We start from the raw sequence: 55,785 nt of genomic DNA, 5'->3' as shown, positions 1-55,785 counted from the left end.
TCCGGCCGCCGCGGACCCGGACGTCCGCGGTGCGCCGGCCGGGGCGGGCGCGCCGGGGACGGCGACGTCGCCGCCGGTGCCCGACGGGCCGGCGGAGCGCGAGGGCTCCGGGGTGGTGTCCGCCGTGCTCGCGGGCCGGTCGCCGCCCTGGCCCGGCACCGGCAGCCACGGGGCGGTGGAGTTGCCCGAGACGAGGGTGGCGACGATGACGACGGCGTACCCCGCGCAGGCCGCCCCGACCGCCATGCCGAGGCGGCGGACACGGCGGCTGCGGCGGCCGGAGACATCGACGAACACCGGGCCGTGCGCGCCGGCGCCGGTCCGCTCCTGTCGTGGCGGTCCCTCCGGCCGGCCGGGCAGGACGGAGGACTCCTCGGCGACGGACCCGGTGTCCGGCTCCTCGGACCGGTGATCCCCAGGATCCCAGGGATCCTCGACGCGGGCCGCCGTCAGGGCGCCCGTCTCCGGGAACGTCTGGACCTCGACGTCGGTTCCGCCCGCCGCACCGGCCTCGGGCCACTCGGGTCGGGCCGGCTCCGGCCCCTTCGTCACGCGCACGTAGCTCCCCCCACGGGAGTGTTCCGGGGTGCGCCTGCGGCTTCCGAGCCCACGCCGCCGGAACAGGCCCCCACCTGCCCGAGCGCCCCCGTGATCCCACCCTGCTCGGCGCCCTGAACGTACGCCCGCGCGCGACGGCGCACGCCGAGAAGCCCGATGATGAACGGAAGTGATCGATGCGCCCCCGAATGCATCCATTCGTGCACCACAACTGCGGCGGGCCTGTGCACGGGCCGCCGGGCATGACAAAGGCCCCGTCGCGCCGGGCGACAGGGCCTTGCCCACATGGGGTGGTGAGTGGAGATGGCGGGAATCGAACCCGCGTCCAACGGTGCAGAACCAGGGCTTCTCCGTGCGCAGTCCGCTTCGCTTTTCTCGGCCCCGGAGATCACGCGGACAAGTCTCCGACGGGCTCAGTCACTGTGCGGTTTCCCTCTTCACCCCGTGACCGGGATCGAGGTGGAGTTCCCTAGCTGATGCCAGGATCCGGGTCGGGAACAGCCCCGGGCTGACACTCCCGTGATAGGAGGCTCGCGGTCGCTACCTGAGATCAGGCAGCGAGGGCGAAGGCCTGCTGGGAGGAATCGCGCTTGGTGTTGGCGATTATTTTTTTCGGCCTGTGGTTTACGAGATCATGGCCGCTTCCTCGGCACGCTTCCCCTGCTTCGACAGCCGCTGTCGAAACCGATCATCCCCATGTTGATTTTTCAAACCCTCCGGAGAGGGGCGCACACCCTTGCGAGAAGGGCATCGCACCGGCTCGCGGTGCGCGGACCATCGTACGTGACCAACGCCCGCTGATGCCAGCATATTCCGTCCGGTCTGCGCCGGGGCGCGCCGGCGTCGCCGTGCGGCCGGACCGCGGACGGTACCCGGTCGCGCCGCCCTGCTCAGACCCGCTGCCGGCGCCGGGCCGCGGCCATCGCACGGGCCGCCTCGCGCCGGTCCTGCTTCTCGCGCAGCGTCTGCCGCTTGTCGTACTCCTTCTTGCCCTTGGCCAGCGCGATCTCGATCTTGGCGCGGCCGTCCTTGAAGTACAGGGACAGCGGCACGATCGTGTGCCCGGTCTGCTGGGACTTCGCCTCCAGCTTGTCGATCTCCACCCGGTGCAGCAGCAGCTTCCGCTTGCGGCGGGCGCTGTGGTTGGTCCACGTGCCCTGGCTGTACTCGGGCACGTGCACGTTGTGCAGCCACGCCTCGTGTCCGTCCAGCTGCACGAAGCCGTCGGCCAGCGAGGCACGGCCCTGGCGCAGCGACTTCACCTCCGTGCCGGTGAGGACCAGCCCGGCCTCGTAGGTGTCGAGGATGTGGTAGTCGTGCCGCGCCTTCTTGTTCTGCGCGATCAGCTTCCGCCCTTTTTCCTTTGCCATAGTGCCGTCATTTTCGCACCTCACAGCGGGCGCGCGGGAGCGATATAGACCCCTTGCGGGCGCGGGCCGGCGGCCCGCTTCAGCGGGACTGGCCGAGGCCGGCCAGGACGGTACGTGCCCGGCGCAGCACGTCGCCGTCCGCGGGCAGGTCGGGGGTGATGCCGTGGCCGTCGACGGTGTGGCCGTTGGGGGTGCGGTAGTGCCCGACGGTCAGCTCGGCGACCGAGCCCCCGGGCAGCCGGCGCGGCATCTGCACCGAGCCCTTGCCGAAGGTCCGCGAGCCCACGACGACCGCGCGGCCGCGGTCCTGCAGGGCCCCGGTGAGCAGCTCGGCCGCGCTCATGGTGCCCCCGTCGACGAGCGCGACCAGGGGCCGGGTGGTGTCGCCGCCGCGCCGGGCCTGCAGCACGTGCTGCCGGCCGTCGGCGTCGTAGGTGGCGACCAGGCCGCCGTCGAGGAAGGCGGAGGCGGTGGCGACGGCCTCGGTGACCAGGCCGCCGGAGTTGCCGCGCAAGTCCAGGATGACGCCGTCGCCGGGCGGTGCCTCGCGCACGGCGGTGCGGACGCTGTCGCCGACGCCCTTGGTGAAGGCGGAGATCCGCACGAGGGTCGCGTGGCCGGAGAGCCGGCTCACCGCGACCGGGTCCGTCGACAGCCGGGCTCTGCGCACGGTCTTCGTCCAGGTGCGCCGGTCGCGCTCCAGGCCCAGGGTGACGGCGGTGCCCGCGGGCGCGTCCTCGGCGTCGCCGCGCAGCAAGGAGACGACCTCGGTGACGGGCAGCCCGTCCACCGTCCGGCCGTCGACGCTGCGCAGCCGGTCGCCCTTGCTGATGCCCGCCCGGGCGGCGGGCGAGCCCGGCTGCACCCGGGTGATGTCGATCCGGCCGTCCCGCTCGCGCCGGGCCGACAGACCGACCCCGGTGTACTGGCCGTCCAGGGCCTCCTGGAACTCCTCGTAGTCGTCCTGGGAGTAGACCGCGGCCCACCGGTCGCCGCTGCGGCTGACGGCCCGTTCGGCGGCCTCCACGGGGGACTTGCCCTCGGCCATGGCCTCGGCCGCGGCCCTGGCGACGTCCTGCTGCGCCACGGTGGACGCGGCCGGACCGGTCGCGCCGGACGCCTGCGGACGGGCCGCCTGCGGCCGGGAGCCGGGCAGGGCCCCGGTCGCCGCCCCGGTCAGCAGCACACCGGCGAAGACCAGCGTCAGAGCGGCCCCGGTGCGAGAGCGGCGGGGCTGGCAGAACAACAGGTCACGGCCTGGCATGGCGGTGAGTCTAGACAACGGCGACGGGCCGCACGGCGCGTTGCCCGTACGGCCCGTCGAGGCGAGTGTCATACCTTCAGATACTTGCGCAGCGCGATGAACGCGGCCAGTGCGGGCATCAGCACGCTCGTGGCCAGGATGAGCGGCAGCTTGGTGAGGACGGCGTCCCAGCCGATGAAGTTCACCAGGGTGAGCTTGTGGGCCAGGTCGAGGCCGTGGTCGATGATGAAGTACCGCCCGACGGCGAGGAACGCGCAGGCGAGTGCGCCGCCGATGAGCCCGGCCACGGCGGCCTCGGCGATGAACGGCGCCTGGATGTAGAAGCCGGAGGCGCCCACCAGGCGCATGATGCCGGTCTCGCGGCGCCTGCTGAACGCCGAGACGCGCACCGTGTTCACGATCAGCATCAGCGCCACCACCAGCATCAGGGCCATCACCATGCGGGCGGCCCAGTTCATGCCGTTGAGCAGGTTGAAGAGATTGTCCAGGACGTCCTTCTGGTCCTGCACGGACTGCACGCCGTCACGCCCGTTGAAGGCGCTGGCGATGACCTGGTACTGCTGCGGGTCCTTCAGCTTGATGCGGTACGACTCCTGCATCTGGTCCGGTGTGATGGCGGAGGCCAGCGGGGAGTCGCCGAACTGCTCCTTGTAGTGCTTGTAGGCCTCGTCCTGCGACTCGTAGGTGACCTTCTCGACCACCGGCATCTTCTTCAGGTCCGCCAGGATGGCCTTCTTCTGGTCCTCCGTGACCGCGCCCTTGGAGCACTGGGGGTAGCTCTCGGCGTTGTTCTTGTTGCAGAGGAAGATCGAGACGTTGATCTTGTCGTACCAGTAGCCCTTCATCTTGGTGACCTGGTCGCTCAGCAGCAGCGACCCGCCGAACAGCGCGAGGGACAGGGCTACGGAGACGATGACCGCGAAGGTCATCGTCAGATTGCGGCGGAGACCGACGCCGATCTCCGACAGGACGAACTGGGCGCGCATGGCCTTGGGTCAAGCCTTTCCGACGTGGACTCTTCCGTCAGTGCTGGTAGCCGTAGACGCCACGCGCCTGGTCGCGGACGAGGCGGCCCTTCTCCAGCTCGATGACGCGCTTGCGCATCTGGTCCACGATGTTCTGGTCGTGGGTCGCCATCACGACGGTCGTACCGGTCCGGTTGATGCGGTCGAGCAGCTTCATGATGCCGACGGAAGTCTGCGGGTCGAGGTTGCCGGTGGGCTCGTCGGCGATGAGCAGCTTGGGGCGGTTGACGAAGGCCCGCGCGATGGCGACGCGCTGCTGCTCACCACCGGACAGCTCGCCCGGCATCCGGTCCTCCTTGCCGCCGAGCCCGACGAGGTCGAGCACCTGCGGCACGGACTTGCGGATCTCTCCCCGGGACTTGCCGATGACCTCCTGCGCGAAGGCGACGTTCTCGGCCACCGTCTTGTTCGGCAGGAGGCGGAAGTCCTGGAACACCGTTCCCAACTGGCGGCGCATCTGCGGCACCTTCCAGTTGGACAGCCGCGCGAGGTCCTTGCCCAGGACGTGCACCTGGCCGTGGGTGGCCCGCTCCTCGCGCAGGATCAGCCGCAGGAAGGTGGACTTTCCGGAACCGGAGGAGCCCACCAGGAACACGAACTCGCCCTTCTCGACCTCCAGGGAGACGTCCCTGAGGGCGGGGCGGGACTGCTTGGGGTAGACCTTGGTGACGTTGTCGAATCGGATCACGGATGCACCACGTGTCGCCGGGGGTAGATGAGCGTGACATTACGCGAGTCGGCTGTGCGGGCGCAGGCGCCGGTGGGGGTTGCGGGACAGTTGGGCGTTATGTCCGCGCCCTGCCGGACCTCCGGCCGCCCCTCGGGCCGTCCCCCGGCCGTCCGGCAGGCCCCCGCCCGGCGGGCACCTCGGGGGATCACGCGCTGAATTCCGGGGAACCTGGCATGGTGGAGGAGGGAACGTTCGCGTGCGCGCGAGCGTTGAACAGGTGGAACCGGTGCAAGGAGGGCGAGCGCATGACGTACGACCGGCTGGTGTGCGCGAACTGCGCGGCGCCCGTGAGCGAGGGCCGGTGCCCTGTGTGCCGTGCGAACCGCGAGCGGCTGCAGCAGGAGTACGGGTTCGCGGGCTGGAACCCGATGGCGCTGATCGCGCTGCTGGTGGTGCTGATCGCCGCGGTGGCGCTGCTGGCACACCAGACCGTGTGACCGCGCATCCTGCGGGGAGGGCGGGACGCCCGTTCGGCGGACAGTGGTCCGCGGACACCCCAGAACGTGCTACGAGGGGCCCGGAGCGTGTGCTCCGGGCCCCTCGGGTGTTGCGCGCCGGGCGCGTTCCGTAGGCCTACGGACGCCGTCCGTGGCGGACGGCTGTGACGGGGTGCGCTCAGGCGGCGGCGCCGCGGCCGGCCATCATGCGCGGCAGCACGCGGAAGCCGATGCCACCCGCGATCATCGTGGCGGCACCGACCAGCAGGAACGCCGTCTGACCGGCACCGGTCTCGGCGAGCTGCTTGCCGCTGCCCTCACCCTGCGGGGTGGTGTTGCTGACCGGGGTGACCGAACCCGTGTCGGTCAGGGCCGAGGAGCCCTGCTCCTGGGGGACGGTGCTGTTGCCGTCGGGGCTGGTGTTCGAACCGCCGCCGGAGGTGTCGCTGCCACCGCCGTTGCCGGAGCCGTTGTCACCGCCGCCCGGGGTGCCCGGGGTCTGGCTCTCGTCGTCACCCGGGGTGCCGGGGGTGTCGTCACCGCCGCCCGGGTTGCCCGGGTTGTCGTCGCCGCCGCCCGGGTTGCCGGGGTTGTCGCCGCCGCCCGGGTTGCCGGGGTTGTCGTCACCGCCACCCGGGTTGCCCGGGTTGTCGCCACCGCCGCCCGGGTTGCCCGGGTTGTCGTCGCCACCGCCCGGGTTACCGGGGTTGTCGTCGCCACCGCCCGGGTTGCCCGGGTTGTCGTCGCCGCCGCCCGGGTTGCCGGGGTTGTCGTCACCGCCGCCCGGGTTGCCCGGCTGGTCGTCACCGCCGCCCGGGTTACCGGGCTCGTCGTCGCACTCCGGGTTGGTGCCGATGTCGCAGGAGGGGTCGTCGGTGACGTTGACCTTGGCGGAGACACCGTCGGTGCCCAGGCCCACGCCGATCTCCAGGCCCGCGGCCGACGCCGCACCCGCGGCGGTCAGCGAGGCACCGGCGGCGATCACGGCGCCGGCGGCTATCCTCGCGACCCGGATCCGCGTCTTCTTCGTCATGTAGTTGCTACCCCCAGTAGCTGGATGGTCTGTGAGGCCGCGCGCGGGGCCGTGATCGACGGAGGTAGCTGAACACTGAAGCAAGCCCCCCGGTTCACATGCGCCCCAGAGACACGCATGCCGCGCTTTACCCTCCCGGTAAATCAAAGCAACGTCAAGGCCGTTGCGAGCGCGATGTCCTGGTACGCGTCCTTTGCGGGGCGAAGAGCGATGTGAGCGTGCCGCGAATCCCCGGCAACCCGGGAGCAAAAAGGCAACCGCCGCCCCGCGGGCGGCAGTTGCCTTGTCGACAAAGTTACTTTGCTTGCTGCTCCTGCTGCTTGCGCCAGCGAATACCGGCCTGCAGGAACCCGTCGATCTCGCCGTTGAACACGGCCTCCGGGTTGCCGACCTCGTACTCGGTGCGCAGGTCCTTCACCATCTGGTACGGGTGCAGGACGTAGGAACGCATCTGGTTGCCCCAGGAGTTGCCGCCGTCGCCCTTGAGGGCGTCCATCTTGGCCTGTTCCTCCTGGCGGCGCCGCTCCAGCAGCTTGGCCTGCAGCACGGCCATGGCGGTGGCCCGGTTCTGGATCTGCGAGCGCTCGTTCTGGCAGGAGACGACGATGCCGGTGGGCAGGTGAGTGATGCGCACCGCGGAGTCGGTGGTGTTCACGCCCTGGCCGCCGGGCCCGGAGGACCGGTAGACGTCGATGCGCAGGTCGGACTCGTCGATGTCGACGTGGTCGGACTGCTCGACGACGGGCAGCACCTCGACGCCGGCGAAGGAGGTCTGCCGGCGGCCCTGGTTGTCGAAGGGCGAGATGCGCACGAGCCGGTGGGTGCCCTGCTCGACGGAGAGGGTGCCGTACGCGTACGGCGCCTGCACGGCGAAGGTGGTCGACTTGATGCCGGCCTCCTCGGCGTACGAGGTCTCGTACACCTCGGTCTTGTAGCCGTGCTGCTCGGCCCACCGCAGGTACATGCGCTGCAGCCGCTCGGCGAAGTCGGCGGCGTCGACACCGCCGGCCTCGGCGCGGATGTTGACGAGCGCCTCACGGGCGTCGTACTCGCCGCTCAGCAGCGTCCGGACCTCCATCTCGTCCAGCGCCTGGCGCACGGCGGCGAGTTCGGCCTCGGCCTCGGCGCGGGTCTCAGGGTCGTCCTCCTCCTCGGCCATCTCGAAGAGGACCGCGAGATCGTCGATCCGCCCGCGCAACGCCTCCGCCTTCCTGACCTCGGCCTGGAGATGGGAGAGCCGGCTGGTGATCTTCTGCGCCTCGTCCGGGTTGTCCCACAGGGACGGCGCGGCCGCCTGCTCCTCGAGCACGGCGATGTCTGCCCTCATCTTGTCCAGGTCCAGAACGGCCTCGATCGACTCCATGGTCGAGGAGAGGGACTTCAGCTCTTCGGATACGTCGACGACTGCCACGCCTCCAGCGTAACGGCTCCGCCAACCGTGGAGCGCCGGGCGCGGCGGACCGCCCCGGGCGGGCGCTACGGCACCGGCGGAGCCGAGTGGGGGGCGTCCTGGGGTGTGTCGTCCGCGGAGGTCGCCCACCAGGCGCCCGCGCCCACCGCGGCGACGAGGGCGAGCCCGGCCACGGACAGGGTGATCCGGCGGCGCCGGGCGGCGGTGCGGTGGCGGGCCGAACCGGGGCGGGGCGTGCCCGGGGTGCGCGGGGCACGGGCCGTGCCGCGGGCGCCGCCGGCCAGCTCATCGGGTGCGGGCACCCGCATCGAGGTGTGCGTGTCCCGGTTGGAGTCCGGCTTCGCGCCGGGCACCAGGGACACCGCTCCCGTGCGCCGCGCCGGGTCCCCGGCGGACGGCGCCGCCTGCGCCGACGGCTCCTCCTGGGGCTCCACCACCGGGTCGTCGTCCGGCTCGTCCACCTCCAGGGCGGGCAGGCCGGCGAGCGCGGGCAGCAGTTCCCGCAGCCGCGTCGCCAGCTCCGAGGCGCGCAGCCGGGACGCCGGGGCCTTCGCCAGGCACTGCACGATCAGCTGCCACAGCTCGTCGGGGATGCCGGGCAGCGGCACCACCGTCTCGGTGACGTGCCGGCGCAGCACCGCCCCGGGGTGCCCGCCGCCGAACGGTGTGAAGCCGGCCAGCAGCTCGTACAGCACCGTGGCCAGGGCGTAGATGTCCACCGCGGCCCGCGCCGGCAGCCCCTCCACGATCTCCGGGGCCAGATAGTCGGGGGTACCGATGATCTTCGTCGCGCGGGTGCGTTTCGGAGCGTCGATGAGCTTGGCCACACCGAAGTCGGTCAGCAGCGCCGGATGCGCGCCGCCGGGACCGAGCGGGCCCTGCATGTCCAGCAGCACGTTCTCCGGTTTGACGTCCCGGTGCACCACCCCGGCGGCGTGCGCCGCGGCCAGCCCGTCCGCCACGTCCGCCACGATCGCCACGGCCGCCTCGGGGGCGAGCCGCCGTTCCCGCTCCAGGCGGGTGCGCAGGTCGGTGCCGCGGACCAGGTCCATCACCAGGGCGACGTCGTCGCCGTCGACCACGAGGTCGCGCACGGAGACGACGTGGGGGTGCTCCAGCCCCAGCAGGGCGGTGCGCTCCTGTACGAAGCGGCCCACGAGTTCCTGGTCCGAGGCCAGGTCCTCGCGCAGCAGCTTGATGGCGACGGGGCCGTCCGGTCCCTCGCCGAGCCACACCGTGCCGGCGCTGCCCCGTCCCAGGATCTGGTGGGCGGTGTACCGGCTGCCGATCTTCCGTGCCAAGTCTGCTCCTGTACAGGCGTGTTGCCGACAAAGCTACGCGTTCGGCGAGCCGGCCTTCCCCGCGCGGGCGGAAGTCACCCGTCGGGTGTCGGCGCATCCCCGACGGGCGGCCCGGCACCGCGGTCCGCCGCCGGCGACCGGAGCCGGTGCTGCCGGGTGCGCCTCAGGTGCCGCTCAGGCTCCTCACCCGGCCGGCTCGTCGCTGCCGAGGCTCTTCACCCAGTCGGCCGCATCGCCGACCCAGGTGGTCAGCTGGTCCCAGTAGCCCTTGCCGGTGCCGATCCAGCTCTGCAGCGGGCTCAGCTCCCACACGAGCCAGCCCGCGACGACCAGGATGACGATGGTGAACAGGCAGCCCTTGAGGCATCCCAGCCCGGGGATCTTCATCGGGTTGGCGCTGCGCCGGCGCGGCTCGCGGGGCGGCCTCGGTTCGCGGGCCGACCGCCTGGGCGCGGGCGGCGGCGCGTACTGGTCGGGCTGCGGTGTCTGGCGGCGCGGTGGGGCCGGCGGGGCGTACTGCTGCGGCTGGGGCTGCGGACGGGCGGGCCCGGCCTGCGGCTGCTGCTGGGGCCGGACGACCTGCCGCTGGGGGCGGCGGCGCAGCGGGTCCTCGCTCGGGTCGAGGTACTGGATCTGGGTCTGCTCGTTGCGGTCGCGGGCCGCGCGCAGCTGGGTCTGCCAGGGGTGCGGCTGCTCGGGCTGCTGCTGACCGGCCGCCTGGTCCGGTCCCTGCGGGGCGCCGCCGGGCGGCATCGGCGGCATCACCCGGGTGGGGTCGGCCGCGCCGTGCTGGGGCAGGACCGCGGTCGGATCGGCCGCGCCGGGCGGCCGGCCCGCGCCGTCGCCGGGGCCCGCGGACTGGGGCAGGACGCTGGTGGGGGCGTTGGGGTCGTAGGCGCCGGCCGGGGACGCCGCCGCGTCGCGCGGCAGCACCTGGGTGGGGTCGGCGGCGCCGGGCACGGACGCGGGCGCCGGGTCGGGCCCGAGCAGCGCGGCGACGCCTTCCGCGGCGACGATCTGCGCGGCGGTGGCGTGCGCGCCCACGCCCTCGGCGACGACCCGCAGGGCCCGGGCGAGGTTCTCCGCGCTGGGCCGCTCCTCGGGGTTCTTGCGCAGGCAGCGCTCGATCACCGTCCACAGCGGTCCGGGGACCGTGGAGGGGCGGCGCGGCTCGGCGCTCAGGTGCTGGTGCAGCACCTCCAGCGCGGTGCTGCCGGCGAACGGCGGACGGCCGGTGACCAGCTCGTACAGCAGGATGCCGGCGCCGTAGACGTCCACGGCCGAGGTCTGCGGGCGGCCCTCGGCGGACTCGGGTGCCACGTACGCGGGGGTGCCGACGAACTCGTGGGTGCGGGTCAGGCCCGGGGAGTCGGCCAGGCGGGCGATGCCGAAGTCGGTGAGCATCGGATGCATCTCGCCGCCGGTCTGCCGCAGCAGCACGTTCGCGGGTTTCAGGTCGCGGTGGACCACCCCGTCGGCGTGGCTCGCAGCGAGCGCGTCCGCGATCCGGGCGGTGAGCAGCGCGGCGCCCACGGGCGTGAACGGGCCGTTCTCGCGGAGATAGCGGTGGAGGTCGGGGCCGTCGACGAGGTCCATGACCAGCGCCAGCAGATCGCCCTCGACGACCAGGTCCCGCACCCGCACGATGTTCGGGTGGGTGAGCCGGAGCAGCGCGGACCGCTCCCGCAGGAACCGCGTGACGACGTCGGGGTCGCTCGCCAGCTCCTCCTTGAGGACCTTGATCGCCACGGTCTCGCCGGGCCGGCCGGGCACGGCGGCCTCGTCGCCCGCGGTCTCCCGCTGGCGTCCTCGCCAGACGGTCCCGGTGGCACCGCGCCCGAGCGGCTCCTCCAGGAGGTACTTGCTGCCTACCGGCCGCACGTCATGCACTCCCTGTGCTTGCTTGCCTGGTCCCGCGCCGCCCTGCGGTGCCAACGCGGTGTTCCGACCCACTGTAGGGCGTGGCCCGAGGGTCCCGCCCGCCCCGCGCCCCGATCCCGTACGTCCCGGGGGCTGCTGCGACTCCGCACCACCTCAGGTACGGGTACGACGGGAAGGCCCCAGGTACGGGTACGACGGGAAGACGTTGCCCCGCAGCGCGCGGTTGCACACAGACGGGCGCGAGCGGTCCCGTGACGTTCTCGACGCGTCTGGAAGCGATCGATGTCCGCTCTCTGATCAGTCATTTTTAGGGGCAGAGCCGACCAATCAAGATCACTTAGCGGTGGGCGGCGGGCACCGTGCCGACGGCAGGTGCGAGGATGCCAACCGTTACTGGCCGACGTGCTCGTGCGGCGGTGGGGGATGTCCGTGGTGGGGGACCGCGGGACGGTTCCGTCCCTGACTGCTCGCGGTGAGAACAGAAGGGACCGCTGACGGCGATGCAGATCCGGCTGACCGTCGTAGACCCCCAGGGCCCGCTCTCCTCCGCCACCGGCCGCCCCGCGGGCCGCGACGTCCTCGTCACGGCGCCCGCGGGCACGGCGCTGGACACGGTGGCGTCGGCGCTCGCCGCCGCGGTCGCCGGGGACACCGGTACGGCGCCGCCCGAGCGGACCGGCCGGGAGCGCGTCGACGGGCGACCCGGCCGCGAGGCCGGGCCGGGCCCGGTGTTCTACGCCGGCGCCGAACGGCTCGACGCCCGGCGCTGCACCCTCGGCGAGCCGCCGCTGCTGGACGGCGCGGTGCTGTCGCTGGGCGCACCGGCCGAGCCCGAGCCGCATCCCGCGCTGGACGAGGCCCCCGCCCAGCTGCATGTGGTGGCGGGGCCGGACGCGGGCGGGGTGCATCTGCTGCACGGCGGGCAGATCGTCGTCGGCCGCTCCGCCGACGCCGACGTCCCGCTCGACGACCCCGACGTCTCCCGGATGCACTGCACGATCACGGTTCTCCCCGACGGCCGGGTCACGGTCGCCGACCTCGGCTCCACCAACGGCACCGTGCTGGACGGAAAGCCCGTGGAGGCTCAGCCGGTCCGCTTCGGTGCGGGCGTGCTGCTGCGCATCGGCGAGTCGGCCCTGCGGCTGACGCCGTCCGCGGGACCGGCGGCCCGGGTGGCGACGGCACCGGACGGCGAGGGCCACCTCCAGCTGACCGGAGCGGCGGCAAAGGACGCGCCGGGCGCCCCCGCTCCCGGCGCGGTGCCCGCGCCGGAGCACCACCGCGTGCCGGACGCCGGGGCGTCCGCGCCGTCCGGCACCGCCGGGGACGCGGGCGCGCACCCCGGCGCCGGCACCGCGTTCACCACCGGCGCCGCCGCCCACGGCAGCGGCGGGCTGTTCGCTCCGGGCCGCTCCCCCGCCCCCGGCACGTCCTTCGCCACCGGCACCGGCACGGCCTTCGGCTCGCACCCGACCTCCTCCGGCACGGGCACCGCGCCCGGCATGGGCACGGCCCGCGGCGGCACCGGCCCGCTGGTGCCGGCCCAGGGCGCGGCTGACGGCGCCGAGAGCCACGGGTTCCCGGACCGCACGCCCGCGCACGACCCGCGTGCTTCCGCGGCCGCCGTCCCGTACGACGAGGCCGGCCCTCACCCGGAGGCGGACGGCGGCCCCCAGGACACCGGCGGACGCAAGGCGACCCCGCTGCGGGGCACCGACGCTCCCCAGGGCCTGCGCCGGCGCGGCGGGCTCGGCGCCTGGGCGCGCCGGCTGGCCGGCGGGCGCGGCTCGCAGGCGCGGGGCACGGCGGACGACGGCGCGTCCTGGGACGGCCCGGCACCGCACGCCCCCGGCCGGGTGCCCGCGGCCGGGCTGCCGGAGACCTGGCCGGACCCGGCGGCACTGCTGCTGGCCGCCCTGGGTCCGGGACCCCGGCTGTGGGAACGCGGGTTGGACCACCCGGAGGTGCTGACGGTACGGCTGGGCACGGCCGACCGCCCGGCCCCCGACGGCTCGGGCCGGCTGGTGCCCGCGGTCGCGGTGACCGCCGCGCTGCGCGAGGTGGGCGCGCTGGGCCTGGCCGGTCCGCGCGCCCGCCTGGCCGGGCTGGCCCGCGCGGTGCTGGCCCAGCTCGCCGCGCTGCACTCGCCGGAGCTGCTGGAGATCGTCCTGCTGAGCGCCGGCGAGGACCGTCCGCTGCGGGAGCGCACCGAGGAGTGGTCCTGGCTCGGCTGGCTGCCCCATGTCCGGCCGCGGCACGGGCAGGACTGCCGGCTGCTGCTGGCCTTCGACGCCGCCCAGGCCGCCGCCCGCACCGAGGAGCTGCTGCGCCGCCTGGACGACCACCCCGGCGACGCGCGGGAGCACGCATCCGGCGGCCACCGTCCGTCGTGGGCGCGGGACGACGCCCCGGGCGCGGGCCGGCGGCCCGGGTCGTTCACCGTGGTGGTCGTGGACGGCGACCCGGGCGACGATGCGGTGCGGCGGGCGCTGACCCGGCTGACGCTGCACGGCCCGCGGGCCGGGATCCATGTGGTGTGCCTGGCCGAGGCGGCGCCCGCCTCGCCGGCCTCGCCGCTGACCGAGTCGTACCGGGCGGCCTGCGCGGCGAGCGCGGTGTTCCGGGAGTGCGGGGCGGTGGCGCTGCTCAGCGGCGACGTGGCCACGGCGCTGCGGCTGATGCGGGTGGCGCCCGCGGGCCCCGGGGAGCGGATGCCGCTGACGCCCGGCACGGTCGCCGCGGTGGACGCGGTGTCGGCGGCGTGGGCCGAGCGGTTCGCGCGGGCGCTGGCGCCGCTGCGCCCGGCGGCGGGCGGCCGGCCCGCGCGGATGTGCGCGCCGCTGCCGCCGACGGCGCGGCTGCTGGACGAGCTGGGGCTGGCGCGGGCCACGCCGGCGTCGCTCCAGGCCCGCTGGGCGGACGCGGCCGACGACGCGGCGGCACCCGGCGGGCGGGCCCGGGCGATACTCGGGGCCGGCCCGCACGGCCCCGTCGCCGCGGATCTGGTCGCCGACGGCCCGCATCTGCTGGTCGAGGGGCCGTCGGGCAGCGGCCGTACGGAACTGCTGCGGTCGGTGGTGGCCTCGCTGGCCGCCGCCGAACGCCCCGACCGTCTCAGCGTGGTCCTGGTGGACGGCCGGGACGGCACGGGCGCGGCCGGGGAGCCCGGTGAGGGTCTGCGGGTGTGCACGGACGTGCCGCACGTCACCACCCACCTGTCCGCCAACGACCCGGTGCGCATGCGGGAGTTCGCGCAGTCACTGACCGCGGAGCTGAAACGGCGGGCCGAGCTGCTCGGGCGGGAGGACTTCGCCGCCTGGCACACCCGGCGGCAGCTGCCCGGCCGGATCGTCGCCCAGCGCACCGCGTCCGGGCGTGCGCCGGCCGTGCCGGTGCCGGACGGCTCCGGCACCGCGGAGGCCGGCGCTGCCGCCGGCGCCACGCTGCGCCTGCGCCCGGCGGCCGGGCAGCGGACCGAGCAGACGCCGCCGCTGCCGCGGCTGGTGGTGGTCGTCGACGACCTGGACGCCCTGGTGGCGCCCGCGCTGGGGGCGCCGGGGCGGCCCGCGGCCGGGTCGGTGGTGCGGGCGCTGGAGGCGGTGGCCCGCGACGGCGGGCGGCTCGGCGTGCACCTGGTGGCGGCGGCCGTGCCCGGGGGCCGTACGGCGCAGAGCGAACCGGCGCGGCGGGCCGCGCTGCGTATCACGCTGGACGCGCCGGGCTCCGGCCCGCAGCAGCCGGGGCCGGGCCGGGGCCGGCTGACCGGGCCGGACGGCACGGTGACGCCGTTCCAGGGCGGCCGGGTCACCGGGCGGATCCCGCGGACGGCGACGCAGCGGCCCACGGTGGTGCCGTTGCAGTGGGAGCGCATGGGGGATCCGCCGGCCCGGCGCACGGTACGGGAGTTGGGCAATGGACCGACCGATCTGGCGCTGCTGGCCAGCGCGTTGGAGCGGGCGGCCGGCCAGGTGTCGGCCGCGCGGGTCCCTTCGTTGCTGTAACCACTCTGTCCCGTGCGGCTGTTGCATCACTGACCTGGCATCACGACGTGGTCACGATCTTGCGGCGGGGACCGCTGGCGCTCTTGCCCGCGTCCGGGCCCCGGCGTACACCTGACCCGTCGGGACACCCGCTCGGAGATGCGTCGAGGGACGAAGAACGGGGCAGTGATGCACAGCAGGACCACCTTCCGGACCCACCGGACGAGAAGAGCCGCCCGGGCCGCGGCAGCCGTCGCCGCCGGAGCACTGGCTTTTACGCTCACCGCGTGCAGCGGTTCGGACGACGACGGCACGGGCGGAGGGGACAGCAGCGGCAGTCCCACCACGAACACCGTTGCGCTGCCCAAGCTGAACGGCGCGCACCTGGAGATCGCCGCCGTGTGGACCGGCACCGAGCAGAAGAACTTCAAGCAGGTGCTGGCGGAGTTCGAGAAGCGCACCGGTGCGAAGGTCACCTTCGTCCCCGCCCAGGACCCCATCATCAACTTCCTCGGGTCCAAGATCGCGGGCGGGCAGCCGCCGGACGTGGCCCTGCTGCCGCAGCCGGGCGCCATCAAGCAGGCCGTGGACAAGGGCTGGGCCAAGCCGCTCGGCCCCGAGGCGCAGGCCGAGCTGGCGAAGAACTACTCGCAGGGCTGGCAGGACATCGGCAAGGTCGACGGCAAGCCGTACGGCGTCTACTACAAGGCCGCCAACAAGTCGCTGATCTGGTACAACGCCAAGGTCTTCGAGAACGCGGGCGTCAGCGAGCCCACGACGTGGAAGGACCTGCTGAACACCGCGCAGACCGTCTACGACTCCGGGGTCACGCCGTTCTCCGTGGGCGGCGCGGACGGCTGGACGCTCACCGACTGGTTCGAGAACATCTATCTCTCCCAGGCGGGCCCGGAGAAGTACGACCAGCTGGCCCAGCACAAGATCAAGTGGACGGATCCGTCGGTCAAGCAGGCGCTGACCACCCTGGCCGAGATCTTCTCCAAGAAGGACTACATAGCGGGCGGCCCGGACGGCGCGCTGCAGACCGAGTTCCCGGCGTCGGTGACGCAGACCTTCAGCGGCGGCGACCAGCCGAAGGCCGGCATGGTCTTCGAGGGCGACTTCGCGCAGGTCAACATCGGCGAGACCAAGGCGAAGGTGGGCACGGACGCGAAGGTGTTCCCCTTCCCGGCCGTGGGTGACAGCGCGCCGGTGGTCTCCGGCGGCGACTCGGCGGTGATCCTGAAGGACTCCAAGGCGGCGCAGGCGCTGGTGACGTTCCTGGCCTCGCCCGACGCGGCGACCATCCAGGCGAAGCTCGGCGGCTACCTGTCGCCGAACAAGAACGTGCCGGAGTCGGCGTATCCGAACGAGGTGCAGCGCAAGATCGCCAAAGCGCTGATCGCCTCGGGCGACGACTTCCGCTTCGACATGTCCGACCAGGCCCCGCAGGCCTTCGGCGGCACGCCCGGCAAGGGTGAGTGGAAGGACCTGCAGGACTTCCTGAAGAACCCGAAGGATGTCGCGGGGACCCAGGCGAAGCTGGAGAAGGACGCGGCGGCGGCCTACGGCAACGGGAGCTGAGCCGACGATGACCCCACTTCGCGCAGGAGGCCGGCGATGACGTCGGCAACGGCACCGGGCGTCGCCGAGGCACCGGCGGCGCCCCGCGCCCCTCGCTCCCGAAGGACCGTGACCGGCACCCGGCGCTGGGTGGCGGCGCTGTTCCTGCTGCCCGCCCTGGTGCTGCTGGGTGCCCTCGTGGTCTACCCGATCGGGTACTCGATCGTCCGCAGTTTCTACGACAACTCCGGCGATCACTTCGCCGGGTTCGACAACTACACGGCGCTGTTCACCGACGACGGCATCCGCACGGCGCTGAAGAACAACATCATCTGGGTGGTGTTCGCGCCCACCGTCGCCACCGCCCTGGGACTGATCTTCGCGGTGCTCACCGAGCGGGTGCGCTGGGGCACGGCGTTCAAGCTGGTCGTCTTCATGCCGATGGCGATCTCGATGCTGGCGGCCGGGATCATCTTCCGGCTGGTGTACGACCAGGACCCCGACAAGGGCGTGGCGAACGCGGTGTGGGTGGGCGTCCACGACACGTTCGCGCAGTCGTCGGCGTTCCCGAAGGCGCACCCGGGCCGCAACTCCCCGCTCAAGCCCGAGGACGGCGGTTTCGTCACCACCAGCCCGGTGCACACCGGGCAGTCGGTGGCCCTGCCGCTCGTCGGTGTGGCGCCGGAGCAGATGCCCGACGACGCGAAGAAGGCCGTGCAGGCCCCCGCGGAGCCGGGGAAGATCACCGGCACCACCTGGCAGGACTTCACCCGCGGCAAGGGCGTCGGCAAGCTCGGCGCGGTGGACTCCGCCGAGCTGGGCTATCCCGGGATGCGGATCGAGGCCGTCAAGGACGGCAAGGTGGTGGCGACGGCGAAGGCCGCCGCGGACGGCACCTTCACGTTGCCCGCCAAGGCCGACGGCGCCGTGCTGCGGCTGCCGGCGAGCAACTTCGAGGAGCCGTACAACGGCGTGGACTGGCTCGGTCCGGCGCTGGTGACGCCCGCGATCGTCGGGGCGTACGTGTGGATGTGGGCCGGGTTCGCGATGGTGCTGATCGCGGCCGGGCTCGCGAGTGTGCCGCGGGAGCTGCTGGAGGCCGCCCGGGTGGACGGCTGCAACGAGTGGCAGGTCTTCCGCCGGATCACCGTGCCGGTGCTGGCCCCGGTGCTCGCGGTGGTCGTGGTCACCCTGATGATCAACGTTCTGAAGATCTTCGACCTGGTGTTCATCATCGCGCCGGGCTCCTCCCAGGACGACGCCAACGTGCTGGCGCTGGAGCTGTACCGCAAGGGCTTCTCGGAGGGCCGGCCGGGCGTGGCCAGCGCCATCGCGGTGTTCCTGCTGGTGCTGGTGATCCCGGTGATGCTGTTCAACATGCGGCGCTTGCGTCGGGAGGTGCGGCGATGACCGCGGAAGCGGGAGTTCTTCCCACGGCGCCGGCGGCCGAGCCGGTCAAGGCGCGGCGATCGCTGGGCGCCCGGCTGGCGGAGGTGGTCAGCGGCGGCCTGGTGCGGGTCTTCCTGATCGTGGTGGGCCTGTTCTGGCTGGTCCCCACGATCGGGCTGCTGCTGTCGTCGCTGCGCTCCCCGCAGGACATGAGTTCCAGCGGCTGGTGGACCGTGTTCACCAAGCCCTCGCAGCTGACCTTCGACAGTTACAGCAAGCTGCTGGAGAACGGCGACATCACCGACTCCCTGCTGAACACGATCCTGATCACCGTGCCGGCGACGGTGCTGGTGGTCGTGATCGGGGCGCTGGCCGGCTACGCGTTCGCGTGGATGGACTTCCCCGGACGCGACTGGTGGTTCCTCGGCGTGGTCGGGCTGCTGGTGGTGCCGGTGCAGGTGGCGCTGATCCCGATCGCCGAGCTGTTCGGCAAGATCGGTCTGTTCGGCTCGATCTTCGGTGTGGTGCTGTTCCACACCGGGTTCGGTCTGCCGTTCGCGGTGTTCCTGCTGCGGAACTTCTTCGCCGAGATCCCGCGCGAGCTGCTGGAGGCCGCCCGGCTGGACGGCGCCGGTGAGCTGCGCCTGTTCGCCCGTGTGGTGATGCCGCTGGGCGGGCCGGCGATCGCGAGCCTGGGCATCTTCCAGTTCCTGTGGGTGTGGAACGACATGCTGGTCGCGCTGGTGTTCACCAAGTCCGGCACCCAGCCGATCACGGTGGCGCTGCAGACCCAGGTGCGGCAGTTCGGCAACAACATCGACGTGCTGGCGCCCGGCGCGTTCATCTCGATGGTGATCCCGCTGGTCGTCTTCTTCGCCTTCCAGCGGCAGTTCGTGTCCGGTGTGATGGCGGGCGCGGTCAAGTAGCGCGCGCCGTACGGCGATCGAGGGGGCGGGCCGCCACGGCCCGCCCCCTCGTGCTGTTCTCCTGTTCTTGCGGCCTCACCCGTTCCGCGCGGCGGGCGTGTCCCTTGCTGCCCGGCGGGCCGTCACCGACGGCCCCTGCCGCCGCCCGCCGCCCGGCGGGACGCCGTGCCGGAGCCCTCCTGCCCGGCCGTCGGCGCCGCGCGGGCGGCCCCGGGTCACCCGATCGGAGCAGACCATGGGCCGCCGCAGCGCCGTGGGCCGCCGGCCCGCCGCGCGGTCCGGGCCGGGGCGGTCACTCGACGACGAGCTCGACCGGGATGTTGCCGCGGGTGGCGTTGGAGTACGGGCAGACCTGGTGCGCCTGCTCGACCAGCGTGCGGCCAGTGGCCTCGTCCACCGAGTCGGGCAGCTCCACGCGCAGGGTGACGGCCAGACCGAAGCCCGCGCCCTGCTTGCCGATGCCGACCTCACCGGTGACCGCGGCGTCCGCGAGGTCCACCTTGGCCTGGCGGCCGACGAGGGCGAGGGCGCTGGCGAAGCAGGCGGCGTAGCCGGCGGCGAACAGCTGCTCGGGGTTGGTGCCCTGCCCGTTGCCGCCCAGCTCGACCGGCGGGGCGAGCTGCACGTCCAGCTTGCCGTCGGAGGTGTAGGCGCGGCCCTCACGGCCGTGGGTGGCGGTGGCGACGGCGGTGTACAGCGCTTCCATGGGGACCATCTCTCTCGTGGATCGGTGGGGGCGTGCGCCCCGCGACCAGTGAAGCACCCAATTTAATTGTGTGCAACCGAATGCCCCGGGAGCTACTCTGTGGGCATGACGACCGAGGTTGAGCCCACCGCCGTGCCGGAAGAGGACCTGCTGCGGCTGGACACGCAGATCTGCTTCTCCCTGCACGCCGCCTCCCGCGCCTTCAACAGCGTCTACCGGGTGCTGCTGAAGGACCTGGGCCTGACCTACCCGCAGTACCTGGTGATGCTGGTGCTGTGGGAGCACGGCGAGACGCCCGTGAAGGAGCTGGGCGCCCGGCTGCGTCTGGACTCCGGCACCCTCTCGCCGCTGCTCAAGCGCCTGGAGGCGGTCGGCTGCATCGTCCGGGAGCGCAGCAGCCGCGACGAGCGCTCGGTCGTGGTACGCCCGACCCCCGAGGGGACGGCACTGCGGGAGCGGGCCGTCAGGATCCCGCCCCGGATCATGGCCGCCAGCGGCTGCACCGTCGACGAACTGCGCGACCTCCACTCCCGTCTCGCCCGGCTGACCGCCGCGCTCGACGCCGCCGCCCGTCAGGGCGCGCCGGAGCCCCGGTGACCGTGACCCGCCGTACCCGGAGCCTGCTCTCCGGCGCCGCCGGTCCGCGGCCGGATGGCGATGCGGTGAAGCTTCGGAGAACCCTCACCGTGCGGTCGGCGTAGCGTCACCCGTGTGCCGCGCGGCGGGTCTACGATGCGCCGTGATGAGCCCTGTCCCCCGTGCACCGCACGCCCTCGCGCGCACGCCGGCCGGATCCCGGCTGCTCGCCCTGGCGGCCGCCTGGCTGCTCACCCGTGCCGTGATGCTGTGGCTGCTCGCGCACAACTCGCTGCGCGCGCTGGGACGCGGTGCGGTGGCGCGCGAAGTGTGGCTGCTGTACCACGACTGGTCCCAGGTGCTCGCCCACGGCGCCTTCCCGGCGCACGACACGCTCTGGCAGTACCCGCCGGGCGCCGCCCTGGTGCTGCTCTCCCCGGTCCTCGTGCCGGGGCTGACCTATTTCCAGGCGTTCGTGGCGCTCACCCTCGCCGCCGACGCGGTGATCGCCCTGGCGCTGGTCCGGGCGGGCACCCGTCCCGGCCGCAGCCTGCGCGGAGCCGCGTACTGGGTGCTGGGCCTGCCGCTGCTGCAGCACATCCCGCTGGCCCGCTACGACGTGCAGGTCACCGCGTGCGCCGTGCTCGGTCTGCTGGCACTGGCCCGCCGGCCCCGCACGGGCGGCTGTTTCGCTGCGCTGGGCGCCCTGGCGAAGGTCTGGCCGGTGCTGGTGCTGCTGGGCACCGCACGGGGCCGCACCACTCGGAGCGCCTGGACGGCGACGGCGCTCACCGCGGCGGCCGCCGGAGGGCTGCTCGCCCTGCTGTTCCGCAACCCGCTGTCCTTCGCGCGCCAGCAGGGCGGCCGGGGCGTGCAGATCGAGTCCTTCGGCGGGACCGTGCTGGCCCTGGCCACGCACGCCGGCTGGCCCGGCTCGGTGCGCTACCAGTACGGGGCGCTGGAGTTCACCGGCCCGCACGTGCGGACGGTCGCGCACCTCGCGCTGGCGCTGTCGGCGGCCGCCTTCGCGCTGCTCGTGTGGTGGCGGCTGCGGGCCCGCCGCTGGACACCCGCGACCCCGTACGACGCGGCGCTGACCGCCGTACTGCTGTTCACCGTGACCAGCCGGGTGATCAGCCCGCAGTACATGATCTGGCTGCTCGGGCTGGCCGCGGTGTGCCTCACCTCACGGCACACCAGCCAGCGTCCGGTGGCCGCGCTCATCGCCGTGGCGAGTCTGGTGAGCGCGATCGCCTACCCTGGCCTGTACGGCCAGGTGGCGGGCTGCACCTGGGTGGGCTGTGCGCTGATGCTGGCCCGCAACGGACTGCTCGCCGCCGCGGCGGCGATCTCGTTCGCCCGGCTGCGACGCTCCACGCACCTGGAGGTGTCCGACGCACAACCCGCGCCGGTCGGGCACCGTCTGCCGCACGGGACACCCAGTCCCTCGTGACGAGACCCGCCCGGCTCCGCCCTACGCCCGACCCGCGACCCCTGCCGTGGACTTGATGCACACTCATCCGAGCCAGAATCCCGAACAGAGCCCGTCCCGCGTCGCCGTCGTCGTCATCGGCTACAACGACGCCCGTCACATCACCGAAGCGGTGCGCTCCGCCCTCGACCAGGGGCCCGTGGTCCGCGAGGTGATCGCCGTCGATGACTGCTCGACCGACGGCAGCCCCGAGCTGCTGGCCCGCCTGGCCGAGAGCGAGCCGCGCCTGCGGGTGGTGCGCCGCTCGGCCAACAGCGGCGGCTGCGGCAGCCCCCGCAACACCGGCATCGACGCGGTGACCTCGCCGTACGTGATGTTCCTCGACAGCGACGACGTGCTGCCGCCCGGCGCGGCGCGGGCGCTGCTGGACGCCGCCGAGCGGGAGGGCACCGAGGTGGCGGCGGGCCTGTGCGTGCGCCGCGAGCTGCCCTCGGGACGCGAGGTGCCCTGGCAGGAAGGGCTGTACACGCAGCGCACCGTCCTCACCGGCCCCGGGCGGCTGACCCGCCTGGTGCCCGACACGCTGTGCGTCAACAAGCTGTACCGCACGGACTTCCTGCGCGAGCACGCCATCCGCTTCCCCGAGGGCCGCTTCCCGTACGAGGACATCGTCTTCACCGCGCGGGTGCTGGCCGCCTCGCCCCGGGTGGCCCTCGTCCCGGACCGGGTCTATGTGTGGCACGTGCGCCGCTCGGCGCGGCAGCTGTCCATCTCGCTGGACCGCGGACACATCGACAACTGGCAGGCCCGCATCACGGCCGGCCGGCAGGCGCACGAGATCCTGCTGGGCGCCGGCCACAAGGACCTCGCGCGGGCGGCGCGCGCCAAGTTCCTCGACCACGACCTGCGCATGTACGTCCGCGAGCTGGGCCTGCGCGACGCGGAGTACCGGCGCGCCTGGTGGACGCTGACCCGGGCGTACCTCGGCGAGTACGACGCGGCCGACTTCACCGCGTCCCCGGTCGCGCCCGGCCGGCTGATCGCCCGCGTGATCCTGGCCTCACCCGAGCCGCGCGACCTGCCCCGGCTGCGGGAGCTGGCCGCCCGCCCGGCCCGGCTGTGCCCGCCCTACGCGCGCGACGACCAGGGCACCCCCGTGTGGGCGCCCGATCTGCCCCAGGTCACCCTGGAGCCCTTGCCGGCCCTGCCCGCGCACCGGGCGCCGCTCGCCGTGGACGCCGCGCTGCTCGCCCGCGCGTCCCGTAGCGTGCTGCGGCTGCGCCTGCACGAGATGTACGGCCAGGTCGCGGTCGCCGGGCCGCGGACGCTGGAGATCGAGTGGCGGCACCGGGACGCCGGCCGGACGGCCCGGCGCACCACGGTGGCGCTGACCCCGGCGGGCACGGACGTGTGGTCGGCCCGGACGCCCGTGGACCTGGCGGCGCTCGGCTCGGGCACCTGGGACCTCAGGCTGCGGGTGCACTTCGCCGACGGCACCAGCAGCGAGACGTCGGCGCACGCCCTCGCGCACCGCGGGCTGCTGTCCCGCCGCGTCCTGCCGAGCCTCCGCTTCGGCGTTCTGCTGGCCCAGCCCTACGCCACGCACTCCGGCGCGCTCGCGCTGCGTCTGGCGACCGGCCCGTCCGGCGTCGCCACGGTGCTGCGCGGCAGGCTCGGCCGCCTGTTCCGCTGAGATCGGCGCCCGCGCCGGGAGGGCCCCCTACAGCGCCTTGACCGCCGCGGCCGTCCCCCGGGCCAGGGCGTCGAGGTAGCCCTGGGGCAGCTTGGGCGACCGGATGACGACCGCGCGCCAGTACAGGGGGCCCGAGATCAGGTCGAGGGCGAGGTCGCGGTCCAGGCCGGAGCGGATCTCCCCGCGCTCCTCGGCCGCCGCGAGGATGCTGCTGGCCACGCTCTCCTGGCCGTCCCGCAGTGCCCGCTGCACCGCCTCGGCCATGTCCGGGTTGCGTGCGGCCTCGGCCTGCAGGTCGGGCAGGATCTGCGAGACCACGGGGTGGCGCAGCGCGCGGGAGGTCACCTCGTACAGCAGGCGCAGGTCGCTCTCCAGGGCCCCGGTGTCCGGGGCGGGCAGCCCCTGGACGGCCAGCGCCGAGACGATGTCGAGCACCAGGTGCAGTTTGGAGCGCCACCGGCGGTACACGGCCGTCTTGCCGACGCCGGCGCGCCGCGCGATGCCCTCGATGGACATGCGCGCATAGCCGACGGCCGCGAGTTCCGCGAAGACGGCGGCCCGGATCGCCTCCGTGACGTCCTGGCGCAGCACCGCCGCGCCCGCGGGCGCACGGCGGCGCGGCCGGGTCGGTGATGCGCCGGCGTTGGTGGTCATGGTCCCCAGCTTAGACGTGACGACGAAACGGTTGCGTTCCGACGTCGACTCGCCGTACGCTCACGTTGCGACGATACGGTTCCGTTCCGACGTAAGAGAACACCAAGAGACCGGTAAGGAGCCCGGCGCGCCGGGCCGCACCCAGAAACGAAAGCAGCGGATGTGAGCCAGGTCCTCCACACACCGCCCCACGGCGCGGCGCACACCGGCGAGGACGACCTCGCGGCGCTCGCCGCCCGGCACGGCCTGTCCGTCAGCGGCGCCCGCCCCGGCCTGCCCGAGTACGTCCGGCAGCTGTGGGCGCGCCGCCACTTCATCACCGCCTTCGCCACCGCCAAGCTGACCGCCCAGTACAGCCAGGCCAGGCTGGGCCAGATCTGGCAGGTGGCCACGCCGCTGCTCAACGCGGCGGTGTACTACTTCATCTTCGGCGTGCTGCTCGGCACCAAGCACGGCGTCGACGACTACATCCCGTTCCTGGTGACCGGCGTGTTCGTGTGGACGTTCACGCAGAGCTCGGTCATGGCGGGCACCCGGGCCATCTCCGGCAACCTCGGCCTGGTGCGGGCCCTGCACTTCCCGCGTGCCGCGCTGCCCATCTCCTTCGCCCTGCAGCAGCTGCAGCAGCTGCTGTTCTCGATGGCCGCGCTGCTGATCATCCTGTTCTGCTTCGGCATCCCGGTCGGCCCGTCCTGGCTGCTGACCATCCCGGTGCTGGTGCTGCAGTTCGCCTTCAACGCCGGGGTCGCGATGATCATGGCGCGGATGGGCGCCAAGACCCCGGACATCGCCCAGCTGATGCCGTTCGTGCTGCGCACCTGGATGTACGTCTCCGGCGTGATGTTCAGCATCGACAAGACGCTGCGCGAGACCCACCTGCCGCACGCCGCGCAGGTGCTGCTGGAGGCCAACCCGGCCGCCGTCTACATCGACCTGATGCGCTTCGCGCTGATCGACAGCTTCCACGCCTCGCAGCTCCCGCACCATGTGTGGGCCTACGCGCTGGGCTGGGCACTGCTCGCCGGCGTCGGCGGTTTCGTCTGGTTCTGGAAAGCCGAGGAGAGGTACGGCCGTGGCTGAGCGGAGCGAGGAGAACGTCCCCACCGTCATCGCCGACCGGGTGGACATCGTCTACCGGGTGCACGGCACCGGCGCCGGGCGCGGCCCGGCCACCGCCGCACTGCACCGCATCCTGCGCCCCGGGAAGGCGGCGAAGGCCGCGGGCGTGCGCCGGGTGCACGCGGTGAAGAAGGTGTCGTTCGTCGCCCGCAGGGGCGAGGCCATCGGCCTGATCGGCACCAACGGCTCGGGCAAGTCCACCCTGCTGAAGGCGATCGCCGGTCTGCTGCCGGTGGAGAGCGGCGCGATCTACACCGACGGGCAGCCCTCCCTGCTCGGGGTGAACGCCGCTCTGATGAACGACCTGACCGGCGAGCGCAACGTCTACCTCGGCGGTCTGGCCATGGGCATGTCCCGCGAGCAGATCAAGGCCCGCTACCAGGAGATCGTCGACTTCTCCGGCATCAACGACAAGGGCGACTTCATCTCCCTGCCGATGCGGACCTACTCCTCCGGCATGGCCGCCCGGCTGCGGTTCTCCATCGCCGCCGCCAAGGACCACGACGTGCTGCTCATAGACGAGGCGCTGGCCACCGGCGACCGCGCCTTCCAGAAGCGCTCCGAGCAGCGCATCCGCGAGCTGCGCGAGCAGGCCGGCACCGTGTTCCTCGTCAGCCACAACAACAAGTCCATCCGCGACACCTGTGAACGGGTGCTGTGGCTGGAGCGCGGGGAGCTGCGCATGGACGGCCCGACGGAGGATGTGCTGAAGGAGTACGAGGCGTTCACCTCGGGCCGGCGGTAGCGCGCGCTCACGGGCCGCCCCGGCGCCGCGCGTCCCCGCGCCCGCCCGCCCGGGCGGCCGTCAGGGCGTGGCCGCGTACAGCATCTGGCCGCCGGGACCGCGGGTCACCGGGCGCAGCCCCGGCTGCATGGGCCGCCGCGCGCTGTCGACGACCCAGCGCACGTGGTACCGGTCGAGGATCTGCCGCCGCACCTCGGGCGGAGTGCGGCGGGTGTAGTAGTACCGCACGTCCCACTCGCGCCGTACCGCGTCCTTGAGGAAGAAGTCCGGGTAGCCGGGAGCGACGGTGTAGACGCCGTAGGCCGGGAGCAGCCGGTTGGGGAAGTCCCGGGCCATCACGACGTCGCCGGGGCGCACGTACGGGGTGATCCACGCGTAGTCCGTCCAGGGCGGGGTGTAGTGCACCGCGAGCACCTCGGGCAGCGCGGCCCGCCCCAGCACGTAGCCGAGCACCCCGGCCTGGGCCCAGGCGCCGGCCGTCAGCGCGGCGGCCAGCGTCCAGGCCCAGCCGGTGCGCACCGCGCGCCGGTGGCCCGGGTGCAGTACCTCCAGCGCGGCGGCCAGCTGCGCCGGGATCAGCGCCGCGGGCAGGGCCCGGCCCCACTCGTAGTGGCCGGTGGCGTACGCCGCCGCGCACACCAGCGCGCCGAGCGCGAAGAAGACCGCCAGCACGTCGCGCCGGTCGCGGCGCAGCCGCGGCACCAGCGCGGCCACGCCGAGCAGCGCCAGCCAGTACCGGCCCGCGAAGTCGGTGAACAGGGCGCGGTGCACCCCGTCCAGGTCGCCGCCCTCCCAGAACAGGGCGAAGAAGTCGTAGTACGGCCACAGCCACAGCACCAGCGCACCCGCCGCCGCGGCGGCGGCGAAGCGCGGCCAGCGGGTCCGCGGCGGGCGGGCGGCGACCACCACGGCCAGGTCGCCGAGCGTGGCGACGATCCCGGTGAACTGGTGGCACAGCAGGATCACCGCCCACAGCACCCCGAGCCCCAGCCAGGCCCCCCACCCGCTGGGCGTGCGCAGCGCCCGGGTCAGCCAGGCCCAGTGGTGGAAGGCCAGGCCCAGGGCGAGCACGCTCGGGTAGGACACCGTCAGGGCCAGGGAGTTCAGGGAGATGAACCCGCTCCAGTTGATGACGTCGGTCCCCCACAGCAGCACGAGGCTGAAGGCGGCGAGCGCCGGCGCGGCCCGGTGCGTGCTCAGTGTCCGCACGTACCGCCACACGCCGGTCGCAAGCAGCGCCAGGCCGGCCAGCGCGGCCAGCCGCAGCACGGCGAAGACGTCGAGGCGGCCGGCCCTGGCCAGGCAGCCGAGCAGCACCATCCACGGCGAGTAGTAGGGGCTGGGGGTGTCCGCGTCGACGAGCGGGTTGCCGGGGTGGCGCAAGCTGTGCCGCAGGCGTTCCACGGTGGCCGCGTGCATGCCCAGGTCGCCGGCCCAGGGAAGCCGCAGGACCACCACGAACAGCAGCAGGAGCAGCAGTGCGGCGGCCACCCGGGAGGCGGCCGCCCCGCGGCCCGCGCCCGGTGCGCGCGGCGCGGCCCGGCCGGGCAGGCGCGCCTCAGGCGGCGCTGCGCGCATCGTCCGGAATGACCCGGGTGCGGCGGGCGGCGTTCTGCGCCGTGCGGACGACCGTGCGGACGACGGCCGGCGTGACCGGACGGTGCCGGGCGGGGCGGCGTGCCGTGCCCCGCGCGAAGGCGGAGGCGGGCGCGGCCGGGCTCTCGGGAAGGTTCGCAGTCACGCGCGTCACTGTATCCGAGTTGTCCGGATAAGAATGAAAAGTGACCTTTGCGAGGGCGTTTCCCGGGGCAGCGGCGGGAACGCGACGGCGCCCAGGACCGTGCGGTCCTGGGCGCCGTCGCGCATGCCGGGTGCCGGGCTTACGAGTGCGTGCGCAGCAGGGTGCGCATGGTGCGCATCGCGACCGACAGGTTGGCCAGATCGAACGCGTCCGAGCTGCGGATCTCCTCCAGCGTGGTCCGCGCCCGCGCCAGGATCGCCGCGTTCTTCTGCTCCCACACCTTGTACCGCTGCTCGGGCGTCGCGGTGTCGTCGCCGGCGGCCAGCACGTCCGCGGTCAGCGCCGCGTGGGCCGCGTAGAGGTCCTCGCGGATCGCGGCGCGGGCCATGGACTGCCAGCGGTCGGCGCGCGGCAGCTCGAGGATCCGGTCCATCAGCAGGGTGATGTCCAGCCGGTCGGCGAGGTCGTAGTACACCTCGGCGACCTCCAGCGGGTCCTTGCCCATGCGGTCGGCCACCGAGACGATGTCGAGCGCCGGGAAGGCGGAGGAGAACCCGGCCACCCGGCCGGCCAGCTCGTCCGGGACTCCGGCGGCCGACAGCTCGTCGTAGACCTGCTGGTACCACTCCAGGTCCGCGCCCTTGAGCAGCTTGGGCAGCTGCGCCCACACCTGCTCGACCCGGTCGGCGAAGAACTCCACCGTCTCGCTCAGCTGCAGCGGCTGCGGCCGGTTGTTCAGCAGCCAGCGGGTGCCGCGCTCGACCAGGCGGCGCGAGTGCAGCCGGATCCGGGTCTGGACGTCGGCCGGGACCTTGTTGTCCAGCTCCTCCACGGCGTCCCACACCGGAGCGGAGCGGAAGATCGCGCGGGCCGCGGTCTGCGCCCGGACGATCTCCTCCAGCGAGGCGCCGGTCTCCTCCCGCAGCCGGTGCAGATACGTCGTACCGCCGGTGTTGACGGTGTCGTTGACCAGCACCGTCGTGGTGATCTCCCGGCGCAGCGGGTGGTTGTCGATCTGCTCGGCGAACTTCTTGCGCAGCGGCGTCGGGAAGTAGGCGTGCAGCAGGCCGCGCAGGTACGGGTCGTCCGGCAGGGAGGTGCGCAGCAGCTCCTCGGCGACCGTGATCTTCGTGTAGGCCAGCAGCACGGCCGTCTCGGGGCCGGTCAGGCCCTGGCCCGCGGCCAGCCGCTCGCGGATCTGCCGGTCGGTGGGCAGGAACTCCAGCGCCCGGTTCAGGTGGCCCTCGCGCACCAGGTGCTTCATGAAGCGCTGCTGGGCGTGGAGCATGTCCTTGGACTGGGCGAGCGCGTTGGCGATCGCCGTGTTCTGCGCGTAGTTGTTGCGCAGCACCAGGGCGCCGACCTCGTCGGTCATCTGGGCCAGCAGCTTGTTGCGCTGCTTGACGGTCATGTCGCCGTCCGCGACCAGGCCGTTGAGCAGGATCTTGATGTTCACCTCGTGGTCGGAGGTGTCCACGCCCGCGCTGTTGTCGATGGCGTCGGTGTTGACCTTGCCGCCGGCCTGCGCGAACTCGATCCGGCCGAGCTGGGTGCAGCCCAGGTTGCCGCCCTCGCCGATGACCTTGACCCGCAGGTCGCGGCCGTCGACCCGGATGGCGTCGTTGGCCTTGTCGCCGACGTCGGCGTGGGACTCGGTGGAGGCCTTGACGTAGGTGCCGATGCCGCCGTTCCACAGCAGGTCCACCGGGGCCTTGAGGATCGCCCGCATCAGGTCGGCCGGGGTCATCTTGGTGACGTTGTCCTCGATGCCCAGCGCCTCGCGGATGTGCGCGTTGACCGGGATGGACTTCAGGCTGCGCGGGAAGACGCCGCCGCCCGGCGAGAGCAGCTCGGTGTTGTAGTCGGCCCAGCTGGAGCGCGGCAGCTCGAACAGGCGGCGCCGCTCGGCGTAGGACGTGGCCGCGTCCGGGTCCGGGTCGATGAAGATGTGCCGGTGGTCGAAGGCGGCGACCAGGCGGATGTGCTCACTGAGCAGCATGCCGTTGCCGAACACGTCACCGGACATGTCGCCGATGCCGACGACCGTGAAGTCCTCGCTCTGGGTGTCCACGCCCAGCTCGCGGAAGTGCCGCTTGACCGACTCCCAGGCGCCGCGGGCGGTGATGCCCATGCCCTTGTGGTCGTAGCCGGCGCTGCCGCCCGAGGCGAAGGCGTCGCCCAGCCAGAAGTCGTACTGCGCGGCGACCTCGTTGGCGATGTCGGAGAAGGTCGCGGTGCCCTTGTCGGCGGCGACGACGAGGTAGGTGTCGTCGCTGTCGTGCCGGACCACGTCCTTGGGCGGCACGACCTCGCCGGCGACCATGTTGTCGGTGATGTCGAGCAGCGCCGAGATGAACGTCCGGTAGCTGGCGATGCCCTCCGCCAGCCAGGCGTCCCGGTCCACGCCCGGGTCGGGCAGCTGCTTGGCGACGAAGCCGCCCTTGGCGCCCACCGGCACGATCACGGTGTTCTTCACCATCTGCGCCTTGACCAGGCCCAGGATCTCGGTGCGGAAGTCCTCGCGCCGGTCGGACCAGCGCAGACCGCCGCGGGCGACCTTGCCGAAGCGCAGGTGCACGCCCTCCACGCGCGGCGAGTACACCCAGATCTCGAACGCCGGGCGCGGCGCCGGCAGGTCCGGGATGGCCTGCGGGTCGAACTTCATGGAGACGTAGTCGTGCGGCCGGCCCTCGCCGTCCAGCTGGAAGAAGTTGGTGCGCAGGGTGGCCTTGATGACCGTCAGGAAGGACCGCAGGATGCGGTCCTCGTCCAGCGAGGCCACCTGCTCCAGGGCCGCGTCGGCCTCCTCCAGCAGCGCGTCCACCAGCTCGCGCCCGGCCCGCTGTCGCTCCGGCGACAGCCGCGCCTCGAACAGGGAGACGAGCAGCCGGGTGGTGTGGACATTGTTGCGGAGGGTGTCCTCCATGTAGTCCTGGCTGAACGTCGACCCGGCCTGGCGCAGGTACTTGGCGTAGGCGCGGAGCACCATCGCCTGCCGCCAGGTCAGCCCGGCGTCGAGCACCAGGGCGTTGAACCCGTCGTTCTCCGCCTTGCCGGTCCACACGGCGGCGAAGGCGTCCTGGAACCGCTCACGGGCGTCGTCGGCGAGGTGGTCGCCGCCGGTGGCCGCGGGCGGGATGCGCAGACCGAAGTCGTAGATCCACACCGTGGAGCGGTCGGCGCGGCGCAGCTCGTACGGCCGCTCGTCGGTGACCTCCACGCCGAGCCGGCTGAGCACCGGCAGCACCTGCGAGAGGGAGACCGAGCCGCCCCTCTGGTAGATCTTGAACCGCCGCTCCTCGGGACCGGCGCCCACCGGCTCGTACAGGCTCAGCGCGAACGTCGTGTCGTCGTCGAGCTGCTCCAGGTGGACCAGGTCGGCGACCGCGGCGCGCGGCGTGTGGTCGGCCTTGTACCCCTCGGGGAAGGCGTGGGCGTAGCGGCGCAGCAGCTCGGCGGCGCGTTCCTCGCCCAGCTCGGCGGTCAGCGCCTCGGAGAACGCGTCCGCCCAGGAGCGTGCGGCCTCCGCCAGGCGGGCCTCGATGCGCTCCTTGTCGGCGTCGGACAGCTCCGGCAGTTCGCTGCCCTGCGGGACACGGACCACGAAGTGCAGCCGGGAGAGGACCGACTCGGTGTTCCAGGCGGTGAAGTCGACGCTGTTGCCGCCCAGTTCCTCCTTGAGGATGTCGATGATCCGCAGGCGCACGCCGGTGGTGTAGCGGTCGCGCGGCAGGTAGACCAGCGCCGAGTAGTAGCGGCCGTACTCGTCCTGGCGCAGGTACAGCCGCAGCCGGCGGCGCTCCTGCAGGTAGAGCACGGAGGTGACGATCGACTGCAGCTCGTCGACCGGGGTCTGGAACAGCTCGTCGCGCGGGTAGGTCTCCAGGATCTGCAGCAGGTCGCGCCCGTCGTGGCTGTTGGGCGAGAAGCCGGACAGCTCCAGGACTTCCTCGACCTTGCGGCGGATCACCGGTACCCGGCGCACCGACTCGGTGTAGGCGGCGGAGGAGAACAGGCCGAGGAAGCGCCGCTCGCCGACGACGTTGCCCTGCTCGTCGAACTTCTTGACGCCGATGTAGTCCAGGTACGACGGCCGGTGCACGGTGGCCCGGCTGTTGGCCTTGGTCAGCACGAGCAGCTTGTGCTCGCGGGCCTTGGCGCGCGCGTCCGCGGGCAGCCGCTCGAAGGACTCGCTGACCGGGTGGTCGTCGTCACCGGCGTGGTGGGGGTCCGCGCGCAGTATGCCGAGCCCGGTGCCGGGCACCGCGGCCAGGGAGTCGTCGTCGCGCAGCCGGTACTCGCGGTACCCGAGGAACGTGAAGTGATCGTCGGCCAGCCAGCGCAGCAGCTCGCGGGCCTCCTCCACCTGCGGCTCGGGCAGGTCGTCGGGGAGCGGCTCGTCGGCCAGGCCGTCGGCGAGGCGGATGGCCGCGCCGCGCATCTTCTCCCAGTCCTCGACGGCCTCCCGCACATCGGAGAGCACGCGCAGCAGGTCGGCGGTGATCTGCTGCAGATCGGCGCGGTCGGTCTCGCGGTCGATCTCGACATGGATCCAGGACTCCACATGGGCGTCGTGCGGCAGATCGTCGCCCGCCGACGCCTCGGTGAGGACCTCGAGAAGCTTGCCGGTCACGTCCCGGCGCACGACGATCTGCGGGTGGACGACGACGTGGATGCCGCGCCCCTGGCGGGTCAGCTCGTTGGTGACCGAGTCGACCAGGAACGGCATGTCGTCCGTGACCACCTCCACGACGGAGTGGCTGCACGTCCAGCCGTTCTCCTCCACCGTCGGGGTGTGCACGCGGACACTGGCGGTTCCCTGCGGGCGGTGCTCGGCCAGCCGGTAGTGGGAGAACGCGGCTCCGAAGACGTCGACCGGGTCGCGGTCGGCGAGGTCCTCGGGGGCGGTGTGCAGGTAGTAGCGCTGGAGGAACGCGAGCACGGCGTCCCGGTCCGGGGTGCCCTTGTCGGTCGTGCCGGTCGGGAGGCGTCCCCCGGCCGGACCGTTCTCAGCTACCCGGGCGGCCCGCTCGAGCAGCTCGGCCTTGGCTTCGTCCAGCTTGGTCTGCATTGTCCTTTGGCTCCTGTCGCGCGCCGTTGCGTGACGTTGAAGGGAGTACGGTCTCTTCCCCTCGGGCATGACGTCGCGGACCGGGGTGTCCGGTCTCTACAGACGCTATGCCGCAAGGTGCGATGATCGGGGGAATATCAGCCATTTTCGACACGCCCGACGGATGTGACGCCGCTCTCGGCAGCGCCGCCGCCCGGGTCCGGCGGGGCCTCGTGGAGGCCGTCGCGACTCCGTGCCGCCCGCAAGGACCAGCGACCGCCGCCCGGTCACGGCGGTCCGTGCAGCCCGGGCGCAGAGCGGGAACGACGACGCCCCCGCGGACTATCGCGCTGATCACCTGACAAGGCTATCGCTCTTTACGGGTCACCCGTCATGAGCCGTATGTGTACAAAACCGAGGGCCGGATTTTGACGTTCTGCACAGCGGTGACGCCCCGTCCCCCGGCGTATGCGTCAAGGACGGCCGGGCCTGTGGTGGCCGAGCCGGTGGCGCTGTGCCCAGCCTGTGTGCTGCGCCCAGGTGTGCTGCGCCGAGCCTGTGTGCCGCGCCGAGCCTGTGGTGCGCGACTCAGGCCGCGAGGCGGTGCGCCTCCTGCACCGCTTCCCGCAGGGTGTCCACCACCGGGACGCCGACCGCCTCCAGGCTCGCCCGGCTGTGCGAGCCACCGGTGTACAGCACCGCCTGCGCTCCGGCGTGCCGCGCGGCCAGCGCGTCGTCGGCGGCGTCCCCGATCACCACGGTGCGCGCCGGGTGCACCGTGTGGGCGAGGGCGTCCAGGTGCCGCACCATGTGCTCGGCCTTGCTCCCGCCGGACGGTCCGGTGCGTCCCTGGACACGTATGAAGTGGGTCTCGATGCCCAGGCGCCGCACCAGCGGGACCAGCTCCTCGTGCCCGTACATGCTCAGGATCGACTGGCTGTGCCCGGCCGACGTCCACCCTTCGAGCAGCTCCAGCGCGCCCTCGGCCAGCCCGCAGCGGGCGCGCTGCTCGGCGTAGTGCCGGTGGAAGACGTCGTCCATCAGCTCCCACTCGTCCTGGGTGGGCAGCCGTCCCATCAGGCGCTCGTAGAACTTCGGCACCGGCACGCAGTACAGCGCGCGGTACTGCTCCAGGCTGATCGGCTCCAGGCCCATCACCGCGAAGGCGGCGTTGGTCGCGCCGATCACGGCCTCGTTGTCGTGGAACAGCGTGCCGTTCCAGTCCCAGACGATGTGTGCCCCTGAGTGCTTGCCCATGCCGCAAGACGGTACTCCCTGCCACCGACAGTGACAGCCGGTCCCGGACGTCCGGCGGGCTCCCGGTCGCGGTTCAGGCCACGCCGTCCGCCCCGAGGAGGTTCGGGATCTCCTGGGTGGCGTACCACAGCAGTTCGTGGTCCTCGGCGCCGTCCACCACGAACTGTGCGTCGTCGTCGCCCTGGTCCGCCGCCTTGAGGGCCTGAGCCGCGGCGGCCACGTCCGCCTCCGCGTCGTCGGCGTCCACATGGACCGCGGCCGCTCCGGCCAGCCGGACGGCGCCCGTCACCCGGACCTCGCCCAGCGCCGCGGGGTCCAGGCTGCGGTCGGGGTCGGCGCTCGCCGCACGGTCGGGGACGTCGACGGCCACCACGACCCGGCGGCGCGGGGCGCCCGCGTCCGCCGCCAGCAGCCGCAGCGAGGCCAGCGCGGCCCGGCTGAGCGCGGCGTACTCCAGCTCCTCCACGTCGTCGGAGAGGTACCACTCGCGCAGGCCGGGCGTGACGGCGTAGGCCACGAGGCCGTCCGTGCCCAGCTCTCCCGTCTTGTACGCCTCGGCGAGACCGGGGAGGGTCAGAGGGACGTAGACGCGCATGCCGGCTGCTTTCCTGGTCGTCTCGTGGGTCAAGGCTCCGGGGCGTGCCGGAGACGGCCTTCAGGATACGTGCGACGTCCCCTTTCGTGTCCTTGGACGCCCCCGGCTCGCGTCCACCGGGCGCCCCGTGCCTCACCCGCCCGTGCCGCGGCCGCTCAAGGCTCCATGGCGGCACGACCACCCGGATGAGTGAATGTGAGGGACATCCACGGTGCGCCGTGGCTTCCTTGCCCGCTGCGGTCACGTCCCGTACAAGATCCCCTGCAGAAAGTTACCGCGCAGTACAGCCACTGCCGTCACCACCGGAACGGGGACTCATGTACAAGGTCATGACCAGGGCACAGCGCCGCCCGGGCACCCGCCCGCCGGGCCGTCACGACACCCGTCGGCCGGGCAGCGGACCGGGCATCCGCGCGAGCCGCCCGGCGAACGCCGCCGGCGCCCCGGGCACGGCACGCGGCCGGAGCGCTGGGGGAAGCACCCGGGTGTCCGCCGGAGAGCCGGCGCACACGCCCGGGACGACGCTGCCGTGCGGGCCAACCGGTGTCTCCCCGGCCGCCCGCGTACCTGCCGCACGGGTACCGGCCGCGCGGGTGCCGGTCGCACGCCCGGCCGGCGGCCCCTGCCTCACCTCTGTCCGGCCGCGGGACGGCCGGGAGGTCTCCGCGGCGGCCGCACGGGCCGTGGCGGGCGCGTCGGCCGTGGCGGGCGGTACCGGAGCCGGCCCGTCGGTTCCGTCAGGGCCGTCGGTACCGTCAGGCCCGTCGGGTCTGTCAGGCCCGTCGGTTCCGTCGGATCCGTCGGGTCCGTCGGGTCCGTCGGGTCCGTCGGCGGATCCCGTCACCACCGACGTCTTCGCCGAGAAACTGCTCGCCGTGCTCAGCGGGCAGCGGCCGGTGCACTGGATGCTGCGGCACACCGTCGGCCAGGCCTACGACGAGCTGGCCCGGCTGGCCGCACGCTTACCGCTGCGGGCCCGCGGCACCCGGCCCGTGGTGCGCGACATCGGCCACTGTGAGCCCCGGCCGGGCGCCCTGGAGGTCTTCGCCCGCATCGCCGCCGGTGACCAGCTGCGCGCGCTGGCCTTCCGGCTGGAGCGGGACCGTGATCTGCGCTGGCGGTGCACGGCGGTGGAGCTGGGCGGCCCTCGCCCGCCGAGGCGCCGCGAGGCGTGAACGGGACCGGGTCCGCCGGGCACCCGGAGTGTGCCGGGCACGCGGAAGGCCGGGCCCTGACGTCAGGCACCCGGCCTTGCTCACGGTCGCGGCCCGCGGCCGCGTCGGCTCACTTCTTGCGGCGCCGTCCGCCCTTGGCCTGCTTGCGGCGCTCGGCCCGGGTGAGACCGTCGGCCTGGGACCGGACGGGCTGGCCGTCGGTGGGGAACTCGCCCTCGATGACGCCGCCCTCTCCGTCCACGGTCGGCGCGGTGAAGTGCAGGTCGCGACGCTGCGGGGCGTCCAGGCCCTTGGCCCGGATCTCCGGCCGGGCACCCGCCTGCGCGGGCACCGCGTCCTGGGGCGCCTTCTCCAGGGACGGCGCGGCCTGCTCGACCGGGACCTCCTCGACCTGCTGCTCGACCTGGACCTCCAGGTTGAACAGGTAGCCGACGGACTCCTCCTTGATGCCGTCCATCATGGCCTGGAACATGTCGAAGCCCTCGCGCTGGTACTCCACCAGCGGGTCCTTCTGCGCCATGGCGCGCAGGCCGATGCCCTCCTGGAGGTAGTCCATCTCGTACAGGTGCTCGCGCCACTTGCGGTCCAGCACCGACAGCACGACCCGGCGCTCCAGCTCACGCATGATCTCCGAGCCGAGCTGCGCCTCGCGGGCCTCGTACTGCTCGTGGATGTCGTCCTTGATGGACTCGGCGATGAACTCGGCGGTCAGGCCCGCCCGGTCGCCGGCCGCTTCCTCCAGCTCCTCCACGGTCACCCGGACCGGGTACAGCTGCTTGAAGGCGGCCCACAGCCGGTCGAGGTCCCAGTCCTCCGGGAAGCCCTCGGAGGTCTCCGCCTGCACGTAGGCGTCGATCGTGTCGTCCATGAAGTGCCGGATCTGCTCGTGCAGGTCCTCGCCCTCCAGGACACGGCGCCGCTCGGCGTAGATGACCTCGCGCTGCCGGTTGAGGACCTCGTCGTACTTCAGGACGTTCTTGCGGGTCTCGAAGTTCTGCTGCTCGACCTGCGACTGCGCGGACGCGATGGCGCGGGTGACCATCTTGTTCTCGATCGGCACGTCGTCGGGGACGTTGGCCATCGACATCACGCGCTCGACCATCTGCGCCTTGAACAGGCGCATCAGGTCGTCGCCGAGGGAGAGGTAGAAGCGGGACTCGCCCGGGTCGCCCTGACGGCCGGAACGGCCGCGCAGCTGGTTGTCGATCCGGCGGGACTCGTGCCGCTCGGTGCCGAGCACGTAGAGGCCGCCGAGCTTCTCGACCTCCTCCTTCTCGGCCTTGACGGCCGCCTCGGCGCGCTCCAGCGCCTCGGGCAGGGCCGCGGCCCACTCCTCGATGTGCTCCTCCGGGTCGAGACCGCGCTGACGCAGCTCCGCCTCGGCGAGGTCCTCGGGGTTGCCGCCGAGCTTGATGTCCGTACCACGGCCCGCCATGTTCGTCGCCACGGTCACGGCACCCTTGCGGCCCGCCTGGGCGACGATCTGCGCCTCGCGCTCGTGGTGCTTGGCGTTGAGCACCTCGTGCGGGATGCCGCGCTTGGTGAGCTGCTGCGACAGGTACTCCGACTTCTCGACGGAGGTGGTACCGACCAGGACCGGCTGGCCCTTGGCGTGCTTCTCGGCGATGTCGTCGACGACCGCCGCGAACTTGGCGGCCTCGGTGCGGTAGATGAGGTCCGAGTTGTCTTTGCGGATCATCGGCCGGTTGGTCGGGATGGGGACCACGCCGAGCTTGTAGATCTGGTGGAACTCGGCGGCCTCGGTCATCGCCGTACCGGTCATGCCGGAGAGCTTCTTGTAGAGGCGGAAGAAGTTCTGCAGGGTGATCGTGGCGAGCGTCTGGTTCTCGTCCTTGATCTCCACCCCTTCCTTCGCCTCGATCGCCTGGTGCATGCCCTCGTTGTAGCGGCGGCCGGCGAGGATACGGCCGGTGTGCTCGTCGACGATCATGACTTCGCCGTTGATGACGACGTAGTCCTTGTCGCGCTTGAACAGCTCCTTGGCCTTGATGGCGTTGTTGAGGTAGCCCACCAGCGGGGTGTTCACCGACTCGTAGAGGTTGTCGATGCCCAGCCAGTCCTCGACCTTGGTGACGCCGGACTCGTGGATGGCGACGGTGCGCTTCTTCTCGTCGACGTCGTAGTCGCCGGTCTCCTCGATGCCCTTGAGCGGGTTGCCGGCCTCACCGCGCTTGAGCCGGGTGACCAGCTTGGCGAAGTCGCTGTACCACTTGGTGGCCTGGTCGGCCGGGCCGGAGATGATCAGCGGCGTACGGGCCTCGTCGATGAGGATGGAGTCGACCTCGTCGACGATGGCGAAGTTGTGCCCGCGCTGGACCAGCTCGTCCTTGGACCAGGCCATGTTGTCGCGCAGGTAGTCGAAGCCGAACTCGTTGTTCGTGCCGTAGGTGATGTCGCAGGCGTACTGCTCGCGGCGCTGGGCCGGCGTCATGTTGGCGAGGATGCAGCCGACGGTCAGGCCGAGGAACCGGTGCACCCGGCCCATCAGCTCGGAGTCGCGCTCGGCCAGGTAGTCGTTGACCGTCACGATGTGCACGCCGTCGCCCGAGATGGCGTTCAGATAGGCGGGCAGGGTGCCCACGAGGGTCTTGCCCTCACCGGTCTTCATCTCGGCCACATAGCCCATGTGCAGGGCGGCGCCGCCCATCAGCTGCACGTCGTAGTGCCGCTGGCCGAGGACGCGCTTGGCCGCCTCGCGCACCGTGGCGAAGGCCTCGGGCAGCAGGTCGTCCAGGCTCTCGCCGTCGGCGTAGCGCTGCTTGTACTCGTCGGTGAGGGCCCGCAGCTCGGCGTCGGAGAGGTCGATGAAGTCCTCTTCGATGGAGTTGACCTGGTCCGCGATGCGGTGCAGCTTGCGCAGGATCTTGCCTTCGCCTGCACGCATGATCTTCGAGAGGACGGACACGGGAGTTGGTCTCCTTGCCGGTCGGGCCTGGGACGGTCTGTTTCCATGTGGCGCTGCTGAGCAACGGCCATCGTATGCGAGGACACGGCCCAGCCGGGAGGGCCTGCCGGGAGGGCACTCGTCGGGCTGTGGCACGTCGCCTTCACAGAGGACAACGCCCCGGGAGCGCCGATGGTGCCGCTGACCGCCCGTGATGTGCGCGAATCGTGACCGGCGCTCTTACGCGCGGCCTGATCGTCGTCCGGGCCCTCGCGGACAGAAGCGGGGACGCGGGCATGGCGTGGCGACACCCGGCAGCCGCACAATCAGCCGGGTGGACCCCGTCACGCTCACCACCGACCGCCTCGTTCTGCGCACCTTCCGGCCGCAGGACACCGACGCGGTGTACGCCGCGGCCCGGGACCCGGAGATCCAGCGCTGGATCACGCTTCCCTCCCCTTACCTGCCCGAGCATGCGCGGAGCTTCACCGAGCAGGTCGTCCCGCGGGCCTGGGCCGACGGCTCGGCGTGCACCTTCGGCCTCTTCCTCGGCAGCCCCGACGGAGACCTGGTGGGCGCGATGTCCCTGCACCGGGGCCCCGAGGGCACGGCGTCGATCGGGTATTGGTGTGCGAAGAGACACCGCGGTCACGGCTACATGACCGAGGCGGCGCGTGCCGTGGCCCGCTGGGCCTTCACCCGGCTCGCCGTCGACCGTCTGGAGTGGCGCGCCGAGGTCGGCAACACGGCCTCCCGCCGGGTGGCCGAACGGGTCGGGTTCACCGTCGAGGGCGTCCTGCGCAGCGCGCACGACCACCACGGGGTGCGCCGGGACTGCTGGGTGGGTTCGCTGCTGCCCTCGGACCTGGGCCTGCCCTCGACGTCGCCGTACCTGCCGGCTCCCCGCCGGGACTGATCCTGGCCGGGACCGACCGGCCCGGAATCCGGGCCGCCCGCCGGGGAACGTCGCAGGCCGGCCGCCGCTGTCAGTGGGTGCTCCTATCGTGCACGCATGACGACGCTCCCGCGCCCCACCATCGACCTCTCGGCGGACGAAGCCCGCCGCATCGTCCTGCGGGCCCAGGGCTTCCTCGGCGCGCCGGACCGGCGCGCCGGCGTGCGCGGCATACTGCGCGGCCTCGGTGCGGTCCAGCTCGACACCATCTCCGTGCTCGCCCGCTCCCATGAGCTGATCCCCTACGCCCGGCTGGGTGCGGTCGGCCGCAGGACGGTGCACGACACCTACTGGACCGCCGCCGGCGACGGCACCGCCCGTCCGCACGCCTTCGAGTACTGGGCGCACGCCGCGTGCATCCTGCCCATCGAGGAGTGGCCCCACTTCGCCTTCCGCCGCCGCGCCTACCGCAACCGCCCGCTGTGGAACCATGAGCTGCCCGACGGGGTGTACGAGCAGGTCATCAAGCAGCTGCGGGCCGAGGGACCGCTGACCGCGACGGAGCTGGGCGGGGCCAAGCGGACCAGCGAGTGGTGGGACTGGTCCGGCGCGAAGGTCGCCGTCGAGCGGGCGCTGATGTACGGCGAGGTGGTGTGCGTCCAGCGACGCGGCTGGAAGCGGGTCTACGACCTGGCCGAGCGTGCCGTCCCGCAGGAGCTGCTGCACGACGGTCTGGACGACGCGGAGTGCCTGCGCCGCCTGGTCGGGCTGGCCGGCCGGGCGCTGGGCGTGGGAACCAGGGCGGACATCGCCGACTACTACCGGCTCAAGGGCGAGCAGGTCGACGCGGTGATCGCGGACTCGGGACTGGTGCCGGTCCGGGTCGAGGGCTGGGACAGGCCGGCCTGGGCGCACCCGGAGGCGCTCGCGACGCCGCCGCGCGGCCGGCACCGCACCACAGTGCTGTCCCCGTTCGACTCCCTGATCTGGGAGCGGGCGCGCACCGAGCGGATCTTCGGGTTCACCCACCGCCTGGAGGCCTATGTGCCCAAGCACAAGCGGGTCCACGGCTACTTCGCGATGCCCGTCCTGGCCGGGGGCCGACTGGTCGGGCGGGTGGACCCGGCCCGCGAGGGCCGGACCCTGGTGGCCAAGCAGGTCACCGTGGACGGCACCAAGGCCGTACCGGCGGTGGCGCGGGCCCTGGTGGAGGCGGCGAGCTGGGTGGACTGCATCGATGTCCGCGTCGAACGGGTGGAAGCCCCGGAACTGCGGGCACCGCTGGAGCGTGAACTGGCCCGCCTGGTGGCCTGACGTCCGGACGGCCCCGCGGCCCTCTGCGTCAGGTCCGGCTGCCCGTCCGCGCAGCAGGCCGGTGACCGCGAATCGGGGATCCGGTGTGTCTACCGGATCTCCAGGATCTTCTCCCGCATCGCGTAGACCACCGCCTCCATCCGGGAGTGCAGCTGGAGCTTCTCCAGGATGTTGCGGACGTGGTTCTTCACGGTGTTCTCGGAGATGAACAGCTCCTTGGCGATGTCCCGGTTGTTCTTCCCGGTGGCCACCAGCTTGAGGACCTCCAGCTCCCGGTCGGTCAGCCGGGGGGCGGGGACCAGGCGGCGCTCGTCGGTGCGCTGGATCATCGACTTGAACTCGGTGAGCAGCTTCGACGCCATGGAGGGGCTGATCTGCGACTGGCCGTCGGCCACCGCCCGGATGGCGGTGGCCACCTCGTCGGTGGAGATCTCCTTCAGCAGGTATCCGGTCGCCCCGGCCTTGATGGCGTCGTAGAGGTCGGCTTCCTCGTCGCTGATCGTCAGCATGATGATCTTCGCGCTGGGGGCGACCTCCTTGATGGAGGTGCACGCCTCGATGCCGCCCCGTTTCGGCATCCGTACGTCCATCAGCACGATGTCCGGCAGCAGGTCGGCCGCCTTCTCGACGGCCTCGGCACCGTCGCCCGCCTCCCCGACGACCTGGATGTCCTCCTCGGCGGCGAGCACGATCTCCAGGCCGCGCCGGAAGAGGGCGTGGTCGTCCACGACAAGGACTCTGATCGGCTCCTTGCGGGACGTGCCCGTGTCCGGGCCCGTGCCGGCGGCACCGCCGTCGGCCTCCTCGTCCCGCATCGGTCCGAAGGTGTCCGTCATCGTTGCTTCCTCCCCCTGAGGCTGTGGCCTGGTGTGCGGTGCCGTGGCCAACCCAAGGCAACGGCCTGCGTGTTGAGCCGTTGCGGCCATGATTTCATGTCGGGCGGACGATGCGGTGAACAAGCGGTGCGCGCAGAGGCGCGCGGGAGTCGCACCGGTGCCCCTGGGGGCGCACGCGCGCACCAGGGGCACCGGCTCCGGTGTTAGCCGGGTGGGTCAGCCGCCGAGCGTGCCGCCCGCCTCGGGAGAGTGTTCCTGGGTGACCATCGTGTCCGTCCTGAGGTGGATCACGCCGTAGTCGTAGGCGTGCCTCCGGTAGACGACGCTCGGTTCCTTGGTCTCGGAGTCGACGAACAGATAGAAGTCGTGTCCGACCAGCTCCATCTCGTACAGGGCCTGGTCGAGGGTCATCGGAGCGGCGACGTGGGTCTTCTCGCGGACGACGAGCGGCCCCTCGCCCTGCACCTCGAGCGAACCGACCTTCTTGGTGGGGACCTGTTCCTTCTTCTCCTCACCGCCGGTCGCGCCGGTGCCGTTCAAAGTGGCCACGCCCGGGACGTGGTCGGGCACCTCGGCCGCGGAGACCCGCCGTGCGCCACGGCGGGAGAAGCGCTTGTCGTGCTGCTTGCGCAGCCGGGCGCCCAGCTTCTCCGCTGCCAGATCGAGCGCCGCGTACGGATCGCTGGCGGCCGCCTCCGCCCGGATCACCGGACCGCGGGAGCGAAGCGTGATCTCCACTCGGTCGCAGCGGTCGGCCTGCCGGGGGTTGGGCTCCTTGGACACCTCGACGTCGAGGCTGATCACCTTGGCATCGAGCCTCTGGATCTTCTCCAGGTTCAGCTTCTCGGCCACGTGCTTGCGGAACCGCTCGGGCACCTCTGTCTTGCGGCCCTTGACGACGATGTCCACGCAGAACTCCGTTCCCGGAGCGCTCCGCTCAGGCGGCGGAGCATCTCCCTTGTGCACCTGGTTCCGGTCACCTCCGGAACCTCGGACTCGGTGACGTCCACCTCCTTGCCCGTGAGGCGAGAAACGCACTGGCTCGCGCTCGCGCGCGAAATATCGCAAACCCGCGGCACGGCATTCCAATATGGCGGCACGGCATTCCAATATGGGGGGAACGCCGTTGCCTCTCCCTCATGACTGAACATATCTCGCACGGGCGGACGACGTCACCCTCTACCTCGAGGTACCTCCGTTCTGGTGAAATGGCGCTCTTCTTACCTGCAACGATGCACGTTTTTTGTCAGTTCCTGTTTTTCGACGACGGAATCCGGCGAGGCCGCGACGACGGCCGCGCAGATCACATGACCGGCGCCGTACGCTCTCCACAATTCCGATGCGCGGTACACCGGGTTCCCCTCCTTCCGCGACCGTCCCGTTCTGTATGCCTCCATCTCTTCCCTGACCCGCGCGGAGTACACGGCCGACGTCACCGCCCGTGCCGCCTCCGCCAGCGACGCGCCCGTGGTCATCAGGTCGTCGACCAGCACGACCGGCCCGGCGAGCAGCAGCCCGGCGCCTCCCGCGGCCGTGGTGAGCGCCCCGGTGAGGTTCTCCCGGCGCTGCCGGGAACCCAGCCGCGACTGGTCGGACACCCCGCGCCGCTGCCGCAGCACGGCCAGCACCTGTGCCGCGACACCGCCGCGGCGCAGCCCGGCCGCTGCGGCGAGCGCGATCCGCCGCGTCGGATCGTGCCCGCGGGCCCGCACGGCCCGGCGTGCCGAGGGCACGGGCACGAGCAGCACCGGCGCACGCCCCCGCATCGCTGCCGGCCTGCCGCCGTGCCCGTCCGGCGCGCTCGTCGGACCGGACGGCCCGGCCGCCGTCCCGCGCAGCCCGGCCCGCACCGCGCCGGCCAGGGCGGCTCCCAGCGGAGCGGCGAGGGACATCAGGCCGCGTTCCTTGTGGGCGAGCACGGCCGCCCGTACCTCGTCCGCATACCCGGCCGCCGCGTACACGGCCGGCAGACCCGGCGGCTCAGGCACCGGCCGCACCCGCCGCGGCACCCCGCCCGCCACAGCGGCACGGCACCGGGGACACAGCACCGTGCGCGGCCGGCCGCAGCCCGCGCACTCGGCCGGCAGTACCAGGTCGGTCAGGTCCTGCCACCACCCGCGCATGGCTCCACTCTGCCAACACCACGGCACCCCGGCCACCGCTGTGGACAACGGGCATGACGCCCTGTGGACAACGCCCCGCACACCCGGACCGCGTCCGCGCGCACACCCGGACCGCGTCCGGTCGCACGGGTGCATGCGGACCGTCGGGGCGCCGCGCCGGATCGTCCGGGTCCCGGCGCACCGGCGGCGCGCCGGCGCGCTGCGGGCGGGGTCTCAGCCGGGATACACCGGGGCCGAGCCGTCCTTGACCACCTTCTGCCACTGCGCCCCGGACGGCAGCCGGACGATGCCGTCCTCCGAGTACGCCACCAGCGGCAGCCGCCCGTCGGCGGTCGCGGCGACCGACTGCACGCCGGTCAGCGCGGCGGGTGAGGGGCCCTGCGGTGTGGATCCGTCGACCTGGACGTACCGCATCGTCTGCACCCCGCCCTGCTCGCGCCCGACCACCACGAGCCGGCTGTCACCCGCCCACGACATGGCGGTGACGTCCTCCAGCTCGGGCGCCGCGGGCCTGAGGTCCAGCACCGACACCGCCGGAGCTCCCCCGCTGCCGGCCGCCCGCTCGATCCGCCCGATGAGCAGGGACCTGGTGGTGTCCGTGTGTTCCACGACGAGCGCGATCCGCACACCGTCGGCCGCCACCCGTACCGCGTCGATGCGCCCGTCCAGGCCGGGCACCCGCACCTCGGCCGGCCGGCCCGTGCCGTGCTCCAGCATCAGCAGCCGCGGCCGTCGCGGGTCGCGGTCGGCCACCCACAGGTCGCCGTGCTCGTCCCAGCTGGGCGGAGTGAGCCGGTCGTTCTCCGTCTTGCCCTGGCTGCGCACCACCGGCTCGCCGAGGGTGCCGCCCGGTGCCAGCCGCGCGACGAACAGCGCCGACTTGTCGGCGCTCACCCCGGCCGCGGTGCGCTCGTCCCAGGACACGGCCGCCGAGGTCAGCCGCTGCAGGCCCTCGCCCAGCGGGCCGGGCACCGGGTCCGGGACGGTGCCGGTGGTGCCCGCGGCGAGCCGGACGAGCCGCTGCTCGTCGTCCAGGAAGTACAGGTACTCCGGCTTGCGCAGCGAACCGCGGGTGGCCATGGTCTCGGCGCGGTCCTCGCCGAGCGTGCACAGCGTGGTCCCGTCGGTCCGCTCCAGCGTGACCGTGTCCACGGTGGGCGTGAGGTTCTGCAGGGTGAACAGCAGCTGCGTCGCCATCTGCCGGCACTGCCGCTGCCCGGCCCGGGAGCCCTTGTCGTTGAGCGGCACCGTGAGCCGGTTCTGGTCGTCGGGGGTCAGCGCGGTGACGCCCGCGCGCAGTGCCGATCCCTCCGGGAAACTCGACACGACCACCGGTGAGAGCCAGCGGGTGGGCCCGGCCAGCAGGGACCGCACCATCTGCGTCATCGCGTCCACCCGCCGCCGCACGTACACCGGGTCGGCGACGGCCGTCACCGGCCCCGTCGCTGCCGTCTCGTCCTGGCTGCCGGAGGCGAAGTAGTACTTGTCGACCGAGACGTAGTTGCGCTGGAAGTCCGACTGCCCCATGACGACGCCCTGCGGGAGCCGGTCGATGCGCCACTGCCCGGTCTTCGCGTCCCGTGTCAGGTGCACCGGCTGGCTGTAGCGGCCGTGCAGCGGCGTGTACGACTGCTCCTGGTCCAGCCGTGCCACCGCGGTGCCGGTCAGGGTGAAGGCGTACGCGTCGCCGTCCTCCCGTGCCGTCGTGCGGTCGACCCGGATGTCCGGCCCGTCGGAGAGCACGGTCGTGGACTCCTCCGGCGCCCACCGCCGCGCGGCCGCGCCGGTCAGATACTGGCGTGCCGTCGTGTACTGCGGGTCGTCGCTGGTCAGCGCCTCCAGGAAGCCCTGCACGATCTCCGAGGGCGGCGCGTCCTCTCGCGGCGGCAGTGCGAAGACGCGAACCTCGGCGTCCTGGCGTGGCGTGGACTCGACATCACGCAGGTCTCCGCTGTCGGGCATCGAGGCGCACGCGGACAGCAGCATCACCCCGGCACCGGTGCAGGCCAGCGCGCGCATCGACCGCCGCCATGCGCCCCCCTCGCGGTCAGCGCCCACCGAATGCCTCCCCTTTCCGCGCCGCGTCCCGTGCTCCTGCCGCCCCGGGTTCCGCGGTGCGCGTGGTCTGCTCCGTCGCCGGCCGGGTCGCGGACGTGGGTGCGGCCGGCTGCGGGCGGGCGCCCGACGCGGGCCGGGGCACCACCGGAGCGGCGCCGCTGTCCGGCAGCGCCGCCGGTCCGGCCGACGGAACGGCAGCGGGAGCCCGGTCGCCCCCCGGTCCCCGTTCGCTCCTCGTCTCCCGGCCGGTCCTGGTCTCCCGGCCGGTCGTCGCCTCCCGGCCCGGCGGCAGCGTCCGCTCGCCGGTCGCCTGTGCGGGGACGGTGGCACGCTCGCCGTCGCCGGGCCGTCCGGCGCCGCTCAGCGCCCGGTTGCGCCGCGAGTCCAGCGGCTCCAGCGGTATCGGCGAACCCCGCAGCGGCTCGTCGGCGGTGCGCGGCAGCGTCAGCCGGAACTGAGAGCCGCCGCCCGGCTCGCCCCACGCCTGCAGCCAGCCGCCGTGCAGCCGGGCGTCCTCCAGGGCGATCGACAGCCCCAGCCCGGTGCCGCCGGTGGTCCGCGCGCGGGCCGGGTCGGCCCGCCAGAAACGGTTGAAGACGCGTGCCGCCTCGCCCGGCTTGAGCCCGACTCCGTAGTCGCGCACCGCGACCGCGACCGCACCGCCTGCGGCGGCGAGCCGGACGACGACGTCCCGGCCCTCGCCGTGCTCGACGGCGTTGACGACGAGGTTGCGCAGGATGCGCTCCACCCGGCGGGCGTCGGCCTCGGCCACCACGGGCTGCTGGTCGCCGACGACCCGGATCACCGTGCCCTTGCGCTCGGCGAGCGGTTCCGCGCCGCTGACCACGCGCCGCACGACGTCGCGCAGGTCGACCGGCTCGGCCTCCAGCGCGGCCGCGCCGGCGTCGAAGCGGCTGATCTCCAGCAGGTCCGCCAGCAGCGACTCGAACCGGTCGAGCTGGTCGGCGAGCAGCTCCGCCGAACGCGCCGTGACCGGGTCGAAGTTCTCCCGCGCCTCGTGGATGACGTCGGCCGCCATCCGCACGGTCGTCAGCGGGGTGCGCAGCTCGTGGGAGACGTCGGAGACGAACCGGCGCTGCATCCGCGACAGGTCCTCCAGCTGGTTGATCTTCGACTGGAGGTTCTGGGCCATCTTGTTGAACGCCTCGCCCAGGCGCGCGATGTCGTCCTCGCCGGTGACCTTCATCCGCTCCTGCAGGCGCCCGGCCGACAGCCGCTCGGCGATCCCGGCGGCCATCCGCACCGGTGTGACCACCTGCCGCACCACCAGCCACGCGATCGCCCCGAGCAGCACGACGACGAACAGACCCGCCGTGGCCAGGGTGCCCTTGACCAGGCTGAGCGACTTCTCCTCCTGCGTCAGCGGGAAGAGGTAGTACAGCTCGTACGGGTCACCGTTGGGGTCGTCGACCCGCTTGCCGATGACGAGCGCGGGCTCCGGCTTCTTGTCGGTGTCCTTGTAGACGATCCGGGTGTAGCTCTGCGCGGCGGTGGTGCTGGCGTTGATCCGGGCCCGCAGATCGGCCGGAACGCTGGCGGTGGGATCCACCTGCCCGGAGGCCCGCGGGCCGCGTCCGCCGCCGCTCTCGTCCCCGGTGGGCAGCGTGACCACGTCGAAGGCGCCCTGGCCGCCGCTGGACAGCGACAGCACCAGCTCGCTCATCCAGGAGATGACGTTCTGCGAGGAGTGACCGTCCCGGCCGGTGCCGTCGTCGGACGTGCCCGCCGCCGCCTCGTCGGCCTTCTGCTTGGCCACCGCGAATCCGCCGGTGGCCTGGCTCTGCGACGCCTTCACCTTGGCCTCGAGCAGGCCGTTGCGCACCTGCCCGATGACGACGAAGCCCAGCAGCAGCACCACGCCCAGCGACATCAGCAGCGTGGTGACGACCACCTTCAGCTGGATGTTGCGCCGCCACAGCCGTATGACCGGCAGCAGCGGACGGCGCACCCAGCGCAGCAGCAGCCGCAGGATCGGGCTGCCCTGCACACCGCCGTGCAGCAGCCCGCCCTCCAGCAGACTCGCCCAGAAGGAGCCCGCGCCGTCCCGGCCCGCGGACCGACCGGCGTGGGCCCCGGTGCGCCCGGACACCGAAGCGGCACCGTCCCCGGTCACGTCAGCTCGGCCCGGCCTTGTAGCCGACACCACGGACGGTCACCACGATCTCGGGCTTCTCCGGGTCCTTCTCCACCTTCGAACGCAGCCGCTGGACGTGCACGTTCACCAGACGCGTGTCGGCCGCGTGCCGGTAGCCCCACACCTGCTCCAGCAGCACCTCACGCGTGAACACCTGCCACGGCTTGCGGGCCAGCGCCACCAGCAGGTCGAACTCCAGCGGGGTCAGCGCGATGGACTTGCCGTCCCGCTTCACGGAGTGCCCGGCCACATCGATGACGAGGTCGCCGATGGTGAGCTGCTCCGGCGCCGGCTCCTCCGACCTGCGCAGCCGCGCCCGGATCCGGGCCACCAGCTCCTTGGGCTTGAACGGCTTGACGATGTAGTCGTCGGCACCGGACTCCAGGCCCACGACGACGTCCACGGTGTCGCTCTTGGCCGTCAGCATCACGATCGGCACCCCGGACTCCGCGCGGATCAGCCGGCACACCTCTATGCCGTCCCGGCCGGGCAGCATCAGGTCCAGCAGCACCAGGTCGGGCTTGGTCTCGCGGAAAGCGGCCAGCGCCTTGTCGCCGTCGGCCACGAAAGACGGCTCGAAACCCTCACCACGCAGTACGATCCCGAGCATCTCGGCCAGTGCGGTGTCGTCGTCGACGACAAGGACTCGTCCCTTCATAAACGACATCATCCCATTCTCGTAACGGTCTCAGGGGCGCTGGTGAGGCAGGTCACTGGCCTGTGACGATAGCCGCAGGGGTCGCCACTGTCTGCCTCGGCCCGAGAACCGGCGGCGGCCGCCGCCCGGGCATCACGCAGCGGTCACGGCCGCTGACCGCCCGTCGACGCCCGCGAACGCGCGCACAGTTCGGCGAGCCCCGCCGCGGTCACCGGGGAGACCACACCCTCCTCGGTGACGATCGCGGTGACCAGTTCCGGCGGGGTCACGTCGAAGGCCGGGTTGTAGGCCTGCGTGCCGAGCGGCGCCACCGGCAGGCCCCCGCCCGCCACCGTCACCGGGGCCTGCGGAGCCATGAGCTCGGTGACCTCGTGGCCGGGACGCTGCTCGATCTCGATGGACGCCCCGTCCGGTGTGTCCGGGTCCGCCGTCGTCACCGGGGCCACTACGACGAACGGCACGTGGTGGTAGCGCGCCAGCACCGCCAGCGGATAACTGCCCACCTTGTTCGCCACCGAACCGTCGGCCGCGATCCGGTCCGCGCCCACCAGCACCGCGTCCACCTCGCCCGCCACGAACAGCGACCCGGCGGCGTTGTCGGTGAGCAGGGTGTACGCCAGGCCGTTGCGGGCCGCCTCGTACGCGGTCAGCCGGGCGCCCTGCAGCAGCGGCCGTGTCTCGTCCACCCACAGCCGGCGCAGCCGGCCCGCGCGGTGCGCGGCGAGGGCCACGGCGAACGCGGTGCCCGCTCCGCCCGACACCAGGGACCCGGTGTTGCAGTGGGTGAGGATCCGGTGCGAGCCGCCGGGGAGCAGCTCGTCCAGCAGTGCCAGCCCGTGCTCGGCCATCCGGGCACTGGCCCGGGCGTCCTCCTGGTGCAGCTGCCGCGCCGCGGCCAGCGCCGCCGGCGCCGCCTGCCGGGGATCGCCGGTTCTGGCGAGCGCGGCCTGGTAGGCGGCGAGCGCCCGGCGCACCCCGACCGAGAGGTTCACCGCGGTCGGCCGGGCGTTCTCCAGCGCCCGCGCGGCGTCCTCCACGTCGAAGCCGCGGGCGGCGGCGAGCGCGACACCGTACGCCCCGGCGATGCCGAGCAGCGGTGCGCCCCGCACGGCCAGCGACTGGATCGCCTCGACCAGGGCCGGTGCGTCGGTGCACACCAGCTCGACCTCCTCGGCGGGCAGCCGGGTCTGGTCGAGCAGGACCACGACGGGGCCCTCGGGCGGCTCCTGCCAGCGGATGACCGGCGTGCCCGCCGGCCGGTCGTCTCGACGGGTCTGCGCGAACTGATCAGCCATGCCGCCAGTCTTCCCCCTGCCGCGCGGACAATTGAAGATGTGGCACCGCCCCCACCGCGGCCGGTCCGCCGAAGACCGCCCCATGGCACGATGGCAGCCGACCTGCCGCCGCGACCGCGGACGGGCACCGTGAAGGAGCGACGATGAACGACACTCCGGGCTGGGCCTCGCCGGGATCCCCCCGGCCCGAAGAGCAGCCGTCCGGCCAGGCCGGCGACACCGGCCGCCCGGAGCAGGACGCCGCACGCCCCGCACAGCCCGCGAACGAGCCGGAGACACCGGCGCAGGGCCCGGGCGCGAAGTGGTCCGCGCGGCAGCCGCCGCCCGGTCAGTGGACCGCGCCCGGCGGGACCCCGCCCCCCGGCCAGGTGCCGCCACCGCCTCCCGGCCCCGGCGGCTGGGGAATGCAGCCGCCGGGCGGCGGATACGGCGGTCCGGGCGGCCCCGGCGGCTGGGGCACGGCCTGGGGAGCCGGCTGGGGCGGGCCGCCGCCCGCGGCCAAGCCGGGCATCATCCCGCTGCGCCCGCTCGGCGTCGGCGAGATCCTCGACGGCGCGGTGACGATGCTGCGCACCCACTGGCGCACCGTGCTCGGCATCTCCCTGGTCGTCGCCGTCGTCACCGAGATCGTCGTCGTCCTGGTGCAGGGCCTGGCCCTCGACGACCTCACCGGCGGCGACGTCCTCGGCGACCCGGACGCCGCCGCGGACGAGATCCTGCGCGCCCTGCGGAACGCCCTGCTCGGCTCCGGTGTCGTCGCCCTGGTGTCCATGATCGGCACCGTGCTGGCCACGGCCCTGCTCACCACGGTCACCAGCCGGGCGGTGCTCGGCCGGCCGGTGACCGTCGGCGAGGCCTGGCGGGAGTCCCGTCCTCAGGTGCTCCGGCTGTTCGGCTTGATCATCGTGGTGATGTCCATCGGTCTCGGCATCGTCGCCGTGGGCGTGCTGCCCGGTGTTCTGATCGCCGTCGCCGGACAGACCGAGGCCGGCACCGCGCTCGCCGCGCTGGGCGGCCTCGCCGCGGCGATCGTCGCCGTGTGGGTGGCGATCCGTCTGTCCCTGGCCTCCCCCGCGCTCATGCTGGAGAAGCAGGGCATCAAGAAGGCGCTGGGCCGCTCGGTGAAGCTGGTCCGCGGCTCCTGGTGGCGCATCTTCGGCATCCAGCTGCTGGCCTCGGTCATCGCATACATCGTCTCCGCCGTCGTCGGCGTCCCCTTCAGCCTCTTCGCCGCGGCCTTCGCCGGCGACGGCGTCACCGGGCTGCTCGACGGCACCGGCGGCCTGGGGTGGACGTACCTCGTCATCAACGGCATCGGGTCGGTGATCGGCTCCACGATCATGCTGCCGATCACCGCCGGGGTCACTGTGCTGCTCTACATCGACCAGCGCATCCGCCGCGAGGCCCTCGACCTCGAACTGGCCCGCGCCGCCGGAATAGAGGACTACGGTTCCGGCACGTCCGGCACGGGGAGCTGATGCGGTGAGCCTGACGGGGGGAGTGCTCGCCGTGCTGCCGGCGCCGCCGGCCGCGCACGGACTGCTGGGTGCCGTTCTGTCCGCACGACAGGACGGCACGGACGAACCGCCGGTCACCGTCCCGCGCGCCCCCGCACGGGAGGCCGCCCGGCGCGAGCTGTCCAAGCGGATGTACCACGAGCACGACCCCGGGCTGCTGCAACGCGCCCTCGACCGCCTCTGGGACTGGATCGGCAGCCTGTTCGACTCCGCCTCGGCCGCGACCCCGGGCGGAGCCACCGGCCTCGTCGTCGTCATCGTCGCCGTCCTGGCCGCGGCGGGCGCCCTGTGGTGGCGCCTGGGCACCCCCCGCCGCTCGCCCGCCTCCGCTCCGGCCCTCTTCGGCGACCGCCCCCGCAGCGCCGCCGAACACCGCGCGGCAGCAGAGGCCCACGCGGCCCAGGGCCACTGGAACCAGGCCGTCCAGGAAGGCATGCGGGCCCTCGTCCGCTCCCTGGAGGAACGCGCCCTGCTGGACGTCCGCCCCGGCCGCACCGCCGACGAGGCCGCCGGGGAGGCGGGCCGCGCCCTGCCCGCACACACGGACCGGCTGCGCGCCGCCGCCCGGGACTTCGACGACGTCACGTACGGCGGACGCACCGCCACCGAGCAGATGTACCACCGCATCGCCGGCCTGGACCGGGACCTGCGGCGCACCAGGCCCGAACCGGCCGGCACCGGCCACGTCACCCACCGCGGAGCCACCGGATGACGGCCGCAGCCACCACCACGGACACGCCCCCGCCCACCTCGGTGTCGCCCACCGCCCGTCAGGTGTGGACCCGCACGCGCGGCATCGTGCTCGCGCTCGTCGTCCTCCTCGCCGCCGCGGGTGTCATCGCCGCCCTGCGCTCCGACGGCCGGCACGGCATGCTCGACCCCCGCTCCGCCGACCCCTACGGCAGCCGCGCCGTCGCCGCCCTGCTCGGCGCGCACGGCGTGACCACGCGCGTGGTCACCACCCTCGACCAGGCCCGCACCGCGGCCGGCCCCGGCACCACCCTGCTGGTCGCCAACCCCGACCTGCTCACCCGCGACCAGCGGAACCTGCTGCGCGCCGCGACCGACTCCGCCGGCGGACGCACCGTCCTCGTCGCCCCGGGCACCGCCTCCGTCGACGGCCTCGCCCCGGGCGTCACCGCCGCCCGGGCCCGCAGCACCCGCACCACCCTCGACCCGGCGTGCGCGTTCCCCGCCGCCCGGCATGCGGGCGACGCCGACACCGGCGGCATCCGCTACTCCACCACCGCCCCGGCCGCCGACTCCTGCTACCCCAGCGACGGCCTGCCCACCCTGCTGCGCCTCGCCCGGCCGCGCGGCGGTGACACCGTCGTCCTCGGCGCCCCCAGCATCCTCCTCAACAACCGCATCGGCGAACACGGCAACGCCTCGCTCGCCCTGCAACTCCTCGGCTCCCGCCCCCATCTGGTCTGGTACCTCCCCTCGCTCGCCGACGACTCCGCCCCCCGCACCGGGCAGCGCAGTTTCTTCGACCTGCTGCCCTCCGGCTGGCTCCGGGCCGCCCTGCAGCTGTTCCTCGCCGCCGCCGTCGCCGCCCTGTGGCGGGCACGCCGGCTCGGCCCCCTCGTGCCCGAACGACTCCCCGTCGCGATCCGCGCCTCCGAGACCACCGAAGGCCGCGCCCGCCTCTACCGCACGACCGGCGCCCGCGACCGCGCGGCCGCCGCTCTCCGCTCCGCCACCCGCATCCGTCTCGCCCCCCTCGTGGGCGTGCCCGCCGCCCAGGCGCACACGCCCGAAACCCTGCTCCCCGCCCTGTCCGCCCGGCTTCCCACCGAGGAACGAGCGGCCCTGAACGACCTTCTCTTCGGCCCGCCGCCCGGCGACGACGCGGCCCTCGTCTCCCTCGCCGACCGACTCGACGCCCTCGAAAGAGAGGTACGCCGTCCATGATGGACCCGACCACTGACAACGCCGGGCGACCCGGGGACGCGGACACCGCGCGGTCCGCGCTGGAGGCCCTGCGCGCCGAGATCGCCAAGGCCGTGGTCGGCCAGGATCCCGCTGTCACCGGCCTGGTCGTCGCGCTGCTCTGCCGCGGCCACGTCCTGCTGGAAGGGGTCCCGGGGGTCGCCAAGACCCTCCTCGTCCGCGCCCTGGCCGCCGCCCTCGCCCTCGGCACAAAACGTGTGCAGTTCACCCCGGACCTGATGCCCAGCGACGTCACCGGCTCCCTGGTCTACGACGCCCGCACCGCCGAGTTCTCCTTCCAGCCCGGCCCGGTCTTCACCCATCTCCTGCTCGCGGACGAGATCAACCGCACCCCGCCGAAGACCCAGTCGTCGCTGCTGGAGGCCATGGAGGAACGCCAGGTCACCGTCGACGGCACCCCGCGTCCGCTCCCGGAGCCGTTCCTGGTGGTCGCCACCCAGAACCCGGTCGAGTACGAGGGCACCTATCCGCTCCCCGAGGCGCAGCTCGACCGCTTCCTGCTCAAGCTGACCGTCCCGCTGCCCTCCCGCCAGGACGAGATCGACGTCCTCACCCGTCATGCCGCCGGTTTCGACCCTCGCGACCTGCGCGCCGCCGGCGTACGCCCCGTCGCCGGCGCGGCGGACCTCCAGGCGGCACGCGCGGCGATCGCCGGGACCACCGTCTCTCCCGAGATCGCCGCCTACGTCGTGGACATCTGCCGCGCCACCCGCGAGTCGCCCTCACTGAGCCTCGGCGTCTCCCCGCGCGGCGCGACCGCCCTGCTGGCCACCTCCCGGGCCTGGGCGTGGCTGACCGGCCGCGACTACGTCATCCCCGACGACGTCAAGGCACTGGCCCTGCCCACGCTGCGCCACCGCGTGCAGCTGCGCCCGGAGGCCGAGATGGAAGGCGTGACCGCCGACTCGGTGATCAACGCGGTCCTCGGCCAGGTCCCGGTGCCGCGCTGATGGGCTTCACCGGACGCGCCGCGCTGCTCGCGGCCCTCGGCTCCGTTCCCGTCGGCATCTGGGACGCCGGCTGGACCGGCCTGCTCGCCGTCAACGCGCCTCTGGCCGTCGCCTGCGCCTGCGACTACGCCCTCGCCGCACCCGTGCGCCGCCTGCGTCTGTCCCGCTCCGGCGACACCTCCGTGCGTCTGGGCGACAGCGCCGAGGTGACCCTCACGGTCACCAACCCCTCACGCCGCCCGCTGCGCGCGCGTCTGCGCGACGCCTGGCCACCCAGCAGCTGGCAGCCCGGAACGGAGGCCCAGGCCTCCCGGCACCGCGTCACGGTGCCGCCCGGCGAACGCCGTCGTGTCACCACCCGCCTCACACCCACCCGGCGCGGGGACCGCGATGCCGACCGCGTCACCATCCGCTCCTACGGTCCTCTCGGCCTGTTCACGCGCCAGGGAAGCCACAGGGTGCCCTGGACGGTGCGGGTCCTGCCGGCGTTCCCCAGCCGCAAGCAGCTGCCCGCCAGACTCGCCCGGTTGAGGGAACTCGACGGCCGCACCAGTGCGCTGGTCCGCGGGCAGGGCACGGAATTCGACAGCCTCCGCGAGTACGTGCCGGGCGACGACACCCGCTCCATCGACTGGCGCGCCACGGCCCGCCAGTCCTCGGTCGCGGTCCGCACCTGGCGGCCCGAACGGGACCGGCACATCCTGATCGTCCTCGACACGGGACGCACCGCCGCGGGACGGGCGGACGATGCCCCGCGTCTGGACGCCGCCATGGACGCAGCACTGCTTCTCGCGGCCCTCGCCTCCCGCGCCGGCGACCGTGTCGACCTGCTGGCCTACGACCGCCGTGTACGTGCCCACGTCAAAGGATGGGCCGCGGGGCAGCTGCTTCCCGCCCTTGTGGGCGCCATGGCCATGCTGGAGCCGGAACTCGTCGAAACGGACGCCCGTGGGCTGGCGGCCACGGCACTGCGTTCGGCACCACGGCAGTCTCTGATCGTGCTGCTGACGACCCTGGACGCGGCGCCTGTCGAGGAGGGACTCATGCCGATCCTGCCTCAGCTCCTCAAACGGCACACGGTCCTGGTCGCCTCGGTGGCGGATCCGCAGATCGCGCGCATGGCCGCGGCCCGGGGGAACGTGGACGCGGTGTACGAGGCCGCAGCAGCAGCTCAGGCCCTCACCGAACGTCACCGGGTCGCGGAACATCTGCGCCGCCAGGGAGTCATCGTGGTCGACGCGGTACCGGACACTCTGGCCGGAGCTCTGGCGGACGCCTATCTGGCGTTGAAGGCAGCGGGCCGGCTCTGAAACGGGCGCCGACCCAGACGTGCCCTGTCCTACTCGCGGCCTGCCGCTCCATGTTCCCGGTCATCTCCGGGCCTCCCCGGTTGTCTCGCCCACGAATGCAGAAAGGCCCACACCGTGGGGTGTGGGCCTTTCCCAAAAATAGTCCGGCGGCGTCCTACTCTCCCACAGGGTCCCCCCTGCAGTACCATCGGCGCTGTAAGGCTTAGCT

At 73.0% G+C, this 55,785-nt stretch carries 41 protein-coding genes, 1 rRNA gene, 1 other RNA gene and 1 pseudogene; 18 read left to right on the top strand and 26 right to left on the bottom strand.

Annotated elements, in window-relative coordinates; genetic code table 11:
* The 6 genes and pseudogenes from IE286_RS27410 to ftsE form a co-directional block, all read right to left on the bottom strand.
* Positions 1–552, bottom strand: a pseudogene (locus tag IE286_RS27410) (hypothetical protein); the annotation flags it as partial.
* A 301-nt stretch (positions 553–853) separates the two neighbouring features.
* Positions 854–1,254, bottom strand: a transfer-messenger RNA (tmRNA) gene (gene ssrA, locus IE286_RS23875).
* Positions 1,255–1,448: 194 nt separating this feature from the next.
* Positions 1,449–1,928 (bottom strand): SsrA-binding protein SmpB, encoded by a 480-nt coding sequence (gene smpB, locus IE286_RS23870; protein WP_125498737.1) that lies wholly within the window; start codon positions 1,926–1,928, stop codon positions 1,449–1,451.
* 79 nt (positions 1,929–2,007) lie between these two features.
* A complete protein-coding gene (locus IE286_RS23865) occupies positions 2,008–3,192 on the bottom strand; it encodes a S41 family peptidase (RefSeq protein WP_189798839.1) in 1,185 nt (394 codons plus the stop codon).
* A gap of 68 nt (positions 3,193–3,260) precedes the next feature.
* Positions 3,261–4,178, bottom strand: coding sequence for a permease-like cell division protein FtsX (gene ftsX, locus IE286_RS23860; RefSeq protein ID WP_189798838.1), 918 nt, complete (start codon positions 4,176–4,178; stop codon positions 3,261–3,263).
* Positions 4,179–4,215: 37 nt separating this feature from the next.
* A complete protein-coding gene (gene ftsE, locus IE286_RS23855; protein ID WP_125498732.1) occupies positions 4,216–4,905 on the bottom strand; it encodes a cell division ATP-binding protein FtsE in 690 nt (229 codons plus the stop codon).
* A 287-nt stretch (positions 4,906–5,192) separates the two neighbouring features.
* Between ftsE and IE286_RS23850 the strand changes: the two genes are divergently transcribed.
* Complete coding sequence (locus IE286_RS23850) at positions 5,193–5,384, top strand: hypothetical protein (RefSeq protein WP_125498730.1); 192 nt, start codon at positions 5,193–5,195, stop codon at positions 5,382–5,384.
* A 178-nt stretch (positions 5,385–5,562) separates the two neighbouring features.
* On the opposite strand, the gene IE286_RS23845 is transcribed toward IE286_RS23850, so the two are convergent.
* From IE286_RS23845 to IE286_RS23830, 4 genes are all read right to left on the bottom strand, one after another.
* Positions 5,563–6,417 (bottom strand): hypothetical protein, encoded by an 855-nt coding sequence (locus tag IE286_RS23845; protein ID WP_189798837.1) that lies wholly within the window; start codon positions 6,415–6,417, stop codon positions 5,563–5,565.
* A 295-nt stretch (positions 6,418–6,712) separates the two neighbouring features.
* Positions 6,713–7,828, bottom strand: a complete 1,116-nt coding sequence (gene prfB, locus IE286_RS23840) for a peptide chain release factor 2 (RefSeq protein WP_125498727.1) — start codon at positions 7,826–7,828, stop codon at positions 6,713–6,715.
* A gap of 65 nt (positions 7,829–7,893) precedes the next feature.
* The gene (locus IE286_RS23835; protein WP_189798836.1) at positions 7,894–9,129 is read right to left on the bottom strand and encodes a serine/threonine-protein kinase; all 1,236 of its coding nucleotides are present in this window, start codon (positions 9,127–9,129) and stop codon (positions 7,894–7,896) included.
* A 183-nt stretch (positions 9,130–9,312) separates the two neighbouring features.
* On the bottom strand, positions 9,313–11,010 hold the full coding sequence (locus IE286_RS23830) for a serine/threonine-protein kinase (RefSeq protein ID WP_189798835.1): 1,698 nt from the start codon (positions 11,008–11,010) through the stop codon (positions 9,313–9,315).
* Positions 11,011–11,510: 500 nt separating this feature from the next.
* On the opposite strand from IE286_RS23830, the gene IE286_RS23825 reads away from it, so the two are divergent.
* The 4 genes from IE286_RS23825 to IE286_RS23810 all read left to right on the top strand — a co-directional run bounded on the left by IE286_RS23825 (position 11,511) and on the right by IE286_RS23810 (position 18,865).
* Positions 11,511–15,011 (top strand): FHA domain-containing protein, encoded by a 3,501-nt coding sequence (locus IE286_RS23825; protein ID WP_189798834.1) that lies wholly within the window; start codon positions 11,511–11,513, stop codon positions 15,009–15,011.
* A gap of 168 nt (positions 15,012–15,179) precedes the next feature.
* Positions 15,180–16,571, top strand: a complete 1,392-nt coding sequence (locus tag IE286_RS23820) for an ABC transporter substrate-binding protein (protein WP_189798833.1) — start codon at positions 15,180–15,182, stop codon at positions 16,569–16,571.
* Positions 16,572–16,607: 36 nt separating this feature from the next.
* A complete protein-coding gene (locus IE286_RS23815; protein ID WP_189798832.1) occupies positions 16,608–17,960 on the top strand; it encodes a carbohydrate ABC transporter permease in 1,353 nt (450 codons plus the stop codon).
* Entirely contained in the window at positions 17,957–18,865 is a 909-nt protein-coding gene (locus IE286_RS23810) for a carbohydrate ABC transporter permease (protein ID WP_189798831.1), read from the top strand. The genes IE286_RS23815 and IE286_RS23810 overlap by 4 nt, the downstream gene beginning before the upstream one ends.
* Before the next feature lie 292 nt (positions 18,866–19,157).
* On the opposite strand, the gene IE286_RS23805 is transcribed toward IE286_RS23810, so the two are convergent.
* A complete protein-coding gene (locus IE286_RS23805; RefSeq protein WP_189798830.1) occupies positions 19,158–19,571 on the bottom strand; it encodes an organic hydroperoxide resistance protein in 414 nt (137 codons plus the stop codon).
* Between the two features lie 105 nt (positions 19,572–19,676).
* Here IE286_RS23805 and IE286_RS23800 point away from each other — a divergent pair, with 105 nt between their 5' ends.
* The 3 genes from IE286_RS23800 to IE286_RS23790 all read left to right on the top strand — a co-directional run bounded on the left by IE286_RS23800 (position 19,677) and on the right by IE286_RS23790 (position 23,272).
* Positions 19,677–20,168: a MarR family winged helix-turn-helix transcriptional regulator gene (locus tag IE286_RS23800; RefSeq protein WP_189798829.1), complete on the top strand. Its 492-nt coding sequence runs from the start codon at positions 19,677–19,679 to the stop codon at positions 20,166–20,168.
* A 145-nt stretch (positions 20,169–20,313) separates the two neighbouring features.
* A complete protein-coding gene (locus IE286_RS23795; RefSeq protein ID WP_189798828.1) occupies positions 20,314–21,600 on the top strand; it encodes a glycosyltransferase 87 family protein in 1,287 nt (428 codons plus the stop codon).
* A 55-nt stretch (positions 21,601–21,655) separates the two neighbouring features.
* Positions 21,656–23,272: a glycosyltransferase family 2 protein gene (locus IE286_RS23790; RefSeq protein WP_189798827.1), complete on the top strand. Its 1,617-nt coding sequence runs from the start codon at positions 21,656–21,658 to the stop codon at positions 23,270–23,272.
* Positions 23,273–23,299: 27 nt separating this feature from the next.
* On the opposite strand, the gene IE286_RS23785 is transcribed toward IE286_RS23790, so the two are convergent.
* A complete protein-coding gene (locus IE286_RS23785) occupies positions 23,300–23,926 on the bottom strand; it encodes a TetR/AcrR family transcriptional regulator (protein ID WP_189798826.1) in 627 nt (208 codons plus the stop codon).
* Between the two features lie 162 nt (positions 23,927–24,088).
* Between IE286_RS23785 and IE286_RS23780 the strand changes: the two genes are divergently transcribed.
* Together IE286_RS23780 and IE286_RS23775 are read left to right on the top strand one after the other, a co-directional pair.
* Positions 24,089–25,006, top strand: coding sequence for an ABC transporter permease (locus tag IE286_RS23780; RefSeq protein WP_189798825.1), 918 nt, complete (start codon positions 24,089–24,091; stop codon positions 25,004–25,006).
* Entirely contained in the window at positions 24,999–25,790 is a 792-nt protein-coding gene (locus IE286_RS23775) for an ABC transporter ATP-binding protein (protein ID WP_189798824.1), read from the top strand. Before IE286_RS23780 ends, IE286_RS23775 begins: the two co-directional genes overlap by 8 nt.
* A 60-nt stretch (positions 25,791–25,850) precedes the next feature.
* Here IE286_RS23775 and IE286_RS23770 read toward each other — a convergent pair whose 3' ends face one another.
* The 5 genes from IE286_RS23770 to IE286_RS23750 form a co-directional block, all read right to left on the bottom strand.
* Complete coding sequence (locus tag IE286_RS23770; RefSeq protein ID WP_229863476.1) at positions 25,851–27,368, bottom strand: hypothetical protein; 1,518 nt, start codon at positions 27,366–27,368, stop codon at positions 25,851–25,853.
* Complete coding sequence (locus IE286_RS23765; RefSeq protein WP_189798823.1) at positions 27,349–27,531, bottom strand: hypothetical protein; 183 nt, start codon at positions 27,529–27,531, stop codon at positions 27,349–27,351. Before IE286_RS23765 ends, IE286_RS23770 begins: the two co-directional genes overlap by 20 nt.
* Positions 27,532–27,670: 139 nt before the next feature.
* Positions 27,671–32,602 carry an NAD-glutamate dehydrogenase gene (locus IE286_RS23760; protein ID WP_189798822.1) on the bottom strand — a complete coding sequence of 1,644 codons (4,932 nt, stop codon included), beginning with the start codon at positions 32,600–32,602 and terminating at the stop codon, positions 27,671–27,673.
* Between the two features lie 567 nt (positions 32,603–33,169).
* On the bottom strand, positions 33,170–33,838 hold the full coding sequence (locus tag IE286_RS23755; RefSeq protein WP_189798821.1) for an HAD family hydrolase: 669 nt from the start codon (positions 33,836–33,838) through the stop codon (positions 33,170–33,172).
* Positions 33,839–33,911: 73 nt separating this feature from the next.
* On the bottom strand, positions 33,912–34,433 hold the full coding sequence (locus IE286_RS23750; RefSeq protein WP_189798820.1) for a DUF6912 family protein: 522 nt from the start codon (positions 34,431–34,433) through the stop codon (positions 33,912–33,914).
* A gap of 875 nt (positions 34,434–35,308) precedes the next feature.
* Between IE286_RS23750 and IE286_RS27810 the strand changes: the two genes are divergently transcribed.
* Positions 35,309–35,608 carry an Rv3235 family protein gene (locus tag IE286_RS27810; RefSeq protein ID WP_308115068.1) on the top strand — a complete coding sequence of 100 codons (300 nt, stop codon included), beginning with the start codon at positions 35,309–35,311 and terminating at the stop codon, positions 35,606–35,608.
* Positions 35,609–35,717: 109 nt separating this feature from the next.
* On the opposite strand, the gene secA is transcribed toward IE286_RS27810, so the two are convergent.
* Positions 35,718–38,534, bottom strand: a complete 2,817-nt coding sequence (gene secA, locus IE286_RS23740) for a preprotein translocase subunit SecA (RefSeq protein ID WP_189798819.1) — start codon at positions 38,532–38,534, stop codon at positions 35,718–35,720.
* 313 nt (positions 38,535–38,847) lie between these two features.
* Between secA and IE286_RS23735 the strand changes: the two genes are divergently transcribed.
* Together IE286_RS23735 and IE286_RS23730 are read left to right on the top strand one after the other, a co-directional pair.
* Complete coding sequence (locus tag IE286_RS23735; RefSeq protein ID WP_189798818.1) at positions 38,848–39,429, top strand: GNAT family N-acetyltransferase; 582 nt, start codon at positions 38,848–38,850, stop codon at positions 39,427–39,429.
* A gap of 96 nt (positions 39,430–39,525) precedes the next feature.
* Positions 39,526–40,722, top strand: a complete 1,197-nt coding sequence (locus IE286_RS23730) for a winged helix-turn-helix domain-containing protein (RefSeq protein ID WP_189798817.1) — start codon at positions 39,526–39,528, stop codon at positions 40,720–40,722.
* 89 nt (positions 40,723–40,811) lie between these two features.
* Here the strand turns inward: IE286_RS23730 and IE286_RS23725 are convergent, their stop codons facing one another.
* The 7 genes from IE286_RS23725 to mtnA all read right to left on the bottom strand — a co-directional run bounded on the left by IE286_RS23725 (position 40,812) and on the right by mtnA (position 49,847).
* The gene (locus tag IE286_RS23725) at positions 40,812–41,558 is read right to left on the bottom strand and encodes a response regulator (RefSeq protein ID WP_189798816.1); all 747 of its coding nucleotides are present in this window, start codon (positions 41,556–41,558) and stop codon (positions 40,812–40,814) included.
* Between the two features lie 216 nt (positions 41,559–41,774).
* A complete protein-coding gene (gene hpf, locus IE286_RS23720; RefSeq protein ID WP_189798815.1) occupies positions 41,775–42,467 on the bottom strand; it encodes a ribosome hibernation-promoting factor, HPF/YfiA family in 693 nt (230 codons plus the stop codon).
* Positions 42,468–42,778: 311 nt separating this feature from the next.
* Complete coding sequence (locus IE286_RS23715) at positions 42,779–43,681, bottom strand: ComF family protein (protein WP_189798814.1); 903 nt, start codon at positions 43,679–43,681, stop codon at positions 42,779–42,781.
* A gap of 213 nt (positions 43,682–43,894) precedes the next feature.
* The gene (locus IE286_RS23710) at positions 43,895–45,739 is read right to left on the bottom strand and encodes an LpqB family beta-propeller domain-containing protein (protein WP_189798813.1); all 1,845 of its coding nucleotides are present in this window, start codon (positions 45,737–45,739) and stop codon (positions 43,895–43,897) included.
* Positions 45,729–47,873 carry an MtrAB system histidine kinase MtrB gene (mtrB, locus tag IE286_RS23705; protein WP_189798812.1) on the bottom strand — a complete coding sequence of 715 codons (2,145 nt, stop codon included), beginning with the start codon at positions 47,871–47,873 and terminating at the stop codon, positions 45,729–45,731. Before mtrB ends, IE286_RS23710 begins: the two co-directional genes overlap by 11 nt.
* Position 47,874: 1 nt before the next feature.
* The gene (mtrA, locus tag IE286_RS23700) at positions 47,875–48,564 is read right to left on the bottom strand and encodes a two-component system response regulator MtrA (RefSeq protein WP_189343499.1); all 690 of its coding nucleotides are present in this window, start codon (positions 48,562–48,564) and stop codon (positions 47,875–47,877) included.
* A gap of 131 nt (positions 48,565–48,695) precedes the next feature.
* A complete protein-coding gene (gene mtnA, locus IE286_RS23695; RefSeq protein ID WP_189798811.1) occupies positions 48,696–49,847 on the bottom strand; it encodes an S-methyl-5-thioribose-1-phosphate isomerase in 1,152 nt (383 codons plus the stop codon).
* Positions 49,848–49,990: 143 nt separating this feature from the next.
* Here mtnA and IE286_RS23690 point away from each other — a divergent pair, with 143 nt between their 5' ends.
* From IE286_RS23690 to IE286_RS23670, 5 genes are read left to right on the top strand one after another with little or no spacing between them, the layout of a single operon-like run.
* Positions 49,991–51,325 (top strand): DUF7847 domain-containing protein, encoded by a 1,335-nt coding sequence (locus IE286_RS23690; RefSeq protein WP_189798810.1) that lies wholly within the window; start codon positions 49,991–49,993, stop codon positions 51,323–51,325.
* Positions 51,326–51,329: 4 nt separating this feature from the next.
* Positions 51,330–52,076 (top strand): DUF4129 domain-containing protein, encoded by a 747-nt coding sequence (locus IE286_RS23685; protein WP_189798809.1) that lies wholly within the window; start codon positions 51,330–51,332, stop codon positions 52,074–52,076.
* Entirely contained in the window at positions 52,073–53,278 is a 1,206-nt protein-coding gene (locus tag IE286_RS23680) for a DUF4350 domain-containing protein (protein WP_189798808.1), read from the top strand. The genes IE286_RS23685 and IE286_RS23680 overlap by 4 nt, the downstream gene beginning before the upstream one ends.
* Positions 53,278–54,267 (top strand): AAA family ATPase, encoded by a 990-nt coding sequence (locus tag IE286_RS23675; protein ID WP_189798807.1) that lies wholly within the window; start codon positions 53,278–53,280, stop codon positions 54,265–54,267. The genes IE286_RS23680 and IE286_RS23675 overlap by 1 nt, the downstream gene beginning before the upstream one ends.
* Positions 54,267–55,577 (top strand): DUF58 domain-containing protein, encoded by a 1,311-nt coding sequence (locus tag IE286_RS23670; RefSeq protein WP_189798806.1) that lies wholly within the window; start codon positions 54,267–54,269, stop codon positions 55,575–55,577. Before IE286_RS23675 ends, IE286_RS23670 begins: the two co-directional genes overlap by 1 nt.
* A gap of 141 nt (positions 55,578–55,718) precedes the next feature.
* On the opposite strand, the gene rrf is transcribed toward IE286_RS23670, so the two are convergent.
* Positions 55,719–55,785, bottom strand: a 5S ribosomal RNA gene (gene rrf / locus IE286_RS28010); the annotation flags it as partial.

It is taken from the genome of Streptomyces thermodiastaticus, assembly GCF_014656135.1.
Classification (GTDB): domain Bacteria; phylum Actinomycetota; class Actinomycetes; order Streptomycetales; family Streptomycetaceae; genus Streptomyces; species Streptomyces thermodiastaticus.
Note: the sequence above shows the minus strand (reverse complement) of the source record. Positions and strands in the feature narration are given on the sequence as shown.

Coding starts and splice junctions, on each gene's coding strand:
- smpB (WP_125498737.1), bottom strand. CDS start 1,928: ATGGCAAAGGAAAAAGGGCGGAAGCTGATCGCGCAGAACAAGAAGGCG.
- IE286_RS23865 (WP_189798839.1), bottom strand. CDS start 3,192: ATGCCAGGCCGTGACCTGTTGTTCTGCCAGCCCCGCCGCTCTCGCACC.
- ftsX (WP_189798838.1), bottom strand. CDS start 4,178: ATGCGCGCCCAGTTCGTCCTGTCGGAGATCGGCGTCGGTCTCCGCCGC.
- IE286_RS23850 (WP_125498730.1), top strand. CDS start 5,193: ATGACGTACGACCGGCTGGTGTGCGCGAACTGCGCGGCGCCCGTGAGC.
- IE286_RS23845 (WP_189798837.1), bottom strand. CDS start 6,417: ATGACGAAGAAGACGCGGATCCGGGTCGCGAGGATAGCCGCCGGCGCC.
- IE286_RS23825 (WP_189798834.1), top strand. CDS start 11,511: ATGCAGATCCGGCTGACCGTCGTAGACCCCCAGGGCCCGCTCTCCTCC.
- IE286_RS23820 (WP_189798833.1), top strand. CDS start 15,180: ATGCACAGCAGGACCACCTTCCGGACCCACCGGACGAGAAGAGCCGCC.
- IE286_RS23815 (WP_189798832.1), top strand. CDS start 16,608: ATGACGTCGGCAACGGCACCGGGCGTCGCCGAGGCACCGGCGGCGCCC.
- IE286_RS23810 (WP_189798831.1), top strand. CDS start 17,957: ATGACCGCGGAAGCGGGAGTTCTTCCCACGGCGCCGGCGGCCGAGCCG.
- IE286_RS23805 (WP_189798830.1), bottom strand. CDS start 19,571: ATGGAAGCGCTGTACACCGCCGTCGCCACCGCCACCCACGGCCGTGAG.
- IE286_RS23800 (WP_189798829.1), top strand. CDS start 19,677: ATGACGACCGAGGTTGAGCCCACCGCCGTGCCGGAAGAGGACCTGCTG.
- IE286_RS23795 (WP_189798828.1), top strand. CDS start 20,314: ATGAGCCCTGTCCCCCGTGCACCGCACGCCCTCGCGCGCACGCCGGCC.
- IE286_RS23790 (WP_189798827.1), top strand. CDS start 21,656: ATGCACACTCATCCGAGCCAGAATCCCGAACAGAGCCCGTCCCGCGTC.
- IE286_RS23785 (WP_189798826.1), bottom strand. CDS start 23,926: ATGACCACCAACGCCGGCGCATCACCGACCCGGCCGCGCCGCCGTGCG.
- IE286_RS23770 (WP_229863476.1), bottom strand. CDS start 27,368: ATGCGCGCAGCGCCGCCTGAGGCGCGCCTGCCCGGCCGGGCCGCGCCG.
- IE286_RS23760 (WP_189798822.1), bottom strand. CDS start 32,602: ATGCAGACCAAGCTGGACGAAGCCAAGGCCGAGCTGCTCGAGCGGGCC.
- IE286_RS23755 (WP_189798821.1), bottom strand. CDS start 33,838: ATGGGCAAGCACTCAGGGGCACACATCGTCTGGGACTGGAACGGCACG.
- IE286_RS23750 (WP_189798820.1), bottom strand. CDS start 34,433: ATGCGCGTCTACGTCCCTCTGACCCTCCCCGGTCTCGCCGAGGCGTAC.
- IE286_RS23730 (WP_189798817.1), top strand. CDS start 39,526: ATGACGACGCTCCCGCGCCCCACCATCGACCTCTCGGCGGACGAAGCC.
- IE286_RS23725 (WP_189798816.1), bottom strand. CDS start 41,558: ATGACGGACACCTTCGGACCGATGCGGGACGAGGAGGCCGACGGCGGT.
- IE286_RS23715 (WP_189798814.1), bottom strand. CDS start 43,681: ATGCGCGGGTGGTGGCAGGACCTGACCGACCTGGTACTGCCGGCCGAG.
- mtrA (WP_189343499.1), bottom strand. CDS start 48,564: ATGATGTCGTTTATGAAGGGACGAGTCCTTGTCGTCGACGACGACACC.
- mtnA (WP_189798811.1), bottom strand. CDS start 49,847: ATGGCTGATCAGTTCGCGCAGACCCGTCGAGACGACCGGCCGGCGGGC.
- IE286_RS23690 (WP_189798810.1), top strand. CDS start 49,991: ATGAACGACACTCCGGGCTGGGCCTCGCCGGGATCCCCCCGGCCCGAA.
- IE286_RS23680 (WP_189798808.1), top strand. CDS start 52,073: ATGACGGCCGCAGCCACCACCACGGACACGCCCCCGCCCACCTCGGTG.
- IE286_RS23675 (WP_189798807.1), top strand. CDS start 53,278: ATGGACCCGACCACTGACAACGCCGGGCGACCCGGGGACGCGGACACC.
- IE286_RS23670 (WP_189798806.1), top strand. CDS start 54,267: ATGGGCTTCACCGGACGCGCCGCGCTGCTCGCGGCCCTCGGCTCCGTT.